The following is a 56,674-nucleotide window of genomic DNA, read 5'->3' on the forward strand; positions in this document are numbered from 1 at the left end:
GGGGCGGGTGGGGGGGGGTTCCTGGGCTGGGGGGTCGCGCCCGGCCCCGGGGGGGCGGGGCCCCACCCCCTCCCGGGGGGGGCCGGGCCGGGGGTGGGGGGCGGCCCCCGCCGGGTCGCCGTTCCGGGCTCACCGCGAGCCCCCCGCCGCCGCCCCCGCCCCCGCCCCCCCGCCCCAGCACTCGGGCGCGGCCGTCAGCAGTGCGTCAGCGCCTCCTTGATGTACGGCTCGGCGGCGCGGTTCCTGAACTCGGTGGCGGGCACGATCCGCGCCGTGTGCACCGCGTCCGACAGCGCCCGGTACCCGCTGTCGGCCAGGGCGGCGGCAGCGGCCAGCTCCTCGGCCGCGCCGAGCCGGTAGAGCACCGAGTCGGCCGCGTTCAGCCCGGCGGTGTCGGAGGAGTCCGCCGGGTGTTCGGGCAGCGGGGCCCGGAGGCCGCGCAGCAGCGCGCACGCGGTCCGCGCGTCGTCCGAGGCCGCCGACGCCTTCTCCCCCGAACTGCAGGCCGAGCACGCCAGTACCAGCACCAGTGCGACGGCGGCGATGGTGTGTCTCACGGTTCCCCCTCCGAAGCGCGGTCGCGCCCCAGGAACTCTAGGCAGCGCCGACGAGGGCGGACAAGACGCCGATCACCCCTGCGGCGGGCGCTCTTGGCCACCGGTCTCCGCATCCCTACGATGAGCTGACGTGATGACACCTCGGGGGAAGGGCGGAGCCGGCGTGCCGGTGAAACGGTCGGGCAGGGGCCGCCGCCTGGCGCCCGCGTTCGCGGTCCTGGCCGCCGCCGCCCTGGCGGCCTGCACCTCCACCCCGACGCCGCAGCCGACCACGGCCGGCGGCGCCGAGACGGCCTGTTCCGTGCTCGGGCGGATTCCCGACCCGTTCCCCGCCGCGCCGACGGGCCAGGCGACCAGCCCCGCGTACGACATCAACCTCCACCGTCTCGACGCCGCCCGCATGACGGCCCGCGACGGCGCGCGCACCGACCCCGCCGGCGGCCCCCTCGCCGACGCCCTCGAAGCCGCGTACCGGTCCCTGGTGGAGGACGCCGACGTGCCCGAGGGCCAGAAGCACCTGACCGAGGCCCGCCGGTCCTGCTGACCCCGGGCCCGGGGGATTGTCGGTCATCCGCCCCTCTGCTTGCGCAGCAACTGCCCTTCTTCGCAGGTCTGATCGGGATCCTCGACCAGGCACAGGTTCACCCCGTCGCCGTCCTTCCTGAGGCTGCTGAGCCCGTAGCGCCCCCGGCGCCCCCGAGCAACTGCTCGGGGGCGCCGGGGTTTGGGGGAGGGGTCAGACCGTGGTGGTGGGGGCGGTGGTGGTGCCGGCGGGGGTGTTGAGGGTGCGTTCGGCTTTGGTGACGGCGGCGCGGTAGTAAAGGGAGGCGAGTTGGGAGTCGCCGGAGTCGCGTTGGAAGAAGCCGTAGGCCATCGCGGTGGGGCCGAAGCGTTCGACGGCGAGGTAGCCGTTGAGCTGGGTGCCGGCGAGGTCGCCGTCGAGGCGGACGGCGGGGGCGTCGGGGCGGTCGCCGAGGGTGATGGGGGTGACGGTGAAGGTCACGGTGGTGCCGGTGCCGTCGGTGAAGGTGAGGCTGTGGCAGGTGGCGAAGGCGTCGGTGACGGTGGCGAAGTCGGTGGTGAGCTTGGCGGAGTCCTCGGCGGTGAGCGACTCGGTGATCATCGGGTTGCCGCCGGGGCCGTCGAACTCGATCTCCTGGTGGGGCACTTGCGGGCTGGGCTCGGCCCCGCGCCGGTTCACCAGGGCGCGGAGGGCGTCGCAGCCGGCGACCGGGGAGGCGCCGCCGCCCGGGGAGGGGCTCGCGTCCGCCGGGATCTCGGCGAAGTCCGGGCCGAGCTCCTCGGCGGTCAGCAGGGCGGCCTTGAGCTGTTCGGCGGTGGGGAGCTGGTCGGCCGGGGCGCGCTGGACGGTGAGCGTCGGCGGTGGGGCGGAGCCGGTGGCGACGGGGGCCGTACCGAGGGTGACCACGGTGACCACGGCTGCGGCGGTGAGGGCGAGGAGAGGCCGCGAGTGGGACATGCGGGCCCCCGATCAGGAGTCGGGCAGGGACGGACGTCCAGTGTCCCACCGGGGCCCCGCGCCCGCCCGACGGGAGCACGGAACCGCAGGTCAGGACGGGTCGGCGGGGAGGGCGGCCAGGGTCTCGGTGAGCCACTGCACCCAGAAGGCCTCCAACCCGATCCCGGCGCGCAGCACGGCGTGCTGGAGCCGGTTCTCGCCGGCCGCCTTCTCGGGCGGGAAGTCCCGCCGTTCGATCTCCTCGTAGTCGGCCAACTGCGCGCGGTGAAGGGTGAGATGGCGGGTCAGTTCGGCCTCCAGGCCGGCCGTGCCGACCACGGCGGCCGCGCGCAGGCGCAGCAGCAGTGGTTCGCGCACGGCCTTGGGGTCGTCCCCGCCGGCCGTCCACCGTTCGAGTTCGGCGCGGCCGGCGGGCAGGACCTCGTACTCCTTCTTCTGGCCGCGGACCGGGCCGGGCTGCGGGAGCGCCCGGATCAGGCCGGAGGTCTCCAGCCGGCCCAGTTCGCGGTAGATCTGCTGGTGGGTGGCGGACCAGAAGAAGCCGATCGACTTGTCGAACCGCCGGGTCAGCTCCAGCCCCGAGGACGGCTTCTCCAGCAGGGCGGTGAGGATGGCGTGCGGCAGTGACATGGATCGATCCTAGGGTGGAGTGCCCGGGTCAGATCGTCGCGGCCAGTTCGGTGCCCTGCTTGATGGCGCGCTTGGCGTCGAGTTCGGCGGCCACGTCGGCGCCGCCGATCAGGTGCGGGGTGAGGCCGAGCCCACGCAGGGCGGCGTCGAGGTCGCGGCGCGGCTCCTGGCCGGTGCACAGGACGACGGTGTCGACGGGGATGAGCTGCCGTTCGCCGTCGACGGTGATGTGCAGGCCGGCGTCGTCGATCAGGTCGTAGGTGACGCCGGGGAGCATCACCACGCCGCGGTGCTTGAGTTCGGTGCGGTGGATCCAGCCGGTGGTCTTGCCCAGGCCGGCGCCGACCTTGGTGGTCTTGCGCTGCAGCAGGTGGACGCTGCGCGGGGGCTTGGGCGGCTCGGGGCGGGTGAGGCCCCCGCGCTCGCGGTACTCGGGGTCGATGCCCCACTTGCGCTGGAAGACGGGCGGGTTGAGGCTGGCCGCGTCGCCCTGGTCGGTGAGGTACTCGGCGACGTCGAAGCCGATGCCGCCGGCGCCGAGGATGGCGACCCGCTCGCCGACGGAGGCGCCGTCGCGCAGCACGTCCAGGTAGCCGAGCACGCTGGGGTGGTCGACGCCGGGCAGGTCGGCCGGGGTCCGCGGGGTGACGCCGGTGGCGAGGACGATCTCGTCGAAGCCCTCGGCGGCGAGCTGTTCGGCGGCCACGACCGCGCCGAGCCGCAGTTCGACGGCCAGTTCGGCGAGCCGGGTGCGGTAGTAGCGCAGGGTCTCGTCGAACTCCTCCTTGCCGGGGATCCGCCGGGCGACGTTCAGCTGGCCGCCGACGGTGTCGGCGGCGTCGAACAGGGTGACGTTGTGGCCGCGTTCGGCGGCGGAGACGGCGAAGGCGAGGCCGGCCGGTCCGGCGCCGACGACGCCGATCCGCTTGCGCACCTTGGTGGGGGCGAGGACGAGTTCGGTCTCGTGGCAGGCGCGCGGGTTGACCAGGCAGGAGGTGATCTGGAGGCTGAAGGTGTGGTCCAGGCAGGCCTGGTTGCAGCCGATGCAGGTGTTGATGGACGCGGCGCGGCCGTCCTGCGCCTTGACCACGAAGTCGGGGTCGGCGAGCAGCGGGCGGGCCATGGAGACCAGGTCGGCGTAGCCGTCGGCGAGCAGCTGTTCGCCGATCTCGGGGGTGTTGATCCGGTTGGTGGTGACCAGCGGGATGCCGACCGAGCCCATCAGCTTCTTGGTGACCCAGGCGTACGCGCCGCGCGGGACGGAGGTGGCGATGGTGGGGATGCGGGCCTCGTGCCAGCCGATGCCGGTGTTGATGATGGTGGCGCCGGCGGCCTCGACGGCCTGGGCGAGCCGCACGACCTCGGCGAGGGTGGAGCCGCCGGGGACGAGGTCGAGCATGGAGAGGCGGTAGACGAGGATGAAGTCGGGGCCGACCCGCTCGCGGACCCGGCGGACGATCTCGACCGGGAAGCGCATCCGGTTCTCGTACGCGCCGCCCCACTCGTCCTCGCGCTGGTTGGTGGCCGCGGCGATGAACTCGTTGATCAGGTAGCCCTCGGAGCCCATGATCTCGACGCCGTCGTAGCCGGCGCGCCGGGCGAGCTCGGCGCAGCGGGCGAAGTCCTCGATGGTCTGCTCGACCTGCTCGGCGGTGAGCGCGTTCGGCACGAACGGGCTGATCGGCGCCTGGAGGGCGCTGGGCGCGACCAGGGCGGGGTGGTAGGCGTAGCGGCCGAAGTGCAGGATCTGCAGGGCGATCCGGCCGCCGGCAGCGTGGACGGCGTCGGTGACGACGCGGTGCCGGTCGGCCTCCTCCTCGGTGGTGAGCATGGCGCCGCCGTCCCAGGGGCGGCCGGCCTCGTTGGGGGCGATGCCGCCGGTGACGATGAGGCCGACGCCGCCGCGGGCGCGCTCGGCGTAGAAGGCGGCCATCCGGTCGAAGCCGCCGGGGGCCTCTTCCAGGCCGACGTGCATCGAACCCATGATCACGCGGTTGGGGAGGGTGGTGAAGCCCAGGTCGAGCGGGCTCAGCAGGTGGGGGTAGGGCGACTGGGGGGCGGTGCTCATGGGCTGTCTCCTGGGCGGACGGCGGGGCGGCGGCGTTGTTACCACACGGTAGGGGAGGCGGCGGGCGCTATGCAACCAGTTGCATAAGCGCCCCGGGGAGCCGGGGCGCTCAGGGCCGCGGGAGGGTGGCGGTGGTACTGACGGGGTGTCAGGTCAGCGCGTATGGTCATTCCCGGACGGGGCCGGGGTGGCCCCGGGAGGGGACGGCCGTGCGGGGTGGATCGATCGCCGTGGTCGGCGGCAGCATCGCGGGGTGCGCCTTCGCCCGCGCGGCGGCCCGGGGCGGGGCGGAGCGGGTCGTGGTGCTGGAGCGCAGCCCCGGCCGGCTGGAGGACCGGGGCGTGGGGCTCTGCGTGGTCGTGGACCGCTACACCGAGCTGGTCCGGGCCGGCCACCTCGACGACGGCATCCGGCACCACCCGCTCACCGAACGGCACTGGCTGGCCCGCGACACGGGCGGCTCGCGCGGCAGGGGCGGCACGGGCGGCTCACGCGGCACGGGCGGCTCGCGCGGGCGGCCGCTGTGGACCCAGCCGCTGCTGATGCACTCGTTCCACTGGGGCGTGCTCTGGCAGGCGCTGCGCGAGCGCGCGCCGGACGGCGTCGAGTTCCGGACGGGCACCACCGTCACGGCGGTCGGCGGGGACGGTGACGCGGCCTGGCTGGAGACGGCCGGCGGCGGCCGGGAGGCGTACGACCTGGTGGTCGGCGCCGACGGCTACCGGTCGGTGGTCCGCACCGTCGTCTGCCCCGAGGCCCGGCCCGAGTACGCCGGCTACGTCTGCTGGCGCGGCAGCTTCGACGCCGGCCTGCTGGAGGGGCTGCCCGGCGGCGCGGCGCTCTGGCCCGAGCACGAGGTGATCACCGTCTGCTTCCCGGGTGGCCAGGTGGTGCTCTACCGGATCCCCGGCCTGGCCGCCGGCTCCACGCAGGTCAACTGGGTGTTCTACGCGCCCGCGCCCCGCTGGCTCCGGCCCGCCGACGCGGGCGCGGGCCGCTCCACGGCCGGTGCGGGCCCGGACGGCTCCCCGGCCGGTGCGGGCCCGGACGGCCCCAGCGGTGACAGCGGCGACAGCCAGGACAGCCGGCACGGCGCCAACCACGGCGACGGCGGGCACCTCACGTCCGATCCCGGCGGCATCCCGGCGGGCTCGCTCGACCCCGCCCGCTTCGGCGAGCTGGCCGAACTCGCCGAGCGCCACCTGCCCCCGTACTGGGCCGGGGTGGTCAACCTCACCCCGGTCGAGCGGACCTTCCTGCAGCCCATCCACGACCTGGCCACCCCGCGCCGCAGCGCCGGCCGCCTGCTGCTCGCCGGGGACGCGGCCACCCTCGTCCGCCCGCACAACACCAGCGGCGCGGCCAAGGCCCTCCAAGACGCCTGCGCCTTCGAGGAGGCGTGGCACTCCTCGGCCGGCTTCGCCGAGCTGCTGCCCGCGTACGACCGCGAGCGCGGCGAGGCCGGGCGCGCGCTGGTGGACCTGGGCCGCCGGCTCGGGCGGTTCCAGGTCACCGAGGCGCCGGACTGGTCGGCCATGGACGAGTCGGCGATGACCGCCTGGTGGCGGGAACAGCTGGCCGGAACCGGCGGGTTCGGCGGCCTCGCCCTCGGGCGGCCGCCGACCCCCCGTCAGAACCCTTGAGCCGTCGGCGCATCGAGACGACGGGCCACCTGACCCGGAGGCCGGGTCAGACGTTCACACCGTAGTCGGTGGCGATGCCGCGCAGGCCGGAGGCGTACCCCTGGCCGATGGCGCGGAACTTCCACTCGGCGCCGTTGCGGTAGAGCTCGCCGAAGACCATCGCGGTCTCGGTCGAGGCGTCCTCGGTCAGGTCGTACCGGGCGATCTCCTGGCCGTTGGCCTGGTTGACGACCCGGATGAACGCGTTGCGGACCTGGCCGAAGCTCTGCAGGCGGGCGTCGGCGTCGTAGATCGACACCGGGAACACCACCTTCGCCACGTCGGCCGGCACGGCGGACAGGTCGACCTTGATCTGCTCGTCGTCGCCGTCGCCGCCGCCGGTGAGGTTGTCGCCGCTGTGCTCGACCGAGCCCTCGGGGCTGCGCAGGTTGTTGAAGAACACGAAATGCTGGTCCGAGACGACCTTGCCGAGCGCGTCGCAGAGCAGCGCGCTGGCGTCCAGGTCGTAGTCGGCCCCGGTGGTGGTGCGCACGTCCCAGCCGAGCCCCACGATGACGGCGGTCAGCCCCGGCGCCTCCTTGGTCAGCGAGACGTTGCCACCCTTGGCCAGCGAAACACCCACGATGCCCCTCCTCGGTCGCTCTCCCTGCCGGAGAATCTACAACACTGTAGAGATCACGCGAATCCACCCGGATTGGTTCCCGGCCCCCGCCACCGCAACCCCGCGCGGCCGCCGCCGCGTCACTATCGCGCCATCGCGCCCTGACGGCGCCACATCATCCCGGCATCACGGCACCAAGGCATCACGGCATCACGGCATCACGGCACCACCGCCCGCGGCGACACCGTCGGCGCCGCCGGCGGCGGCTCCGCGCAGCAGCGCGGTGACGTGCGGCGGGAGCAGGCAGGCCTGCCGGGCCAGCAGGTCGACGAAGGCCGCGGTGAGCGGGTCCGGCCTGGTCCGGGTGTACGCGACCAGCGGGCGCCGGACCGGCGGTTCGGGCCGGCGGACGAGCCCGTCGAAGCCCGGCGGGACGAGGTTGGCCGGCACCAGGGCGGGCCCCAGTCCGGCGGCGGCGAGCAGCGGCGCGGCCGCCGTCTGCTCGGTCCGCACGGCGGCGCGCGGCCGGAAGCCGGCCTCCGCGCAGGCCCGGTCGAGCAGGTCGGCGAGGCCGTTGCCGGGCGCGTAGTGCACCCAGTCGCGCCCGGACAGGTCGGCCAGCGGCACGGACTGACGATCCATCACACTCGGGTCGGCGGACAGGTCGGCGGGCAGTGCGAGGAGGAACTCCTCGACGCCCAGCTCCCGGATCGGCCCCTCCCAGTCGGCCGGCGGCGTGCCGACCGCGACGTCCGCCTGGCCGGCCGCCATCGCGGCGCGCAGCTCGTCGTTGTGCGCGTACTCGCGCAGCCGGATCCGCACCTGCGGGTGGAGCCGGCGCCAGGCGCGCAGCACGGGCGGCAGGATCCCCAGGCTGATCGAGTAGACGGTGGCCAGCTCCAGCTCGCCGCCGTCCAGCCCGGCGGCCAGGCGCGCCGCGGTGCGCAGGCGCTCGGCGTCGGCGAGCGCCGCGCGGGCGTGCGGGAGGACGGCCCGCCCCATCGGCGTCAGCCGGACGGCGCGCGGCAGCCGCTCCAGCAGGGTGCCGCCGACGGCCTTCTCCAGCGCCCGCACCTGGTGCGAGAGAGCGGGCTGGGTGACGTGCAGGAGCTCGGCGGCGCGGGTGAAGGAGCCGGTGTCGACGACGGTCACCAGGTACTCGAGCTGTCGGAGCGTGGTCATGAAGGGAGTTTATGGGATAGCGAGAAAACAAGCCTTGGACTCATCACCGCTGGTCGGCGGAGGGTGGGTTCCGATGACATCCCCTCCCGTTCCGGAGCCCTCCATGACCACCACCTCCCCCTCCGCCTCCCCCGTCGTCCCCTCCGCCGCCACCGAGCTGGCCGGCCGCCGCGTCGTCGTGGTCGGCGCCGGTTCGCACACCGGCCGCGCGCTCGCCCAGGCCGCCTCCGCCGCGGGCGCCGAGCTGGTCCTGGCCGGGCCCGACCCGCGCAAGCTGGAGTGGACGGCCGGTGAGCTGGCCGGCCCGGCCGAGGTCGTCCCGGTGGACCTCGCCGACGAGGCGTCGATCGCCGCCCTGGCCGCCGCCACCGGCCGCTTCGACCACCTCGTGTCGACCGCCGCGATGCCCGCCAACGGCCCGCTCGCCGAGCTCGAACTCGCCGACGTCCAGCGGGCGTTCGCCGCCAAGGTGTACGGTCCGCTGCTGCTCGCCAAGCACCTGGCCGGCCAGGCCGCCACCGACGGGCCGCACGGCGCCTCGTTCACCTTCTTCTCCGGCGTCGCCGCCTGGCGCCCGGCCCCCGCCCGCACGGTGATGGCCACCACCAACGGCGCGCTCGCCTTCCTGGTGCAGGCGCTCGCGGTGGAGATCGCGCCGGTCCGGGTGAACGCCGTCTCGCCGGGCATCGTGGACAGCGGCTCCTGGGACCGCATGGGCACCGACAAGGAGCCGTTCCTGCGGGCGGTCGCCGAGAAGAACCCGGCCCGCCGGGTGGGGACGACGGACGACCTGGTCCGGGCCGTCCTGTTCGCGATGGGCAGCCCGTTCGTCACGGGCACCGTCCTGCACGTGGACGGCGGCGGCCGGCTGGCCTGAGCCGCATGGCGCGAACCTGCTGGCGTGAGCCGCATCGCGTAAGCGGGATCGCGCACGCCGGTGTTCGGTCGGGGGCGCGACGGCCGGGCGGCCCCGACCGGCCCCGTCAGAAGGCGTTCTCCCAGAAGGCGAAGACCGCGACCAACGCCTTCTTCGCCACGCACCCGGCCGTGTGCCCGAGGGCCGCGAAGACCGCGGCACAGACCGCCAGCAGGCCCGCCGAGCCGCCGGCCAGCCACCCGACGGGCTCCGGGCCGGCCAGGACGAAGAAGACCCCGGTCAGCCCCGCCATGACCGCCGCACCGAGGCCCGCGGCCTTCAGCGTCTCCCACCAGCCCACCGGGTTCGGGCCGCCGCCCTCCGGCTCGGACCGGACGACCACATGCCGGGTGGTCCCGCAGAGCTCCCTGTCGACCCGCATGGCAATCCCCCTGTGCTCCGCGACCGGCCGGTGCGCGGACTCACGCTACCGGGGCCGGCAGCGGCCTGACCAGCGGCGGAGTGAGCCCGGTCGTAGACTGGCCGTGGTTCCGCGGGGGTCTCCGGGAGGTCCCATGCGCCGTCGGTACAGCTTCCGCCTCGACCAGGACGGCCACTCCGTCGCCGTGAACGTCCGCTCGGGCTGGATCACCGAGACCGAGCTGCTGGTGGACGGCAGGGAGTGCGCGTTCCACCGCGTCCACGGCCACGGCGAGTACCCGCTCACCCTGGCCGGGCAGCTCGCCGAGGAACCGCCGCTGCCGCTCTCGGTCCGCCTGGAACGCACGGGCGCGCCGGGACACCCGCTCGCCTGCGTGCTGGAGTTGGCCGGTGCCGTCCGCCCGATGCCGGAGCACGTCGACCGCTGAGCACGTCGACCGCTGAGCACGTCGACCGCCGAGCACGTCGACCGCCGAGCACGGCCGCCCCGCCCGCGGCGCTCAGGGCCGCCGATCACCCGCCAGCGCCTCCGCGACGATCTCCTCGACCGCCGCCCGGGCCCGTTCGGCGTCCCCCGCCACCAGACCGATCCTGGTGCGGCGGTGGAGGACGTCCTCGGCGTCCAGGGCGCCCTCGTGCGTGACGGCGTAGGCGATCTCGGCCCGGGTGACGTCGATCCCGTCCGCCACCGGACCGGCCGGATCGGCCAGACCGGTCGGGCCGGTCGGGCCGGTCGGGCCCTCCGGCACGGCCGCCAGCACCTCGCGGGCCGCGCCGCCGTGCCGGGCGAGCAGGGAGGCGGGCACCGCGCCGTCGGGCGCCGGCCTGCTGTCGCGGTGGGCGGGGGCGCCGACCAGCGGCAGGCGGGCCGTCCAGCAGGCGCGGGCGGGCAGGCCGCGCAGCCGGACGGCGGTGTCCACCGCGTCCTCGGCCATCCGCCGGTAGGTGGTGAGCTTGCCGCCGACCACCGTGATCACGCCGGACGGGGACTCCAGTACCGCGTGCTGCCGGGAGAGGTCGGCGGTGGCGCCGTCGCCGGTGTCGATCAGCGGCCGCAGCCCGGCGTACGCACCGCGCACGTCGGCCCTGGTCAGCGCGGTCTGCAGGGCGGCGTTGACGGTGTCGAGGAGGAACGTCAGCTCCCCCTCGGTGGGCTGCGGCTCGTCCGGGACCGGGCCGGGCGCGTCCTCGTCGGTCAGACCGATCGCGACCCGGCCGAGCTGCTGCGGCAGCGCGAAGACGAAGCGGCTGGTGGAGCCGGGCACGGGCACGGTGAGCGCGGCGGTCGGCCGGCCGAGCGCGGCCGCGTCCACCACCAGGTGGGTGCCGCGGCTGGGCCGCAGCCGGATCGACGGGTCCACCTCGCCCGCCCAGACGCCGGTGGCGTTGACCACCGCGCGGGCGGTGAGGGTGAGGGACTCGCCGGTGCGGTCGTCGGTCAGCCGCGCCGAGGTGCCGGTGACCCGCTCCGCCCGGACCCTGGTCAGCACGGTCGCGCCGTACTGCGCCGCCGTCCGGGCGAGTGCGACCACCAGCCGCGCGTCGTCGACGAGTTGGCCGTCGTGCGCGACCAGCGCGCCGGCCAGGCCGGCCGTCCGGACGCCGGGCACCAGCGCCCTGGTCCGCTCGGCGTCCACCCGGCGGACCCGGGGCAGCAGCGTGCCCGGGGTGCCCGCGCTCAGCCGCAGCGCGTCGCCCGCGACGAAGCCGGCGCGCACCAGGGAGGCTTGCCCGCGGCGCAGCAACCCCGGGAGCAGCGGGACGAGTTGGGGCAGCGGGCGGACCAGGTGCGGGGCGGTGCGGGTCATCAGCACGCCGCGTTCGAGCGCGCTCTCCCGGGCCACGCCGATCCGCCCGGAGGCGAGGTAGCGCAAGCCGCCGTGGACCAGCTTGGAGCTCCAGCGGCTGGTGCCGAAGGCGAGGTCGCGGGCCTCCACCAGGACGGTGGAGAGTCCGCGCGCGGCCGCGTCCAGGGCGACGCCGGCGCCGGTCACCCCGCCGCCGATCACCAGTAGGTCGACGGCCGGGCCGGACGCCAGCAGGTCGAGCCCCAACTCCCGGCGCCGGGCGGTGAGTCGGGTGGTTCCGGCGAAGGGCCCGGGCTTGCTGGTCATCTGCTGCCTCCGTTGCTGTTGCCGCCGTCTGCCACGCCGGGGAGACCCGCTGCCGCCGCGCCCCCGGTCTCGTCCCCGTCCCCACCCCGGCTCACGGTCTCGCCCCCGGCCCGGGTCACGGTCTCGCGCCCGCCCCCGCCCCCGGCCCCGGCCCGGCGCACGGCCCCGCCCCCGGCCCGGCTCACGGCGCGAGGTATCCGTCCAGCGCCCGGGCGAGTTCGCGCCGCCAGGCCGCCTCCGGCAGCAGCGCGGCGACCATCCGGTGCGACTGGACCGTGGACTGGGCGATCAGGAGCACCATCGCCGCCAGCTCGACCGGCTCGCCGGCCCGGATCGAGCCGTGCGCCTGCCCCTGCTCGATGCCGGCGCGCAGCGCCTCCAGCAGGCCGCGCTGGCTGGTGCCGAGCCGCTCCACCACGTACTCGAAGAGCGTGTCGGAGTCGGCCGAGCGCAGCAGCGCGCCGAGCACCGGGTGGTCGCGCAGCCGGACGGCGACCTCGACGACCCCGTCCACGAAGGCCGCCCGGTCCTCGCCGGTGAGGGTGACCGTCTCCTGGGTCGCGCGGATCTCGCGGGTGAGCAGCGCCCCGATCACCGCCCGCACGTCCGGCCAGCGCCGGTAGACGGTCGGGCGGCTGACCCCGGCGCGGCGGGCGATCTCGGCCAGCTGGGTCCGGCGCACGCCGAGGTGGACGATCAGCTCGGCGGCGGCGTCGAGGATCGCGTCGTCGGTGCTGCGGGGCTCCGGGGCGCCCCCGGGGCCGTCTGGGCTCGCGTTACTACTTGACATGATGTGTGAAACTGTAACGCATGGCACCTGAGACGCAAGCGGGACCGGCCGGAGCCGCGTTGCCGCTCCCCCCGATGAAGTGGGACGCCTGGGGCGACCCGGCCCTCGCCAAGGAGCTGTCCGCCGAGATCAAGGGGCTGCTGGCCGCCGCCCTCGGCGTCACCGGCGACGCGGCCCCCGGCCCCTCCGCCGACGAGGTCGTCCTGCGGCCCTCGGCCCTCACCGAGGCGGACCTCAAGGCCCTCGCCGCCGTCGTCGGCCACGCCCACGTGAGCGCCGCCGACGCGGACCGCCTCCCCCGGGCCGGCGGCAAGTCCACCCCCGACCTGCTGCGCCGCCGCAGCCGCGAGCCGCAGGACGCGCCGGACGCCGTCGTGCTGCCCGGCACCGAGGACGAGATCGCCGCCCTGCTCGCGCTCTGCGCCGAACGCCGGATCGCCGTCGTCCCGTTCGGCGGCGGCACCAGCGTCGTCGGCGGCCTGGACCCGGAGCGCGGCACCTTCGCCGCCGTGATCTCGCTCGACCTGCGCCGCTTCGACCAGCTGCTCGGCCTGGACGAGACCTCCGGCGAGGCCGTCCTCGGCGCCGGCCTGACCGGGCCCGCGGCCGAGTCCCTGCTCGCCGGGCACGGCTTCGAACTCGGCCACTACCCGCAGAGCTTCCGCTTCGCCACCATCGGCGGCTTCGCGGCCACCCGCTCCTCCGGTCAGGACTCGGCCGGCCACGGGCGCTTCGACGAGATGGTGCGCGGCCTGCGCGTCGTCACCCCCGCGGGCGTGCTCGACCTCGGCCGCGCCCCCGCCTCCGCCGCCGGCCCCGACCTGCGCGAGCTGTTCCTCGGCTCGGAGGGCACACTCGGCGTGATCACCGCCGTCCGGGTGCGCGTGCACCCGGTGCCGGCCGTCAAGGCCTACGAGGCGTGGTCGTTCCCGGACTTCGGCACCGGCGCGGCCGCCCTGCGCGCGGTCGAGCAGCAGGGCACCGGACCGACCGTCATCCGGCTCTCCGACGAGGCCGAGACGATGGTCAACCTGGCGATGACGGAGAAGATCGGCGGCGAGCCGGCCGTCACCGGCTGCCTGGCGGTCACCGTCTTCGAGGGCGGCGCCGAACAGGTCGCCGCCCGGCACCAGTCGACCCGCGCCGCCCTGCTGGCGGCCGGCGGCACCTCGCTCGGCGAGGCTCCCGCCCGGGCCTGGGAGCACGGCCGGTTCAGCGCCCCCTACCTGCGGGACTCGCTGCTCGCCGCCGGCGCGCTCTGCGAAACCCTCGAAACCGCCACCGACTGGCGCCGGCTCGCCGACCTGCGCTTCGCCGTCACCACCGCGCTGACCGAGGCGCTGCCCGGCGCGCTCGTGCTCTGCCACGTCTCGCACGTCTACCCGACCGGCGCCTCGCTCTACTTCACCGTGGTCGCCGCCCTCGGCGAGGACCCGCTCACCCGGTGGGCCGCCGCCAAGCGCGCCGCCGGGGACGCCATCCTCGCCAACGGCGGCACGATCACCCACCACCACGCCGTCGGGGCCGACCACCGGCCGTGGATGACCGACGAGATCGGCGAGTTGGGCGTGCGCATCCTGCGCGCGGTCAAGGCCGAACTCGACCCGGCGGGCATCCTCAACCCCGGCAAGCTGATCCCATGACCGGCGCGAGACGCGGCGTGCGCCGGGTCGTCCTGCTCACCAACCCGGCCGCGGCCGCCGGCCACGCCGCACCGGCGGCCCGCCGCGCAGCCGCGCGGCTGCGCGCGCTGGGCGTCGAGGTCGACGAGCAGCAGGGCGCCTCGCCGGAGGAGTCCCACCTCCTCGCCCGCGCCGCCGTGGCCTCCGGTTCGGTTGACGCCCTGGTGGTGGTCGGCGGGGACGGCATGATCAACCTCGGCCTCCAGGCGACCGCCGGCACCGACGTGCCGCTCGGCGTCGTCCCCGCCGGCACCGGCAACGACCACGCCCGCGCGTACGGCCTGCCGCGCGACACCCCCGAGGCCGCGGCCGAGGTGATCGCCGCCGGGCACACCCGCGCCGTGGACCTCGGGCGGGTGACGGCCGCCGACGGAACGTCCCGCTGGTTCGGCTCGGTCCTCGCCAGCGGCTTCGACTCCCTGGTCAGCGACCGCACCAACCGGCTCCGCTGGCCGCGCGGCCGGATGCGCTACAACCTCGCCATCCTAGTCGAGTTCGCCAACCTCCGCCCGCTGCCGTTCCGGATCACCCTCGCCGACGGGACGGTGATCGAACGCGACCTCACGCTCGCCGCCGTCGGCAACACCGGCAGCTACGGCGGCGGCATGCTCATCTGCCCCACCGCCGATCCCGCCGACGGCCTGCTCGACCTCACCCTGGTCGACGCCATGCCCCGGCTGCGGATCGCCCGCTTCTTCCCCACCCTGTTCAAGGGGACGCATGTGCGACGACCGGAGGTCACGACCCACCGCACCACCTCGCTGCGGATCGAGTCGGCGGGCATCACGGCCTACGCGGACGGCGAGTTCATGTCCGCCCTGCCGGTCGAGGTGTCGGTCGTGCCCCGGTCGCTCCGGCTGCTGGTCCCCCCGGGCTGAGCCGTCACCACCGGGGTGGGCCGGCCCACCCCGGTGGTGGCACAACGGATGCGCCCTCCTTCCGTGTCGTGGCACCCGAACCGTCCCGGTGTCAGTAGACTCCGGCCTCGACTTCGTTCATCTGCAGGCCAATTGGGGGGCGCTGTGGACGTGCACATCGCGGTGACCGGCGAACGGACCGCGGCCGAGGCCGAGTCGCTCGCCGACTGGCTCCGGGGGGAACCGGGCCTCGCCGGCGTCACCCTGACCGGCGCCAAGCCCGCTCCGGGCGAACTCGGCTCGGTGGCCGACCTGGTGACGGTGGCCGCCGGGGCCGGCGGCGCCCTCACGGTGCTGGCCGCCTCGCTGCGCACCTGGTTCGCCCAGCCCCGGCGCAGCGACGTCCGGTTGAAGATCCGCCGACCCGGCGGGGAGACGGTGGAGCTCGACGCCAAACGGGTGCGCGGCGAGGACGTGGCGGCCATCCTGCGCCACGTCCTGGACGGCAGCGCGTCCGAGCAGGAGTGACGTGCGCCTTCCGGATCCCCGGCGGTCCCGGATCGTCCTGATCGGCGCCGGCACGTACAGCGATCCCCGATTGCCCGACCTCGATGCGGTCCGGCGGACGATCACCGACCTCGCGGGCGTGTTCACCGACCCGTCGCACGGACTCGTTCCCGGCGAACACTGCACGGTGGTGCTGGACGACGGTGACCTCCGGACCGTCGGCCAGCGGGTTCGCGCGGCCGCCAAGGAGGCCGAGGACCTGCTGCTCGTCTACTACGCCGGGCACGGGCTGGTCGCCGGCCGCCGCCACGACCTCTACCTGGCCCTGCCGGACAGCGAGTTCGAGGCGCCGGAGTTCAGCTCCCTGGAGTACGACAAGTTGCGCAGCGCCGTGCTCGACAGCCGCGCCGCCGCCAAGCTCATCGTCCTGGACTGCTGCTTCTCCGGCCGGGTCGTCACCGACGCGATGGCCGGCGGCGAGGGTGAGCGGCTCAACCAGCTGGCGGTGGAGGGGACGTACGTCCTCACCTCGGCCCAGCGCGACCAGGTCGCGCTGTCGCTCCCCGGCGAGGACCACACCGCCTTCTCCGGACGGCTGATCCGGCTGCTGCGGGAGGGCGTGGCCGGCGGGCCCGAACTCCTCACCGTGGACGACCTGTACCAACAGCTCGCCGCCACGATGACCGCCGAAGGCCTACCGCTGCCGCTTAACCGCGCCACCCGAACAGCCAGTCGGATCGCCCTCGGCGTCAACCGGGCCTATGCCGCGGTGGCCGGGCCGGAGCTGCTGAGGCGACTCGCCGCGGCCGTCGCCCAGGGCAAGTCCGGCGACTGGAAGGGCGCTTCGGAGGATCTGCGGAGCGTCGTGGAGGAGCAGACCCGGATCCTCGGCGCCGAACACGAGGACACCCTGCGCGGCCGGCAGTCCCACGCGCACAGCCTCGGCGGCGCCGGCGACCCGGCCGAGGCGGCGCGCCTGCTGTGGCACGTCCTCGCAGACCACCTACGCCTACTCGGCCCCGACCACGAGGACACCCTGCGCAGCCGGCAGTTCCTCGCCGTCAACCTCGGCGAAGCCGGCCACCGGGAGGAGGCGGTCAGCATGCTGCGCGTCCTGCTCGCCGACCGCAGCCGTGTCCTGGGCGCCGAGCATCCGCACACCCTGCGCACCCGGCACCTCCTCGCCCGCAACCTGGCCCTCACCGGAGAGGCGGAGGAAACGGCGGCGCTGCTACGGCAGTTGGTGGCGGAGCGGGAGCGCGTGCTGAGCGCGGATCACGAGCACACCCAACGGGCCCGCGCAGACCTGGCGAAGTTGGAGGGCGGACACGGTGTTTGAGAGGTTCACCGACCATGCACGGCAGATCATCGTCCTGGCCCAGGAGGAAGCCCGGATGCGCTGCCACCAGGCCATCGACACGGAACACCTTCTTCTGGGACTGACCCACCAGCAGGGCAGCTCGGGCGTGAGGACCTTGGAGGCCCTGGGCATCTCGCTGGAAGCCGTGCGCCGTCAGGTCGCGGAGCACAACCCGCAAGGCCGCGAGCCGTCTCCGACGGAGCACATTCCCTTCACGACCCCCGCGAAGAAGGTCCTGGAGATGGCGCTCCGCGAGGCGCTGCTCCTCAACCACAACTACATCGGCACGGAGCACTTGCTGCTGGGCCTGATCCGTGAGCACTACGGCCTGGCTGCCCGGATCCTCATCCAGGCCGGCGCCGACCTCGACCGGACACGAGAGAGGGTGACGGCCGTCCTGACCGGTCCGCCGCCGATCATCTCCCCGCCCAGCCTCACACCGCTGCTGGACGGGTGCACCCGCGACCTCGGCCGGGAGGCGGGTGCCCATGAACTCGCCCCGGTGATCGGCCGGACGGACGAGATCGAGCGGATAGCCCGGGTCCTCTCCCGTCATCGGCGGAACGTCCCGCTGCTGGTCGGCGATCCCGGGGTGGGGAAGGCCAGCGTGGTCTCCGCCCTGGCACACGCCATCGCCGCCGGCAACGCACCGGCGACGCTCGCCGGCCGAAGCATCCGCTCGCTCGACGCCGGCATCCTGTTCACCGATCCCCAACACCAAGGACGCTTCGCCGCGTTGATGTCCGGCCTGCTCCGCGAGGTTCAACGCGGTGAAGGCGTCATCCTCTTCCTCAACCATGCGTTCACCGTCCTGCACGCGGCCAATGGCCGGGCCGCGGCGCTGGCGTTCTTCCGGCCCCTCCTCGGCACCCCCGGGGTCGCCGTCATCGCGGCCTGCACCACGGCGGAGTACCGCCGCCGGGACCCCGACCCGGGCCTCGACCTGCTGCTCCAGCGGCTCGAGATCGCCGAACTCCCGGACGGCGAACTGCAGGAGGTCCTCGTGCAGGCCCGTCCCCGGCTGGAGCGGCACCACGGCGTGGTGATCGCGGACGAGGCGCTCCGGGCCTCGGTCGAGCTCGCGCGGGAACGCCTGCCCGGCCAGGCCCTGCCGGGCTCGGCGATCGACCTGCTCGACCAGGCGAGCGCGGTGGCGGGGGCGCGCCGGGCCGACGCGCAGGTCGACCCGGTGGCGGAGGAGTACGAAGAGCGGATCGCCCAGAGCCGGCGTCATGCGGACTCCGCCCGGGCGTCACAGGACGGCCAACTGGAAAGCCACTACGAAGAGCGGATCGAGCACTGGTCCGCCGCCCTCGCCCTGCACCGTCGGACCACCGCCGAGCAGGTGCCGGCCCGGCGCGTCACCGCCGCCGAGGTGACCGAGGCGCTCGCCCTCCTCGCCGGTCTCCCGCAGGCGCCCGTGGCCGAGCCCGTGCCGCACGACCCCTACGTCTGGACGATGAGCTGACGCCCCCGCACGAAAAGTCGGACCGGTCGACTTCCGGTGCGGATACCGTCCCCCGATGGACAGCCCCCCGATGGACACTCCCCCGCGCCCCTGCCGCGCCCACGGACCCGGTCTCGACCCGGCCGCCCTGGTCGGCCGGCGGCTGACGGGCGTGGTCGCGGCCTGGCACGTGTACGAGGGGCGGCGCGACCCGGTACCGGTCGACGTGTGGCTCGTCGACGACTCCGGCGGCTCCACCCGCGTGTCGAGCGGCACGGACTGGTGCCTCGTCGTAGAGGCGTCCGCGCCGTACGAGGGGTACGACATGGACGAGTGGGGCCTCATCGAGGTCGAGCCGGGCGACCACCTGGCGCCGTTCGCCCGCCACCTCGGCGAGCCGGTCCGCGGTGCGCGCGAGGAGTTCGAACCGATGACCGGCCGGATCGCGATCGAACTGGACTTCCCCTCGGGCGGCCTCCGCTGCGAGAGCCGGGACGGTGACGTCCTGCTCCGCGCTCTCGGCCGTCCGGAGCCGCCTGGCGCGGCGCGGGGCGGGGTCCCGGGGGCCGGATCCTAGGGCAGGGCCGGTCCGGCGGGGCCGGCTGTCACAGGGCCGGCGTCCGGCCGCGGGCGTGGCCCAAGGCGGGCTGCCCGGCGGCGTCCCAGGACCCGGCGGCAGCCGGATGACGGCGGGGCCGGGCCGAGCCCGCGTCCCCGGCCGAGGGGTTCCGCTCCCGTGCACCGGGTTCCCGCCCCCCAGCACCGCCGGCCTGCCGTACGGCGTGGCCGCCGGTGCGGACCGCGGGATCTGGTGCACCGAGCACCTCGGCAGCGCGATCGGCCGGCTCGACCCCGATGGCGGACCTCGTGACCCGTCCCGTCGTACCCGGCACCGCCCACGTCGCCTCGTGGCCGCCGGACCCGCACGCCGGTGGCGACACCGCCCGCCGTCTGCGCCCACGTCACGGCCCGCCCGATGTCACAACCGGGCGGGCTGCGTCGTCTCGGGTGTCGGAGGAGGTCACGGACCTCCGGCTGGGGAAGGTGATGATCATGCGGGTGTTCGTGGCGGGCGGCTCCGGGGTGCCGGGGCGGCGGCTGGTGCCGCAGGTCGTGGCGCGGGATCACCGGGTGACGGCGACGACGCCGAGCGCGGCCGGGCTGGGCCCGCCGCGGGGCCTCGGCGCCGACGGGGTCGTGAGGAGGGGGCCGGACGCGGAGTCGGCCGGCGGGGCGGTGGCCGGGGCCCGGCCGGACGTGCTCGTGCACCGGACGAGCGCGATCCCCGCGTGCGCGGGGGCGAGGCCGCCGCTGCGGATCCCCGTCCGGCCGGCCCGGCTGCCGGCCGGCGACCAGGCGGTGGTGAGGATGACCGAGGGGCGCGGCTCCTCCGACGCCAGGGCCGAGCGGGAGCTCGGCCGGCGGCTGCGCCACCCGTCGTGGCGGCAGGGCTTCCGGGAGGGGCTGGCGTGACCGTGACCGAGACGGAGGAGTTCGAGGAGCTGCGGCCGCTGCTGTTCTCGATCGCGTACCGGATCCTCGGCAGCGTGGGCGAGGCCGAGGACGCCGTCCAGGAGACCTGGCTGCGCTACGAGCTGTCCGGGACGGCGCCCGCCTCGCCGAAGGCGTTCCTGTCGGCCGTGGTCACCCGGATCTCGATCGACGTGCTGCGGTCGGCCCGCGTCCGGCGGGAGGAGTACGTCGGGCCGTGGTTCCCCGAGCCGCTGCTGGCCGACCCGTACGAGGACCCGGAGCGCTCGGCGGAGCTGGCCGACTCGCTGTCGATGGCGGCGTTGCTGCTGTTGGAGCGGCTGTCCCCGCTGGAGCGGGCGGTGTTCGTGCTGCGGGAGGTGTTCGGGTTCGGGTTCCCGGAGGTCGCCTCGGCGGTGGGGCGTTCGGAGGCGGCGTGCCGTCAGCTCGCCGTGCGGGCGCGCCGGCACATGGACGACGGCCGGCCGCGGTTCGAGGCCGATCGGAGGGAGCGGGAGGAGCTCGCCGAGCGGTTCTTCGCGGCGTTCCGGGAGGGGGACGTCCACGGGCTGCGGGAGCTGCTCGCCGCCGACGTCCAGCTGGTCGGCGACGGCGGGGGCAAGGCCCCGCAGTGGGGCAAGGGCGTCAGCGGCGCCGACAACGTGGCCCGGCTGCTCGGCGTGCTCGGCGCGCCGTTCGCCCGGATCGGCGGCTTCGTGGAGCCGCACGAGGTGAACGGCCAGCCGGGCGCGATCTTCCGCGACCGGGACGGCAAGGTGATCAACACCTGGGCGTTCGACATCCTCGACGGCCGGATCCGGACGATCCGCACGGTGCTCAACCCCGACAAGCTCGGGCACGTCGGCCCGGTGGCGGACGCCTGGGCGGTCGTCCGCGAGACCCAGCGGGCCCGCCGCTCGGAGGACTGACCGGCGCGGAACGCGCCCTGCCCCGGTGCGAGGACCGGGGCAGGGCGTACGTCGGAGCGCCTCGGCTCCCGCGGTCAGCTCTTCGGGCTCGCCGAGGGGAGCGCGCCGGACAGCAGCGGCCACTCGCGGTGGAACGCCGGCAGCGGCAGCTTGCCCTCGATGATCGGGGTGCCGAAGACCTTCAGGTGCGCGGTGAGCGCGCCGTTCAGGTCGACGCCGCCCAGCAGCGCCCAACTGCCCTGCAGCTGCGGCGAACCGCCCGGGACGTCGACCGCCAGCGAGCCGTCCGCCTGGGCCTTCAGGTAGGGGGCGACGGTGGCCTCGACGCCGACCGTGTCGTAGAGGCCGACGCTGACCTCGGCGGCGAGGGCCGCGCGGGCGGCCGCCTTGCCGGAGAGGCGCACGTGCACCGGGGAGACCTTGGTGTCGGCCGCGTCGGTGGACGAGGTCCAGCCGCGGCCGCCGGTGTAGTCGGCGTGGACGGCCCAGGTGCCGGTGACCTCCTGCTCGGCCTCGACGTGGATCTTGCCGTCGGCGCCGATCTCCAGGTAGCAGGTCAGGCCGAGGTTCACCACGATCGGCAGGCCGGCGACGGTGATGACCGGGCTGGCCTGCAGCTTGGCGAAGGGCAGCCGGATCGGCGCGGAGCCGGTGCTGCGCGCGAGGTCCCCGCTGACCTTCCACTGGGCGTGCGCGCCCAGGTCGAAGCCGATCGACGCGGTGCGCGGGCTGCCGACGCCGGCGCCGTGGTAGGCGAAGTGCAGGGCGGGGTGCAGCTGGAGCGCGGCGGAGGCGTCGGCGCTCAGGCCCTCGGGGAGCGGGATCGGCGCCTTGACGTCGACCTCCAGGGTGCCGGAGGCGTCGGCCTTCGTGGTGCCGTTCTCCCGGGAGACGGTCGCCTTGAGGTCCTTGACCAGCGGCGTCACCTTGATCCCCTGCGGGTCCACGGGGACCTCGCCGTCCGCCTCGCTGTTGCCGAGCAGCTCGGAGAGGGTCGCCGGGCGGGTCGCCACGGTGACGGCGCCGCCGCCCGCCGACTTGACGCCCGTCACCGCGACCAGCGCGCCCTGCGGCGCGGCCGCGGTCGGCGGGCTGGCGAGGAGCTGGCCGGGCTTGACGGCGTCGGCCGGGGTGGCCGCTGCGCCGGGGGTCGCCGCGGCGGTGGCCGACGGCGTGGCGGCGGGCGTCGTGGCGGCGGGCGCGGACGGCGCCGTGGGCGCGGACGGCGCCGTGGGCGCGGACGGCGCGGCGGCCGACAGGACGGCCGTACCGGCGGCCGGGTCGTACGCGGTCAGCTGGAGGTTCTTCGCCTCCGGGGCGACGGCCGCGCCGTCCTTGCCCGGCGTGCCGATGGCGGCCTGCTGCGCGCCCGGCTGGGCGGGCGCGACCGGCAGGGTGCCGGCCACCGGACGCCCGGCGGCGCCGGGGGACGGCGAGGCGGCCGCGGCGGTCGTGCTCGGCGCGGGGGCGTGCGGCGCACCGGAGGGCCGCGCCTTGGCCGGGCCCGCCGCGGCGGTGGCGGAGGCCGTGGCGGCCGCGCCGTCCGTCGCGCCGGCCACGGTGATCGGGGAGGCCTGCTGCGCGCCGGACGTCGGGCCGCACGCAGCGACGCCGAGCAGCAACAGCGATACGAGGGCAGGGCGGACCGCCGTGCCGAGGGGACTCTTCAACAGGACTCTTTCGAACCGGCGGCGGCCGCGCACGCGACCGCCCGGGACCAGTGGGTTCGGCAGCGGCTCGAACGGCCGCGCCCACCGTCATGTTACTGACGAGGAATAAGCTTGTCGAAGACATGCAAACGGTGAAGACCGCACCAAGTGAGCGTCAACTCGCCTGACTCCAAAGGTCATTGACGGTTCGCCGGTCGACGGACCCGGACCTTCGGCGGGTGTCCGCCCGGCAGCGTTCCGCCGGTCGGCGGGCCGCCACCCCCGCCGGTCGACCGGGTCATTCCCCGCCGGGAATTGTCGCCCTCACCCCGCCCCCGCAGGATGGCTCCCGTCCGGACACACCGCCGACACAACGCGAGGAGCGCACCATGACCGCCGTCACCGCCCAGGAGATCGCCGACCGCTACATCGCCCTCTGGACCGAGCCCGACCCGGCGCTGCGCCGCAAGGCCATCGAGCTGGTCTGGGCGGAGGGCGGCGTCCACCTGCTCCAGCCTCCGGTGGAGATCCGCGACCGGGCCGCCGAACTCGGCTTCGCGGACACCGTCCTGGAGGCGTCGGGGCACGACGCCATCGAGGCCCGGGTCGCCCGCAGCTACCATGAGTTCGTCGCGCCCGGGGAGTTCACCTTCCGCGCCCGGGACACCGCGGTCCGGCTCCGCGACTGCGTCCGGTTCACCTGGGAGATGGTCCCCGTCGGCGGTGGCGAGGCCGTGGGCGGCGGGACGGAGGTCCTGCTGCTGGACGACGAGGACCGGGTCACCACCGACTACATGTTCCCCGGGGCCTGAGGGGGCGCGCCGGCCGGCAGCGGGCGGCCGGGCGGCCGCGCGCTACGACCTGGCGTCACCCGCCGCCCGCAGTGCGGCGGCGGTCGCCTCGTCCGCGGGCAGGAAGGCCTCCAGCTTCAGCTCCGCGAGCGTGATGTCGACCGCGGTGGCGAAGGTGGTGACGGTGGTCATCAGGTGGAGGTCGCCGCGCGAGCTGCGCAGGTGCAGCGGCACGGCGAAGCCGAGGTGATCGGCACCGGGCTCCCCCAGGTCCGGTACGTACGAGGCGAGTTCCCGGTGCAGCTCGCCCAGGTGGGCGGTCCGCTCGACGATGTGACGGGCCCAGGCCGCGAAGTTGAGGATGCGCGGGGCCATGCCGTCGGGGTGGAGGGCGAGGCGGTAGGCGTTGGTGCCGGGGCCGACCAGCCCGGGGGCGGCGCCCTCGGTGATCAGGTCGAGGCCGGCATTGGCGGCGACCACGTCGCCCCGGCGGTCCACCACCACGGCGGGGTAGGGCAGATGGCCGGCCAGGATGTCGTCGATGGCCGACCGGACCGGGGCGAGGTCGGGCCCGTCCAGCGGGCTCTCGGGATAGGCGGGGGCGTAACCGGCCGACAGCAGGAGCTCGTTGCGCTCGCGCAGCGGAAGGTCCAGCGACTCGGCGAGCCGGACCACCATGCCCCGCCCCGGCACCGAGCGGCCGGACTCGATGAAGCTGAGATGGCGCTGGGTGGTCCCGGCCCGGGTGGCGAGGTCGAGTTGGCTGATCCGGCTGCGGGTGCGGCGCTCGCGGAGCGTCTGGGGAAAGTCCACCTGCCAGTTCTAACCGCTGCGGCCGCGGGACGGCCACACCCTTTTCCCGGGGTCGTCGCGGCACCGGCCCCGGCCGGGATCGCCGCCAGGGCGTGGCCGCCGGGATCGCCGGCAGGACGGGGGCCGCCGGGATCGCCCGCGTCCTGGTCGCGGGCGGGCCGGGCGGCCGCCGGCACCGCCTGAGCGGATGTCGCGTCAGACGCCCTTCTTCGCGGCCACCGTGCCGTCGGCGATGGCGGCCACCAGGGCCGCGTGGTCGGTCACCGTCTGGTCGGCGTAGCGGACGGCGAAGTCGGCGATCGCCTCGGCGAAGGTGTCGGCGGTGCCGAGGTAGCCGGTGATGGCGAGGCGGTCGCCGGAGCGGGCGTGGGCGCGGGCCAGCGCGCGGCCGCAGAGGTCGGCGTAGCCGCGCAGGACGGCCGGGGTCATGCCGGCGACGTCCGCCGAGCCCTTCATGTCGCGCAGTTGGCGGCCGTAGAAGTGGCGGCCGGCCGTGCCGGTGGTCCAGCCGAGGAAGATGTCGCTGGCGGCCTGCATCAGGTGCTGGCCGGTGACCACGCGGCGGCCGCCGTGCGCGACGGGCACCTCGGCCTGCGGTCGGGCGGGCAGGTGGTCCTCCAGCACCGAGCGGCCGGCCTCCTTGATCTGGAGGAAGAGCGGGTCGTTGTCGTCGCGGCCCTCCAGCAGGACGATGAAGCACCGGGTGCCGACACTGCCGACGCCGACCACCTTGCGGGCCGCGTCCACGAACCGGAACCGGTCGAGCAGGACGCGGCGGTCCTCGGCCAGGGTGGCCCGGTAGTCGCTGAAGACCTTGCCGACCTGCCGGAGTTCGTTCCTCGGCAGCGGCTCGATCAGCGGCGGGTCGCTGATGATCCGGCGCCGGCCGTTCTCGGCGGTCTCGGTGAGCTTGCCGAACGCCTGCATGCTGGTGCGGCGGCGGGCGCGTTCGAGATTGGCCTCGGCCTTCGCGCGCTGACCGCGCTTGCGGATCAGCGGGAGCACGTCCTCGGTGTCGATCCGGGCGTACCAGACGTCGAGCTCGCCCATCCCGGCCAGCCGGCGGATCGCGGTGGCGTAGCCCTGGACGGCGCTGAACGCGGCCCGGCGGACGCGCGCCTCGTCGTGCCCGTTGTCGCGGGCGGCGACGGCCACGCTGGCGGCGAGCCGTTTGACGTCCCACTCGAACGGGCCGGGGTAGGTCTCGTCGAAGTCGTTGAGGTCGAAGAGCAGTGCGCGCTCCGGCGAGGCGTACACGCCGAAGTTCAACAGGTGGGCGTCGCCGCAGAGTTGGACGGTGATACCGGTGTCCGGGCCGGCCGCGAGGTCGGCGGCCATGACGGCTGCGGCGCCGCGCAGGAAGGTGAACGGGGTGTCGGCCATCCGCCCGTACCGGATCGGCAGCAGCTCGGCGACCCGGTCGGCGCCCTGCTGTTCCAGGACGCGGACCGGGTCGGGGCGGTCCGCGGCGGGGATCCAGCGGCCGTGGGCGGAGCGGGAGACCCGGTCGCGGGCGGCCCGGCCGCGCCGGCGGCGTTCGGCGGGACTGGTCATGCGCGGCTCCTCGGTCTCGGACGCGGTTCCCCGGTCGTCGGAGCGCCCTCGGTCGCGACGCTAGGCGACCCTCGGCCCCGCGGCACGTCGGGGCGCGGACCGACGACCCCGGGGGCCGTGCGGGGGCCCGCCCCCTTCGGCCGAACGGGTGAGGGGCCGTCGCGCGCGCGGCCCGCCGCCTACTCCACGACGAAGTCCGCCATCATCGCCATGTCCTCGTGCTCCAGGTTGTGGCAGTGCAGCATGTACGCCCCCGGGTAGTCCGTGAAGCGGACCAGCACCTCCACCGCCTCGGCCGGCCGCAGGTCGACGGTGTCCTTCCACCCGGCGTCGTACGGGCCCGGCTCGGCGCGGTTGCGGGAGAGCACCTGGAAGTGGTCCAGGTGGAGGTGGACGGGGTGGTGGACGTCGGTGAAGAACCGCCAGACCTCGGTGGTGCCGAGGGCGGGCCGGGCGAGCACCCGGCCCGGTTGGTAGGGCTGTTGGTTGATCGTCCAGCCGCCGCTGTTGCGACTGCGGCGGAACCCGAAGGTGCGGGTGGCGACGGCGGCGGACCGGTCGAGCCGTTCGAACGCGGAGAGCCGCTCGGGCACCGTCGAGTCGTCGGTGACGGTGCGGGAGGACACGTCGAAGAGCATCACCTCGGTGGTCCGCCCGCTGCCGAACCGGTTCATCAGGCGGACGGAGGAGCCGGGCTCGAAGCGGGAGAAGTCGACCACGACGTCGAAGCGCTCGGCCGGGGCGATCTCGACGGCGTCGTGCGCGACCGGTGCCTCCAGCAGGCCGCCGTCGCCGCCGATCTGGACCAGCGCGTCGCCGCCGGAGGGCTGCGGGTCCAGCTCCAGGCGGTAGAGGCGGGCGTTGGAGGCGTTCAGCAGGCGCAGCCGGTACCGCGCGCGGTCCACCGCCAGCCGCGGCCAGGGGGCGCCGTTGACCAGGATGACGTCGCCGAGCACGCCGTTCACGTAGTCGCCGGTGACGCCGGGGACGCCGAGGTCGGGGTCGACGGCGGGGTAGCGGAAGGAGCCGTCCTCCTCGAAGGCGCGGTCGCTGAGCATCAGCGGGAGGTCGCGGTCGCCGCGCGGCAGCGGCAGGGCGTCCTCCTCCTCGTCGTGGACCAGGTGGAAGCCGGACAGGCCGCGCCAGATGCCGGGGCCGGTGAAGCCCATCCGGTGGTCGTGGTACCAGAGCGTGGCCGCGCGCTGCCGGCCCGGGTAGGTGTAGGTGCGGTCGCCGTCGGTGGTCCGGCCGAGCGGGAGGTCCGCGGCGTCGTCCATGCCGGGCATGCCGGCCATCCCCCGCATCCACTCCGTTCCCGTCGGCGCCCGGTCGGCGCCCGCACCGCCGGACCGGACGGGCAGGATCAGGTCGGTCGGGTAGCCGTCGCTCTCCGCGGGGGTGTGGCCGCCGTGCAGGTGGACCACCGAGGGCACCGGCAGCTCGTTGCGGTGGCGCACCACGGTCGGCCGGCCGGACCGGACGGCCAGGGTCGGACCGGGCCAGCTGCCGCCGTACGTCCAGGCCTCGGTCTTCACGCCGGGCAGGATCTCCAGCCGGGCGACCCGCTGGACGATCTCGTAGTGGTCCGTGCCGGCGTCGCTGCGCAGCGGACGGAGGACGGGCGGCACCGGCAGCGGCACCTGGAACGCCTCCGGTGGCTGCAGCCCGCTGGTCAGCAGCAGGCCCGGGCGGCCCTCGCCGAGCAGCCGGGCGGCGGCGGGGAGGGCGAAGGCCCCCAGCGCGCCCGCGCCGACCGCCGCCGCGCCGATCCCCAGGAACCGGCGACGGTTCACGGCGCCACCTCCACGGGCCCGCCCGGACGGGGCAGCAGCCCCGCGCCGTCCGGACCGTCGGGGCCGTCCGGACCGTCGAGGCCGTCGGGCCCGTCCGGCGCCTCCGGCACGGGGCTGCGGGCGGGCAGCGGCAGCCGCCAGGCGCCGGCCGCGGCGGACAGGGTCCCGCTGAGCAGCAGCGCGCCGAGCACCACGTGCAGGCCCAGGGCGCGGTCGTAGCCGAAGCCGATCTGGAGGATCACCCCGGACGTGAGCAGCGCCGCGGTCACCAGCGGGCGGCGCGGGCCCCGGCCGGACCGGCCCACCAGCGCCGCCACCACCAGGTGGACGAGCACGGCGGCGGCCAGCGCCATCGCGCCGGCCTCGTGCGGCGCGAGCGACTCGTAGTGCCCGTTGAGGAAGCTGCCCGCCAGCACGGTCTGCCCGAGGGCCAGCGCGGCCGTGGCGGTGGCGGTCGCCCGCAGCAGGATCAGCGGCCGGCGGGGCGCGGGGGCCACGGGAGGACTGCTCATGGAGTGGGCTTCTCTCTGCTCGGCCGGGTGGCGGGGGCGGGGAACGGCAAACGCCCCCGAGGCGGGCTCTGCCCCGGGCGGCGCGGCGGCGAGCGTAGCTGATCGGACATCACGATCAGCTCCCGTAGGCGGTGTTGGCGCCGGAGGCCACTCCATTGCGCCTGCCCGGAGCCCGCTTCTCACTCGTTCGGGTGAGCCGGTGCGCCGGCGCCCCCGGCCGTCCCTCCGCCGGCGCCCCCGGCCGTCCCTCCGCCGTCTCTCCGCCGGCGCCCCCGGCCGTCTCTCCGCCGTTCCCGGTCGCCCCGGAACGCGGACGGCCGTGGGCCCGGCGACACCCCCGTCGCCCCCGGGCCCACGACCGCTCCCGCCGCCGGACCGCCGTCCGCTACTGTTTGCCGCCGCCCGCCGCCACCGGGTGGGAGCGGAGCAGCGCGCGGGCCGGCAGCCCGGTCGCGCCGAGGCAGAGCAGGACGGCTCCGGCGGCCAGCGGCAGGGCGGTGCCGGCCGGAACGTGCGGGGCGGCGCCGGCGATGCCCCGGGTGATCGGCACCAGCGTGATCCAGGCGATCACCCCGCCGACCGCCAGGCCGGCCGCGGCGACCAGCAGCGCCTCCCAGCGCATCATGCCGCGCACCTGCCGCCGGGTCGTCCCGGCCAGCCGCAGCAGCGCGACCTCGCGACGCCGGTCCAGCACCGTCATGACCAGGGTGTTGGCGGCGGTGACCGCCGCGAAGCCGCCCAGCACGCCGGCCATCACCGTGTTCGCCCAGCGGCCGATCTCCTGGTCCCGGTCGACCTGGGCCGCGTAGCCGGCGCGGTCGGTGACGGTGACGCCCCCGGTGCCGGTGAGCCCGGCCAGCCCGGCGGCGACGGCGGCCCGGTCGGCACCCGGCGCGTCCGCGACCAGCACCTGGCTGTCGTAGCCGGCGGTGACGTGCTCCGCGACCGCCGCCCGGGGCAGCAGCACCTGGCCGAAGCCGAGACCGCGCTCGTAGGTGGCGACCACCGTCGGCCGCACCTGGGTGCCGTCGCCGAGCCAGAGCGGGGCCCGGTCGCCGACCTTGACGCCGAGGCCGTCGGCGAGCGCCGCGTCCAGGGCGACGGTGTCGGCCGAGCGGCCGAGGTCCGCCAGCGAGCCGCTCTTCACCCCGAGGTCGAGCACCCGGGACAGCCCGGCCGGGTCGCCGTTGACGCCGAGGGCGGTCGCGCCGACCAGCTGGTCGCCGTCCCGGTAGACGGCGCCGGTGCGCAGCACGCCGACGGCGGCCGCCACGCCCGGCACCCGGGCCGCCTGCCCGGCGGTGCCGGCGGGCAGGCCGGGGCCGGCCGACCCGACCACGTGGTCGGCGGTGGTGCCGCTGCGCACCTGCTCGCCGGTGACGTGGCTGAGGGTGCTCTGGAGGAAGAGCAGGGTGCCGCAGAAGGCGGTGACCATCACGATCGGGGTGATCGCCGAGGCCAGCCGGCGGGCGTTGGCCCGGGCGTTGTCGGCGGCCAGCGAGCCGGACGCGCCGGCCGCGGCCCGCAGCGGGGTGCCGAGCACCCCGGCGGCGGCCCGGGCCACCCAGGGGCCGAGCAGGGCGACGGCCACCAGGAAGCACATCACCACGCCGAGCGCGGTGTTGGCGGCGGCGGTCCCGTCCAGGCCGGCCGCGACGGCGGACAGCGCCACGCCTGCGGCGGTGAACAGCAGCCCGGCGACGGTCCGCGCCTTGCCCGGCCGGCCCGGCTCGACGGCGGCCGCACCGAGCGCCTGGCCCGGCCGGAGCCCGGCCGGGCCGCGGGCGGCGAGGAAGCCGGCGGTCAGCGCGGCGAGCGTGCAGGTCAGGACGGCGGCGACGACCGGCAGCGGACCGACGTCCAGCATGACCGTCCCGGGCACGGCGCCCCGGGACGCCAGCTCGTCGAACCACCAGCGGGCCAGGGCCAGTCCGGGCAGGACGCCGAGCACGGCGGCGACGGGGGCGACCAGGACGGCCTCGGTGGCGATGGTGCGGCGGATCTGCCGCGGGGTGGCGCCGATCGCGCGCAGCAGGGCGAACTCGCGGGCGCGCTGGCCGGTGGCGAGCGCGACGGTGCTCATCACGACGAACACGGCGGTCATGGTGGCGATGCCGCCGAAGGAGCCGCCGAGGCCGGTCAGCATCGCCCGGCTCGCGGTGAGCGCGGGCTGTTCGACGGTGCCGCGGCCGTCGCCGGTGAGCACCTCGGCCTCGCCGCCGACGGCCAGGCGGACCTGCGCGGCGAGCGCCGTCCCGGTCACGCCCTCGCGGGGCTGGACGGCGATCGCGTCCACCCGGCCGGGGTGGCCGGAGAGGCGGTCGGCGACGGGGTCGGCGAACCAGGCCTGCGGTCCGCCGCTCCCCGGGGACGCGGCGAGGCCGACGACGCGGTAGCCGCCGCTGCCGCCGGGCGCGGTGAGGACGACGGTGGCGCCGGGGGCCAGGTGGGCGGCGCGCGCGGTGTCCGCGTCGACAACGACCTCGCCGGCGCCGGGGGCGCGCCCCTCGACCAGCTGCTCGCCCGGCCCGGCGATGCCGAGCGCGGCGAAGCCGCGGCCGGTCAGCCCGGGGAGGGCGGGGGCGCCCTGGCCGCCGCTGCTCGCCGGGACCGGGAACGCGGTGTCCGGGCGGGCCGCCGCGACACCCGGCTGGGCGGCGATCCGCCCGGCCAGCGCCGCGTCCACCCGGGCCCGCTCGGGGAGGGCCTGCCGCTCGGTCTCGGTGTCGCCGGCCTCGCCGGTGACCTTCCAGGTGATCGAGACGGTCGGGTCGGCCGCGACCACGACCGGCGTCCGCGCGTACCGCACCGGCGGCACGCTCGCGGTGAGGCCGGTCTGCAGCAGGGTGCCGCAGGCCATGATCACGGCCGCGCCGAACAGCAGGGCGATGAAGGTGCCGGCGAAGGACGCCGGCCGGAACCGCACCGAGGCGCGGGCCAGTCCGTTGCTCATGCGGCCGCCCCCACCGGGCGGGCGGTCAGCCGGACCATCCGGTCCGCGACGGCCTGCGGGTCCGGGTGGTGCAGCTCGCCGGCGAACGCGCCGTCGGCCAGGAAGAGCGCGCGGTCGGTGAAGGAGGCGGCCACCGGATCGTGGGTCACCATGACGACGGTCGCGCCCATGGTGTCCACCGCGTGCCGGAGCAGCCCGAGCACCTCGTGCGCCGTCCGGGTGTCCAGCGCGCCGGTCGGCTCGTCGGCGAAGACCACGTCCGGGCGGGTGATCAGCGCGCGGGCGATCGCGACGCGCTGCTGCTGGCCGCCGGAGAGCTGGCCGGGCCGCCGTCCGGCGTGCTCGCCGAGGCCGACCTGGGCCAGCAACTCCCGCGCCCGGGCCCGGTCCTGGCGCTCGCCGGCCAGCCGCTGCGGCAGCAGCACGTTCTGCAGCACCGTCAGCGAGGGCAGCAGGTTGAAGGACTGGAAGACGAACCCGATCCGGCTGCGGCGCAGCTTGGTGAGCCGGTTCTCGCTGAGCCGGGTGATCTCCTCGCCGCCCAGGTACACCTCACCGCCGTCCGGCCGGTCCAGGCCCGCCGCACACTGCAGGAAGGTGCTCTTGCCGGAGCCGGAGGGCCCCATCACGGCGGTGAAGGTGCCGCGGTCGAGCGCCAGGTCGATGCCGCGCAGCGCGTGCACCGCCTCGGCGCCGCGCCCGTAGCTGCGCCGGACCGCCCGCAGCTCGATCGCGGCGTGCGCGGTGCGGCCGAACTGCTCGGCGGTCTCGGTCTGTTGGCGGTCGCGGCGGGGTGCCATGGTGGTGCCTTCCTGGAGGAGCGTCGTCGCTGGTCGTCGACGTGTTCCAGGCTAGGAACGGCGGGGCGGCCGAACCATGCGGCCCACCGGCGGACGGGGGGTGGGGAAATCCCCACCCCGCCCCTCCGGCTCACACGAGGTCGCCCTCGATCCGCTCGTACGCGGCGCGCAGGGCGGCGAGCGCGGGGTGGTCCGGCTCGAAGGCGGTGCCGTCGATCGCGACGACCGGGCGGACGCCGACGCCCGCGTTGAGCGCGAACGCCGCCACGAAGCGGTCCAGTCCGCCGTCGGCACGGACGGGTTCGCGCCGCTGCGGGCCGGGGTGGGCGGCGGCGAGCAGCGCGGCGGTGACCCCGGGCAGGGCCTCGCCGTCCGGCCAGACCAGCTCGCGGCCGTCGTGGAAGCCGATGTTCCAGGTGGCGCCCTCGGCGATCCGGCCGTCCGCACCGGTCAGCAACGCGTCGTCGTAGCCGTCGAGTTGGGCCAGCCGGCGCTGCCGGATCAGCCCGAACAGCCCGACGTGCTTCACCTCCGGCAGCTCGCGGCGGTACGCGGCGGTGCGCACCCGCAGCGGGCCGGGGGGTGCGGCCGGCGCCGGGCGGGTGGTGACCAGCAGCCGCGGCACGGCGGGGGCGGCGGGGCGCTCCAGGCCGAGCGCCGGGTCGAACACCGTCACCCGGACGATCACCGGCGTGCCGTCGGCGGGCAGGGCGGCGCGGATCCGCTGCCGCACCACCTCGCGGTCCAGCTCGGCGGCGAACACCGTCCGGCAGTCCCGCACCAGCCGGTCCAGGTGCAGGGTCAGCCCGCGCACCCGGCCGGCCTCGGCGCGCAGGGTGGTGAAGTGCCCGTAGTTCAGCAGCCCCAGCGCGGCCAGCCGGGCCGGGTCGGCCGGGGCGCCGTCGATCTCGATCTCAGCCATGGCCCGAGTCTCCCAGCCGGCGGCCGGGGTACGCGTCGGGCCCGGGTGCGCGTCCGCCCTGGTCCGCGTCCGCCCGGGTCCGCGTCGGGCCCGGGCCCGGATTCCGGCTCAGGCTCGCGTCCGGCCCGGATGCGCGGGTACGGCGTGTCCGGGCCGGGGCCGTGCGGCGGGTCAGTCCAGGGCGAGCGGGCCCGGCGGGGGGCCGGGGAGGCGGGCGGGGGTGCCGTCCGGCCGGCGGGGGCCGGTGACGGGCCGGCCAGCGGCGCGGGCGGACCGTTCGAACTGCTCGATCCGGTACGCCAGCCCCTCCGGCTCGCCGATGTCCGCCCAGCGCCACGCCTCGGCCCACCACTGCGGACCGCGGACCAGCGGCCGGCCGGCGAGCGCGAGGTGCAGGGCCAGCGTCGAGCGGGCGAAGTCGTGCACCCAGCCCTCGCTCCGCCGGTACGCGGCCGTCTCGTCCAGCCGCAGCCAGCGGCCGTCGGGGCCGTCGTGCCCGGCCGAGAGCAGCGGCACCCAGCCGTGCGGCCCGTCGGCGAGCAGCAGGACCAGCCGGCCGGCCTCCTCCGTCACCCGGTAGGGCGGGAGCTGGGGCATCCGGGCCAGCCCGAGCGCGTGCTTCCAGGAGACCACCCACAGGCCGCGCCGCAGGTAGTAGCGGACGGCGTGCCGCCAGGTCCAGTGCGCCTCCAGCCGGTAGCCGGGCAGTCCCTCGGCGGTGGCCGCCCGGTACACCGCGTCGAGCGCGGCGCCGGCCAGCCCGCGGCCGCGCGCCGCGGGGCGCAGGTAGACCGAGGAGACGGCCAACTGCCCCGGCCCCTTGGTCCAGTTGTCGACCGCGATGGTGCCGACCGGCGCGCCCCGCTCCCCCAGCACCCAGTACCGGCGCCGGTACAGCTCGCCGTCCGGCCACTCCCGGCCGCTCTCGCCGAGCCGCCGGCGCAGCGCCCGCTCCGACTCCGCGTCCAGCGCCTCCGGGTCGACGCGTTCGGCCAGTTCGCCCTCCGCCCGGGACGCCAAGTCCCAGAGCGCGAACCGCCGCCCGTCCCCCGCCTCCACCGCCCGCAGTCCGGCCGTCGCCCCCAGCCGTTCCTGCGCCCGCTCCACCGCCGCATCCCAGGACCTCACCACGGGTTCCAGGATAGCCGCCGGCCGACACCGAACGTGACGCATCCGGTACCGAACGCAAGCGCGAAGGGTGAGGGTGGGGGAAACCCGACCACGGGTCTCGACCTGGCCGTCATGACCGCGGCGGGCGGCCCGCATGGAATGGACGGGTGCTGATTCACCGCGGTCGCGACGGCCGCTCCCGCGCTCGACCCGGGCCTCCCGGCCGCCGGTCCGGCCACCCCGCCCGGTGGTGCGCCGGCTCGCCGGCGGCCGCCGGCCGGGCCGCGGCCTTCCCGCTCCTCCCCGGGCTCGCGCCGCACCACGGTTGGGGCCTAGGGCCTGGTCACGGCAACCGGCCTCCTGGCGACGGCCGTTGCCGCCGCCCTGGTCCGGCCGCGGCGGCGGGCCCGCGCGGTCTCGCCGGCGGTGGCGACGGCCGGGGCCGCGGTCGTCCCGCTGCTCTGGCTGGTGCTCACCGGGGAGGGGCAGAGCGAGGTGGCCGCGATCGAACGCTCGGGCTCGCTGCCGCTGGAGCACGGCTCGCCCTACCTGGCCGAGCCGCACACGGTGGCCGAGTACATCCCCTACCTGCCCGGCATGGCGCTGCTCGGGCCGCCCCGCGCCCTGCTCGGGTCCGACGGCTGGGCGGCCCGGCCGAGCCCGCTGTGTGGTCGAGGACGGCTGGCCGCTGCGGCGGGCCGCCGAACGCTTCCAGGTCTCACCCACTACGGCCAAGCGCTGGGCCGACCGCTACCGCGCGCTCGGCGAGGCCGGCATGAGTGACCGCTCCAGCCCGCCCCACCGCAGCCCGCGACGCCCGCACTCGCGGACCGAGCGGCGGATCATCAAGGTCCGCGTCCTGCGCCGCTGGGGGCCGGCCCGCATCGCCTACCTGCTGCGGCTCAACCCGGCCACCGTGCACCGGGCCCTGGTCCACTACCGCCTCGCCCGCCCGGCCCCTCTGGACCGCGTCACCGGCCGCCCGGTGCGGCGCTACGAACGCGCCGCACCGGGCGAGTTGGTCCACGTCGACCTCAAGAAGCTCGGCAACATCCCCGACGGCGGCGGCCACCCCACGCACTGGGCCGCCAGGCCGGCCGCAGGAACCGCTCCGGCGCCGGCCACAGCTATCTCCACAACGCCGTGGACCACCACTCCCGCCTGGCCTCCAGCGAGATCCTGCCCGACGAACGCAACGAGACCGCCGCCGGATACTGGGCCCGGGCGAACGCGTACGTCGCCCGGGCCGGCATCACCGTCCAACGCGTGCTGACCGACACGGCTCCCGCTACCGCTCCCGGACCTGGCGTGATGCCCTCGCCGCCGAGGGCATCACGCACAAACGCACCCGGCCCTACCGGCCACAGACCAACGGCAAGGTCGAACGTTCAACCGCACCCTGCTCGACGAATGGGCCCACGCCAGGCCCTACCGCACCGAACTGGAACGACGCGACGCCTGGCTCCACACCACCTACAACCACCACCGCGGACACACCGCACTCGCAGGCAAGCCACCCGCCAGCCGCGTTCCCAACCTCACGGGGCAGAACACCTAGCCGACCGGCTGACGGACCCTCCGACGTGCCGCCCGGGCGGCCGGGGCCCGGGTCAGGGCCACCGCGGCGATGACCGCGAGGCCGCCGAGCAGGGCGTTCCAGCCGACGGGCTCGGCGAGCAGGACGGCACCGAGGGCCGTCGACCAGAGCGGCGTCACGTAGGTGACGGCGGCGGCGACGGTGGCGCCCGCGCCGCGGACCAGGTTCAGGTTGAGGATGTAGGCGACGCCCGTGCCGAGCGCGCCCAGGACCAGCAGGGCGGCGGCCGGACCGGCCCCCGGCCAGTGCGGGGCACCCGCGGCGAACGGGGCGATCAGCGCCAACTCGGCTGCGCCGCAGGTGATCTGGACGGCGGACAGCGCGGTCGCGGAGTGCGGGCGGGCGGAGAGGTGGCGGCGCAGGTAGGCGAAGCCGGCGCCGTAGCAGCAGGTGGCGGCCAGACAGGCGAGGCCGCCCGTCGTCCCCCCGGAGCCGAGGCCGCGCCACACGCCGAGGACGGTCAGCACCCCGGCGAAGCCGAGCGCGAGCCCGGCGAGGCGGCGCGGGCCCGGGTGCCGTTCCTCGGGCACGGTGGCGACCGCGAAGACCAGCGTGAACAGCGGGGTGGTCGCGTTCATCACCCCGGCCAGCACCGAGCTGACCCGGGTCTCGCCGTAGCAGAAGAGCACGAACGGCACGGCGTTGAGCAGCACCGCGGCCACCGCCGAGTGGCCCCAGGTGGCGAGGTCGCGCGGGGCGGACTCGCGGCGCAGCCCGAGGATCGTCCAGAGCGCCGCAGCCCCGAGGACGCAGCGCCAGCACGCCACCCAGAGCGGCGGCACCCCCGCGTCGACCGCCACCTTGATCAGCGCGAAGCTCGCGCCCCAGATCGCCGACAGCACCACGAACCCCGGCCACCAGCGCCGCACCCCGACCACCCGTCCTCTCCGTCGTCCGCAGAACCGTTCACCCTGGCCGTTCACCCCGGCTGTTCGCCGGGTCGACCATCCGGCGTCACCCGGCCGCTCGCCCGGGCCGATCGCCGGTCTCGCGTGACAGAGCGTGGCGCGCGGGCGGAGCATGAGTCCAACAAGTGACGTCGCCGTACGGATGAGGAAGTCTCATGGCCTCGGAGGTCACCCTCGCCCAGCTCCGGGCGCTGATCGCGGTCGCCGACGCGGGCGGGTTCGGCGCGGCCGCAGCCGAGTTGGGGATCAGTCAGTCCGCCGTCTCGCACGCGGTCGCCGCGCTGGAGCGCACCCTCGGCGCGCCCGTCCTGCACCGCGGCACGCCGGCGCGGCCGACGCCGCTGGGCGAGCAGATCCTGCCGCACGCCCGGACGGCGGTGGCCGCCGCGGCGGCCGTCCGCAGCATCGCCACCCGGCACTCGGGCGGCCTCACCGGGACCGTCCGGCTGGCCGCGCCGACCACCGTCTGCCAGGGGCTGCTGCCCGCGCTGCTACGGGACTGGCGGGCCGCCCACCCCCGGCTCACCGTCCGGGTCTTCGAGGGCGAGGACGACGAGCTCCCCGTCTGGCTGGAGGCGGGCACGGTGGACGCCGCCGTCCTGGTGGACGCCGACCCGGTGCCGCCCGGGGCGGTGCCGCTCGGGGCGGACTCGATGCACGCGCTGCTGCGCCGGGACCACCCGCTGGCCGGCGAGCCGGCCGTCGACGTGGCCGACCTGGAGGACGACGACTTCCTGCTCTCCGAGGGCGGCTGCGAGCGCCACATCCGCGACGCCTACCGGCGGGCCGGCGTTCGGTTCGCGCCCCGGCACCGGATCCGCGATCTGAACACCCTGATCGGCATGGTGCACGCGGGCGTCGGGGTCTCGGTGATGCCCGCGCTGGCGCAGCCGATGCTGCCCGCCGACTGCGTCCTCGTCCCGATCCGCCCGGCCGCGCACCGCGCGCTCACCCTCACCGGACCGGCCGGGCGACCGTGGTCCCCGGCGGTCGGCGGGCTGCTGGCGGCCGTCCGCACGGCGGGTGTCGCGGTCTGACGAACCGTCGTGCGGGGTCTCCGGGACAGGGTTCGGGCGGCGGGCAGCGGACTGGTCAAGTCGGTTCGCCCCTTTCGGGTTGACGCACACGCGGCAGAGGTCTATACCATTGAAGACCTTCGGCGACTCGGCGTCGCCGGTGGTTTCCCCGGGGCCCGGCGCGCCTCCCCCACAGTGGGCGCGGGCGGGCCTCCTCCTGCCGTTTCCGCGAGAGGTTTCCGATGGAACGTGCTCTTCCCCCACACGAGCCGGGGCAACGGATCAGACAGCAGCACCGGAGGAACGGACGGCGCCGGACCGCGGTCGCGGTCGCCGGCGTCCTCGGCCTGGTGGCCGGCGGGCTCGCGGCGGTCGCCGCGGCCGGGACCGGAGCCGCCGCGACCACGACCACGACGACCGCCACGACCGGGCTGGGCAGCAACTGGTACGCCTCAGCCCCGTACCTGATGCCCGAGGACAACAGCCCGCCGGACGCCGCGGCGGTGATGGACGCGACCGGGCAGAAGGCCTTCCAGCTGGCGTTCATCCTGGACAAGGGCGGGTGTTCGCCCGCCTGGGGCGGCACCTCCTCGATCGACACCGACACCACCATGCCGGCGGTGATCCAGGCGATCCGGGCCAAGGGCGGCGACGTGTCGGTCTCGGTCGGCGGCTACGGCGGCACCAAACTGGGCCAGACCTGCGGGACGCCGGAGGCGACGGCGGCCGGGTACCAGAAGGTGGTCACCAAGTACGGGCTCAAGGCGATCGACTTCGACCTGGAGGAGCCCGAGTACGAGAACGCGGCCGCGATCCACAACGAGATCGGCGCCGCCCGGATCCTGCAGCGGAACAACCCGGGGCTGTACATCTCGATCACCACGGCCGGCACCGGGGCGGGCACCGGCTGGTTCGGGCAGCAGATGCTCAACGAGGCCAAGTCGCAGGGCTTCACGCCCGACAACTACTCGATCATGCCGTTCGACGGCGGGTTCAACGGCGCCGCCGCGCAGACCGACGCGCTCGTGAAGTTCAACGGGATCCTGCGGACGACGTTCGGCTGGACCGAGGCCGACGCCTACGCGCACGAGGGCGTTTCGCTGATGAACGGACGCACCGACGCCGCCGAGTACTTCCGGCAGGCGGACTTCCAGACCGTGCTGGACTTCGCGCTCGCGCACAAGCTGGCCCGGTACACGTACTGGTCGGTCAACCGCGACCGGCAGTGCCCGGGGACGGTCGACCCGGGCCTGTCCGGCTCGTGCTCCAGCGTGGTGCAGAACGACTGGGACTTCACCAAGTTCACCGTCCGCTTCGCCGGCGCCACCCCGCCCACCACGCCGCCGACCACCCCGCCGCCGACCAGTTCCTCCCCCGGCGTCTGCACCGACCCGCCGTGGAGCGCCACCACCACCTACACCGGCGGCAACAAGGTGTCGTACAACGGCCACAAGTACCACGCCAAGTGGTGGACGCTGAACGAGAACCCGTCCGCGAGCGGCCAGTGGGGCGTCTGGGCCGACGACGGCCCCTGCTGAGCGAGGGGTGCGGGCCGGCCCGGCCGATCGGGTCGGCCCGCGCCGAGTGGGGCCGGGCCGTCCCCGTAGCGGGGCGGTCCGGCTCAGCGCGGGGCGGTCCGGCTCAGCGCCGGGCGGCCGCCTCAGCGCGGGGCGGTCTCGCCGAGCCAGCCGAGGGCGGAGACCTGGATGCCCGCCTGGAAGCGGCTGCGGGCGTCCATCCGCACCATCAGGTCGGCCATCATCCGGCGGACGGTGCGCAGCGAGACGCCGAGCCGCTGCCCGGCCCGCTCGTCGGTGAGGCCCTCGGCGAGCAGGCGGAGCAGTTCGCGCTCCTGGCCGGTGAGACCGTGCGGGTCGCGGCGACCGGCCTCGCCGAGCGGGTTGGCCTGCTCCCAGGTCTGTTCGAAGAGGGCGCGCAGGGCGGCGATCACCCCGGGGCTGTGCAGCAGGACGGCGCCCTTGCGCGGGTCGTCCGGGTCGATCGGGACGATCGCGGTGGCGTTGTCGACCAGGATCATCCGCAGCGGCAGCGTGGGCACGGTGCGGACGGCGCCGCCGAGGCCGTGCAGCCAGCGCGCGTACTGCACGGTGGCGGGGTCGTTGCGGACACTCTCCTGGTAGACGGTGCGCATCCGGACGCCGCGTTCCAGGGTCTCCTGGTCGAGCGCGCGGCTGGCCTCCATCACCTGCGGCGGCTGCGGGCCGCCGGGCGCGAAGGCGAGCACCTCGACGGCGGCGTCGGAGGCGAGCTGGACGAGCCGGTCGCGAACGTCCTCCAGGCTGGAGATCAGCTCGATGCCCGGCTGGTTGGCGGGCGCGTGCACGCTCGCGTACTCGGCGATCAGACCGGCCATCGCGGCGCGGCTGCGTTCCATCTCCTGCTGGCGCCGGGCGGCCTCGGCCTCCTGGCGGGCGAGTAACGCCGCCAGCCCGAGCTCGGGGTTGACGGCCCGCCAGCGATCCTCCGAGCCGGTCGGCCGGGTGAGCGCGAGATCCGCCAACTGGTCCAGCGCCACCCGGACTTCGGCCTCGGGCGCCTCCAGGCGCCGGGCGATCCCCTGGGTGTCCAGCTCGGGATGGAGCAGCATCGCGCGGTAGACCGCTTCGCCGAACGGGTCGAGGCCGATCGGCTGCACGCCGCTCAACAGCCCACCACCAGAGACGCCGTACCCATCACACCCTCCGTCGCCCGACTCGGAACCGGTGGACCCGTCAAGGCGGTCAGCGTAGCGCCACGCGACCGAACATAGAACGCTCTTGCGGACACCTATGGCGATGCGGTGCGTGAACCGTAAGGGATTTCCGTCCGGACGGGCGTCGGACCAGCGCAACCGCGCGCACCCCACCGGAGTCGGCCCCACCAGCGGTGACAGGTTGTTGCCAGGCCGATGTGTGCCACACGTGCCACGCCCCGACACAACCGGCGATCGGTCAGTCTGAACGGTGTGTACGTGATTCGCGTCCGGCTGGAGACGCGGGGCGGTCGGCCGCCCGGCGGGCCGGTGGTGGCGCCCGCGGTCCGGGACGGGCTGGAGCGCGCGCTCCGCGGGCCCGCCACCGGGCTCAGCCATGCCCGGATCCGGGTGGCGGCGGGAGTGCTGGACGCGGTGCTGTTCGTGACGGCCGCCGGGCTGCTGGCGGCGGAGGCCGGCGTGCGCGCCGCCTGCGCGGAACTGACCGGCGCCGAGGGCCTCCTGGCGGGTTGGCGGGTACGGCACTGCGAGGCGGACAGCTGGCTGGTGCTGGGCCTGCACGAGCTGCCGACGCACCGCTGACGGGAGTCCGGACGGTCGGGAGGCTCGGGCGGTCGGACGGCACGGGCGGGTGGACGGCTCGGGTAGTCGAGCGGCTCGGGCAGGAGCCCGGCCGGTCCGGGCGGGAGGCGTCGGCACTTTGGTGCCAGGACCGGCCTAGCTGGCCTCACGGTGTCACGGCACTGTGGTGCCAGCTCCGACTGCTGACACGGACCCCGGTCGGCCGCCACTCTCATGGTGTCGGCGCGAACGACGGACCGGAACACCGGGACAGCAGCCCCCGACGGGGCCCGGAACGGACCGCGCGGCCGCCGCAGCAGACCAGCGCGCCCCGGTAGCAGCCCGGGGCTCAGCCGAAGCGAGAGGATCGGGCATCGCCATGACGAAGAAGGTCCGTTTCATCACGATTGTCGCCCTCGGTATCAGCACCCTGACCGGCACCGCCGCCACCGCGGTCCTGGCCACCAACGCCCCGGCGGCCGTCGTCTCCTCGGCGGACGGTGCCCCCGCCGGCGAGCCCGCCGCCCAGCCGGCCAGCACCGCCACGCCCGTCCCCGTTCCCTCGCCGACCGACCCGCAGAAGACCTGGGGCTGGGGCTGAGCCCGCCGGCCGCACCGCTCCTGCCCGACCGCCCGTGCGCCGACCGCCCTTGTCCCGACCACCCCTTCTGCCGACCACCCGCCCGCGCACCCGACACGTCGACGCCACCGAGGTAGCCGGATGACCACCGTTCTGGAACCGCCCGCCATCGCACCCGTCACCGCCGAACGCGCAACCGCCCGGACCGCCCGGACCACGGCCGTCCGCGTCCTGCTCGCCGACGGGCACCACCTGTTCCGCTCCGGGCTCGGCGCCCTGCTCGACCGGGAGGACGACCTCGCCGTCGTCGCCGAGTCGCCCACCGCCGAGGAGGCCGCCGCCGAGGCCGCCCGCACCCGGCCGGCGGTCGCCGTCCTCGACCCCGACCTGCCCGGACCGGGCGGCCCCGCCACCGCCGCGCTGATCCGCGACCGGGCACCGGGCACCGCCGTCCTGCTGCTCACCGCCCAGCCCCGCCCCGCCGACCTGCAGCGCGCCGTGGCGGACGGGATCGCCGGGGTGCTGCTCAAGGACGTGCCGCCGGCCGCACTGATCTCGGCGGTGCGCGAACTCGCCCGTGGCGGACGGGTCTACGACCCGCGCCTGGTGGTGGACGTGGTCCGGTCCGGCACCGGGGCACCGCTGACCCCGCGCGAGCTCACCGTGCTCGGCCACGTGGCCGACGGGGCCACCATCAACGAGGTCGCGGCGACGCTCTCGCTCTCGCCCGGGACGGTCCGCAACTACGTCTCCGCGGCCATCGCCAAGACCCGCGGGCGCAACCGCTGCGACGCGATCCGGATCGCCCGCGAGCGCGGCTGGCTCTGAGCCCCACCCGCGGGCGACCGTGACGAACCGCGCCCCCGGGCCGTGGGACACGGCTCGCCCCGGCCTCCGAACGCGGCCGGGCCTCCGACGCCGCCCGGGCTGCCGGCCCGCCCGGTTCCTCGGCACGCCCTACGTCGACACGCCCGGTGTCTGGCAACGCGACCGTCCGGTGCCCCGCCCACCACGGCGGGGCACCGGCGCGTCCGCGTCCGCCCGCCGTCGCTTCGTCGCCTTGTCGCCTTGTCGGGTCGTCGCCTTGTCGCGTCGTCGCGTCGTCGCCTTGTCGCGTCATCGCGTCATCGCGTCATCGCGCCGTCGCGCCGTCGCGGCGCGGTTTTCAACCCTCCGCGCGCGACTCCCCCACGATGTCGGCGAACCCGTGCGCGGTGCGCGGCACCCCCGCCGGGCGGCTGCCGATCAGGAACTCGCCGACCGAGGACTCCGCCGTCCAGTCCAGGCCGAGCGCGCGCGCCGCCGCGTCGGTGTCCCCCGAGCCCAGGCCACAAGGCGCCAGCCCCATCGCGGTCGCCACCAGGTAGAGCGTCTGGTAGACGACGCCGACGTGCTTGAGCGTCAGCGCGTACGCGATCTGGCTGTACTTCCAGGACAGCCGCCCGAACCGCGAGGTGACGGTGAGCAGCACCTGCGGGTCGACCGTGCAGCCGGTGGCCCGCCAGGCCGCCGTCATCAGCTCGCGGAACGCCGCCTCGTCGCCCGGCCCGGCGAACGGGCGCGGCCGCAGCCGGTGGGCGGCCGCGTCATAGCGGTAGACGCCGGGGACCAGGCCGTCGCAGCGGACCACCGAGAGGTAGACCTCCAGTTCGCCGGTGGCCCCGCCGGCCGGGTAGGGGCGGTCCACCACGTCGTAGCCGTGCGGGTCGGCCGGGTCGCCCGGCACCACCCGGCGGATCCGGGCCACCCGGTAGAGCAGTTCGGCGAGTTGGTCGAGGGTGACCGGGGTGTCGGCGTAGGCGCGGACCGACCGCCGGCCCTCCAGCACCTCGCTGAGCGCGGGGTCGCGGGCCAGCACCTCGTCCCAGTCGGGGACGGGCAGGTCGATCCCGGTGCCGTCCTCGCGGGCGCCCGCGCCGGGGATCGCGGGCAGCTGGGCGACCTCCGGGTGGGCGAACAGGCCGCCGCTGGGGTAGTCGTGGCGGCCGGGGCGGCTGCGGGCGTGGAACAGCAGGTCGTGGAAGTCCCAGAGCGGCGGCTCGCCCTGGGCGCCGTCGTCCAGGAACCCGGCCCCGGCCAGCAGTCCGGCCAGTGCCTGCCCGGCCGCCGGGGTGAGCCCGGCCAGCAGCGCCGCCTCCGCCACCGGGCGGGCGGCGGTCACCGCGGCGACGAAGGCACCGGCCGCGGGCCGGTGCAGGGTCAGCCGGAACGGCGCCATCGGGGACTCCAGCACGCAGGCTCCGGCGTGCTCCTCCGGCAGCCGGCGCAGGTACGCGAAGCGGGAGAGCACCACGGCCTCGGGCGGCCGGACCGGGGCGGGCAGGCCGGCCGAGCGGGCGATCGGGACGGCGGTGGCCAGCGGCTCTCCGTGCGGGTCGGTGAGGCCGGTGGTGACCAGGTAGGGGAAGCGCCGCAGCAGGTGGAACAGCCGTCCGCCGTCGCCGAGCCGGTCGAGCTCGGCGAGGTCGACGGCGTCCTCGGTGAGCGCGGCGAGCCGGCGGACGGTCGCCGCTCCGAGCGCGTGCACCCGTTGACGGCCCCAGGGGTGGCTGAGTTCCAGGTCGTCGCCCTGGGCGGTGACGACGACCTCCGGACGCAGCCGCAGCAGGGTGCGCGGCTCCCCGCCGGCCCGGCCGGCCGCGGGGGCGAGGCCGGTGGGCAGCTGTTCGGTCACGGTCATGGGGTACCTCTTTCCGGTTGCCGGGAGGGCGCGGGCCGCCGCCGTCCGCCCGGTGGGCGGAGGCGGACGGCGGCCCGGCGTCCGCTCGTCGTCAGATGAAGATCGGGACGGGGTTGAGCTCCTCCTCCGGGGTGGGCTCGTTCAGCCAGCCGAGGGCGAGCGGCACGTCGTAGAGCCGGCCGGGGGCGAAGCGGGCCCAGAAGTGACGCATCCCGGGGACGATCACCTTGGCCACCGGCAGGCCGACGTCGGGCCGGGTCTGGTCGAGCACCAGGAACTCCATCCCCCGTTCCTCGACCAGGCGTTGGGCCAGTGCGAGGTCCTCGGCGAGGTCGTCGCCGGCGAGCTCCGCCCAGCGGTCGGGGCCGGCGGCCGGGGCGGCGGGGTCCGGCAGCAGGTAGGGCTGGTTGGCGACGGTCGCGCTGGTCCACCACGCCTTCTGCTCGGGGTCGGCGCCCGCGTAGTCGACCTTGCCCTGGGCGTTGCCGCCGACCGGGCCGAGGAACTGGTTCATCTCGGTGAGCGCCCGGGTGAGCGCGATGTGCGGGTCGAGGTGGGCGCCGAAGGCGATCAGCACGTCCTCGGTGGGCTGGTCGGTGCGCCGGGAGAAGGCGCCGGCCACCGGGATGCCGAAGTCCGAGGTGAGGTCGAGCGCCCAGATCTCCCGGTTCAACCCGCGGTAGATCTCACGGAGTCGGCCGATGTACGGGTCGCCGAAGGCGTCCAGGTCGATGGCCGGGCGGTTGACCCGGTTGTACCACCAGAGGGCGACCGCGTCCCGCTCGACCAGCTCCAGGAAGCCCTGGAGCGCGGCGTCCTCGAAGGACGTCCCGGCTGCGCAGCCGTTGGAGTCGCCGGCGGCGAAGAAGCCGTGGCGGTGCCGGTAGCCGTAGTAGAGGGACATGGTGGGCAACCAACGGGTGCGCTGCTCGGTGAGCGACCAGGCGGGCGACCACTCGATCCGGTCGCCCTCGCGGAACCGCTCGGGCACGGTGTTGAACATGGACCGCTTGCCGTTCCAGCGGTCGCGTTCGGCGTACTGGCGGTCGCTGAACAGCAGGGTGCGGGACGGGTGGATCGCCGCGTCGCCGAGTTCGGTGAAGCTGGCGAGCCGGCGGGCCTCGTCGCCCTGGAAGACGCCGGAGTGCCGTTCCATCGCCTCGCCGAGCGCGCTCGCCCGGGCCTGGACGTCGGTGCGGCCCTTGCCGCAGCTCAGCGAGCGCAGGCCGGTGCGCAGCTGGCGCAGGTCGCCGCTCTGCCGGGAGAGGTTCTGCCCCGAGACGTACACGCGCAGGCCCGCGGGAGTGCGGCCGGAGGGCACCATCGAGGTCACCACGCCGGTGACCGGGGAGAGTTGGGTGCTGTAGCGCTCCAGCATGTCCTCCGGGGAGGCGGAGCGGTGGCCGCCGTCGGCGGTGAACGCCTTGGGGCGGCTCTCGAACCGGACGGGCGTCAACTGACGCTCCGTCATCAGACCGGCGTCGCCGCAGGCGTGGCACTGCGGGCGGCGGACGAGGCGGTGGCGCTCGGTCTCCAGGCGGACGGTGTCCAGGGTGAGCACCACGGGCTCGGCGGGGCGAACGCCCGCCAGCCACTTGGCGGCCTCCAGGGCGGCGAGTTGGGCGCCGGTCTGCAGGGTGGGCGCGAGGTGGGCGCCGGCGGTGGAGATCGGGCCGTCCTGGCCGAGCCGGTGGCGCAGGTAGCTGAGCGACTGCCGGTTGGCGGAGAGCCGGTGGGCCAGGCACTCCCAGCAGCCGGTGGTGCCCTCGGCCTCGGCGGGGCCGGGGACGAACACCGGGCCGATCCAGAGGATCGAGCCGACCGGGCGGGCGAGCAGCCAGGGGCGGCCGCTCTCCCGGGCGGCGCGGTCGCGCTCGGCCAGGCCGGGGTGCAGGTAGTCGTCGGCGAGCGCGACGGTGAACTCGGCGTCCTCGTCGACGGTGACGCCGGCGGCGGCCAGGGCGGCCAGGAAGGGCTGCGGGTCCAGGTCGCCGTGGACCTCGACCCGGGCGCGGGCGGTGCGCAGCGCCTCGGTGGCGGCGGCGCCGTCCAGGCCGGCCATCTCGAAGTACGCGGCGGCGGCCGGGTCCTCGACCCGGCCGGCGTCCGCCAGGTAGCCGCGGTCGCGCAGCCGCTCCACGGCGCCGCGGACCCGGTCGGCGGGGACGGTGCCGCGCAGCGCCTCGCCGATCTGCTCGGCGGTGCGGGTGCCGTCCAGCAGCGGGGCGAGGGTCTGCGCGAGCCGGCCGTCGACCACGGAGACGCCGCGTTCGGAGACCAGGTAGACGGCCTCGCCGTCGACGACGTAGGGGGTGTAGTGGCGTTTGAAGCCGATCGTGGGCGTGTCGGACATGGCGGGTCCCTCGACGAGTGTGGGCGGGGTGGCGACGAACGACTGACAGTTGACAGTTGATGAAATCTGTTATCTGTCGGCTGTTATCTGTTCGCTGAAAGTTGTTCGCTGACATCTGTTCGCCGGGCGCTGTCCGCCCGACGTCGTTCGCCGGACGGTGTTCGCCGGCAGCGGCCGGACGCCGTCAGCGCAGCGTGGCGAGCGGTGCCGCTGCCGGGTCGAGCAGGCGCAGCAGCAGGAGGCCGACGGCGGCGGTGCCGTCGAGGGCGCCGAGGTTGATCCGGTCGTCGGCGGCCCGGTCGGGGTGCCAGCCGCCGGTGGCGCGCTGGCGGGCGATCAGCTCCCCGGCCAGCAGGGCCGCGGCCTCCCGGCCGTCGTAGAACGGGCCGGGCAGCAGCGAGTCGGCGGCCTCGGGCAGGGTGTGCAGCAGACCCGCCTCGGCGGCGGTGAGCGCCTCGCCGGCGGTGGCGACCAGGTCGCGGGTGGAGCGGGTGGCGATCTGCCGGCGGCCCACCGGCGGGGTGAGCGCCTCCAGTTCGGCCGGGTCGACCACGCCCGAGCCGAGCGCGACCGCGGTCTCCAGGCAGGCGAGCCGCCCGGAGCGGGTGGCGGTGGCGAAGCGGTGGCCGCGCAGCCGTTCGCGGACGGCGTCCGGGGCGGCGAGCAGCGCGGGCGCCTCGGCGACGGTGCGGGCGAGCGCGAGCGCGACGGAGTCGGCGCCGGCCGGGGCGAGGCCGAGGAAGCCCGGTCCGGCCGCCGGGGCGCCGTCCGCCGACTGCCCGGGTACCGCCGCCTCGGCGTCCGCCGCGTCGGCCGCAGCCAGGTGGTCGAGCGCGGCCGCGGCCAGCGTGCGGATGCCGTCCTCGGTGGCCGCGTGGCCGGGCCCGGTGGCGCGGCGCAGCCGGAGCAGGTTGAGCAGCAGGCCGGCGCTGCCGAGCGGCACGTCCGGGTGCGGGGCCCGCGCGGGGCGTCCCGGGCGGCCGGCGGCCGGTCCGGCGACGGCGACCGACCCGGGGACGAGGGCTTGGGCGGCGGTGAGGAACTCCGGTTCGCCGAGCAGGGCGCCGCCCCGGGCCAGGGCGTGGATCAGCGAGCCCGGTCCGGCGAGCCCGCCGGGGACGGGCGCGCCGCCGGCGAGTCGGCTGTCGGCGGCGAAGACGAAGGCCCGCGGCGAGGCCGGGTCGATCAGCCGGGCCGCCTGGGCGAGCGCGCGGTGGGCGGCGCGGTGGAAGCGCGGTTCGCCGGTGGCGGCCCAGAGTTCGGCGAACAGGACGGCGAGCCCGGGGGTTCCGGTGACCAGGTCCAGGCCGAGCACCTCGACCTGGCGCAGCCCGGTGCCGGGGTACCAGCTCTGTCCGAGCCAGCCGTCGCCGCGCCGGTCGGCGAGGATGCGGTCGCCGATCCGGACGGCGTGGTCGAGCAGTTCGCCGCTGTCGGGGACGGTCGTCCGCGTCGCGCCCGGCCCGGCCGGTGCCGGGTCGCCGCGGTCCGCGGCAGGTGCCGGGTCGCCGCGGTCCCCGGCTGGTGCCGGGTCGCCGCGGTCCCCGGCTGGTGCCGTGCGGTCCCCGGTCTGCTCCGTTCCGCCCCGGGCGGCGTCGATGCAGCCGCTGAGCACGGCGGTCTGCGCGTCCAGGTCGAAGCCGTCGAGTTCGGCGACCCGCTGCTGGAGCCGCCGCCACCCGGTGCCGCGGAAGTGGCCGGGGATCTCCCGTCCGTCGACGGTGAACACCGACGAGGAGGTGGTCAGCGAGCGGAAGAACGGGATGTCCAGCTGCCGGAAGGCGTCGATCTCGGCGAGGACCACCTCCAGCAGGTCGGTGCGGTGCGGGGAGTCGGCCAGGACGGGCGTGGTGCCGTGCAGCGCACCGGCGATCACGGTCTCCCGGGTGGCGCCGCCGTCGAGGGCGAGCGGGCTGGTGGAGGCTCGGATGATCTTGTAGCCGTCCCAGGTGTGCCGCCAGATGTAGCGCACCCAGATCCCCCGGAACGGAGCCAACGGGCCGTCCGGCGAGGCGAGTTCGCCCCGCACCCGGTACAGCGCGCGGTGCATCTCGCGGTACCCCTCGGTCACCTCCGCGGTGTACTCCCAGGGGTCGGCGGTCTCCTCGCCCCCGGCGCCGTCCGGAGCGACCGGCCGGTACGGCGGGAGCGGCAGCGCGGGCACGCCCGGGGCGACCTCCAGGCCGCCGATCCGCGAGAGGCAGCCGATGTCGAGGGCGCCGCCCTCCCGGGCCGGGGTCCAGGACTGGAACGCCATGGCGGTGCGCACCACGGTCGCCTCCAGCTCGTCCAGCAGCCCGTGCTGGTCCGGGCTGATGGCCGGCGGCGGCTGCACGCGCGGGTAGAGCAGGCACTCCAGGTCGATCAGCGCCGGGTGCTCGCCGTCGGCGAGCAGGTTGTCGGCCCACAGGTCGCGGCCCTCCAGCAGCTGGACCAGCCGGATCGTCATGCCGAGCCGCCGGTAGAACCGGGCGAAGCCGCCGCGGTCGGCGCACGGCCGGTGCGGGACCAGCTCCTCCCAGCCGTAGTCGCTCTCGCACGCGGCGGCCAGCGAGGCGGCGTGGCCGTCGTCGCCCCGGTCGCTGCGGACCAGCACGGTGCGCAGCGGGAGGTCCAGCGAGAGCTCCCGGTTGAGGCGTTCGACCAGGCCGAGGAAGGCGGTGGCGTGCCGCATGTCCTTGGGCTTGTAGACCACCGAGCGGCCGCCGGCGAAGTGCAGCAGCGCGACCGAGCGGCCGCCGGCGTGCCGGTCGCCGGCCTCGCCGCGCACCGAGTCGAGCGGGCCCGGCTCCTCGCCGTCCCACATTCGTTCGACCAGCAGGGCGCGGTCGGCGGCGAGGCGGGCGAACAGTTCGGTCTGGGTGTGCTGGTACTGCCGGCAGACCGTGCCGACCAGGTGGGCCAGCGCGGGCAGTCGCTCCAGCCGGGCCAGCCAGCCCTCGGCGGAGGTGTCCAGGCCGCCGGCGGCGTCCCAGTCGGTGGCGCGCGGGCGGCCGGTGACGGCCTGGAGTTCGTGGCAGAGCGACAGGTTGCAGGCCTCGGTGAGCCGGGCGGCGAGGATGCCGGCCAGGTCGGCGCGGGCCCGGTCGGTGACCGGGACGCCGAGGATGCCGCCCGGCCCGTACGGCAGCAGCTGGTCGGCGGCGGCGGCGAAGGCGGCGGCGATCGCGCCGGGGGCGGAGGTGTCGGGGCCGGGTGCGGCCGGCAGGGCGCGCAGGAAGGCGGCGAGCGCCAGGCCCCAGTCCGGCAGCCGGGCCGGGTCGGTGAGGACGACGGCCCGCAGGCCGTCGCCGAGCGGTCGGCCGGTTTCGGCGAGGTGCGCCAACAGGGCGGTGCCGCCTCCGCGTTCGCCGCCGGCCCGGCGCAGCCAGCCGTCGACGGCGGCGCGCCGGGCGCGGCGGTCCTCCTCGGGGTCGGGGGCGAACAGCGCGGTGCCGTCGGGGCGGGCGGCGGCGCGGTCGCCGAACGGGGCGGCGGCGGCGATCAGGGCGCGCAGCCGTTCGTCGCCGCGGGCGGGACCGGGCAGCAGCGCGGGCGGGACCGGGCCGCCGGGGTCGGGGTGGCCGTCGGCCGGGGTGGAGGCGCCGTCGACGGGGCGGAGCCAGGCCTGCAGGTCGAGCGACATCTCACATCTCCTGGAGTCGGGCGAGTCGGGTGAACAGCGGGTCGTGGCCGAGCAGTTCGTCGTAGCTGCCGGAGGCGGTGACGCGGCCGCCGGAGAGCACGTGGATCCGGTCGGCGGTGCGGATGGTGCTGAGCCGGTGGGCGATCACGATCCGGGTGGTGTCGAGGCCGGCGACGGCCTCGGCGACCTTCCGCTGGGTCGCGTTGTCCAGGGCCGAGGTGGCCTCGTCCAGCAGCAGGACGGCCGGTTCGCGGACCAGGGCGCGGGCCAGCAGCAGCCGTTGCACCTGCCCGCCGGAGAAGCCCTGGGCGTCCTCGCCGACCCGGGTGCCGAGGCCGAGCGGCAGGCGTCGCAACTCGGAGGCGATTCCGGCGAGTTCGGCGGCCTGCCAGATCCGTTCCTCGGTGACGTCGGGGTCGGCGCCGGAGAGGTTCTCCAGCAGGGAGCCGCGCAGCATGCGGCCGTGCTGGAGGACGGCGCCGAGCCGCCGGCGGACCAACCGGGCGTCCAGCGTGGCGAGATCGCGCCCGTCGTAGCGGACGGCGCCGGACTCCGGCTGCTCGAAGCCGAGCAGCAGCCGGACCAGCGTGGACTTCCCGGCCCCGGACGGGCCCACCACCGCGACCAGTTGTCCGGGCGCGGCGTGCAGCGACACCCCGTCCAGGGCGGGCGCGGCGGTGCCGGGGTAGCGGAAGGTCACCCCGTCCAGGGCCACCTCGCCGCCCAACTCGCCGGGGTCGACGAGTGGTTGTGCGCCGTCGCCGGCCGCCGGGGAGTCGGCCGGCCGGGTCTCGGCCAGGATCGGCCGGATCCGGTCGAGCACGGGCGCGATCCCGTACGCGCTGGCCGCGGCGTGGGTGACCTGGCCGAGCGCCATCGCGACCTGCCCGGCCGCCACCCCGGCGGCCACCAGGTGACCGGACGGGGTCGCGCCGTCCGCCGTCGCCGCCGCCAACAGGACCGCCAGCAGCAGCGGTTGGAGGGAGGCGGTGAGGGCGGCGGCGGCTCCGTCGGCCCGCTGGGCGGCGGCGTCGGCCCGCTTCTGGGCGGCGAACGGCACCGCCCAGCGGGCGAAGGCCTGGACCTCCCGGCCGGCCGTCTGGATCTTGTCGATGCCGAGCAGCAGCCCGTACAGCAGGCCGTTCAGCCGCCCGTGCAGTTCGAACACCTCGGTCTCGTGGCGCTGGCGGCGGCGGCCGAGCAGGAGCAGCAGCCCGGTCACCACCAGCACGGTGAGCAGCAGCAGCCCACCGAGCCGGGCGTCCACCAGCAGCAGGACGGTCAGGCCGGAGGTGGCGAACACCGCCCCGAGGACGGCGCTGACCAGCACCTCGGAGAGCGCCTGCCGGGCCTGGGCGACGGCGTTGGCGCGGTGCACCAGGTCACCGGTGGAGTAGTCGCGGAAGAAGCGGGCGTCGTGACCGAGCAGACGGTCCCAGACGGCCGGTTCCAGCGCGCCCTGCACCCGGCCGGTGAGCCGGACGGCGGCGGTGTTGCGGACGATCACCAGCAGCCAGGAGGCGAGCACCGCCGACCCCAGTAGCAGGGTCAGCCAGCGCAGCGGGTGCCGGTCGGCGGCCAGCAGGTTCGGCAGCAGCACGCCGGTGCTGAGCGGCACCAGCAGGCCGAGCAGGGCCGCGGCCAGGCCGGCCGCGGTGAGCCGGCCAAGGTCGCGCCGGGCGCCGGGGACCCGGAGCACGAAGCGGGCCAGATCGGCTGGACCCAACTCCCCCTCGGGCAGGGGGAGGTAGAGCAGCAGGGCCCGGGTCTCCAGCGGGGTGTCCCGGCGGCCGCCGGACGGTTGCGCCGGGTCGTGGCGGCGGTGGCCGCCGGCCGGGCGCGGCACCAGGGCGACCGGGCGGCCGTCGTCCACCGCGAAGCCGACCATCGGTCCGGCCGTGCCGCGGGGGTCGCCGTGCCCGTCCGGACCGGTGGGCAGCGTGACCGTCCGGTGCCGCACCCCGGCGCACCGCAGCAGCGCGGTCAGCGGGTCACGGGCGTTCCGGACGGCGGGCGGGAGCGGGCCCGGTCCGCGGTCCACCACCCCGAGCGCCGCGAGCACGGCGTGCGCCCGCTCGGCCGGGTGCGGCGCCGCCGCCGGCCGGGCCACAGGCCGCCCGGGGTGCAGCGCGCCGAGGGCGGCGGCGAGGGCGGAACGGTTGGCCTCGGCGGTGTCCGCGAGCGCCGCCCGGCCGGCGGCCGCCCGGGGCCCGGTCGCCGCGGTGGTCATGAGCTCTCCTCCTTCACGGTCGGTGCGGCCTTCCCCGCTGGTGCGGGGCCCGCCGCCGGTACGGCGTTCACGGTCGGCGCCACGCTCGCGGACGGTGCCGCGCTCGCAGCCGACGCCGGGTCCACGCTCGGCGACCGGTCCGCGCCCGGCGCCGGGTCCACACCAGACGCCGGATCCGCGCCCGGCGCCGTGCCCCGGTCCGCCAGCAGCGTGCGGTACGGGCCGGGTACGGCGGCCAGGTCCGCCGGGGTGCCCTGCTGGACGATCCGGCCGCCCTCCAGCACCACCACCCGGTCGGCGGCCTGGATGGTGCTCAGCCGGTGGGCCAGCACCAGGCAGGCCGCACCGCGCCGGCGGAGGTGCTCGTTGACGGCCGCCTCGGTGTGCGCGTCCAGCGCCGCGGTGGCCTCGTCCAGCACCAGCAGGACCGGGTCGAGCGCCAGCGCCCGGGCCAGTTCCAGCCGTTGGCGCTCGCCGCCGGAGAGGTTGCGGGCGTCCTCCTCGATCCGGCCCGCGTCCGGGCCGCCGCGCCGGGCGACCAGGTCGGCGGCCTCGGCGTCGGCGAGCGCGCGCCGCAGCCCGTCCTCGTCCGCCGCCGGGTTCCAGAGCGTGAGGTTCTCCCGGAAGGTGCCCTCGAAGAGCCGCAACTGCTGTTCCACGTAGGCCACCTGGCCGGTCACCACGGCCCGGTGCCAGTCCTCGCGCGGCCGGCCGTCCAGCAGCACCTCGCCCGTCCAGGGGCGCAGCACGCCGGCCGCGAGCCTGGCCACGGTGGACTTGCCGCTGCCGCTGCCGCCCACCACGGCGACCCACTCGCCGGGTCGCACCCGCAGCGAGATCCCCTCGATGGTGGCCGGGCGGTTCGGGTCGTAGCCGAACGCGACGTCGCGCAGCTCCAGTTCGCCCCGCAGCCGGTCGTCGGCGCCCGGAGCGGGAGCGTCCAGGACCGGGGTCAGGTACGGGTCGGGCTCGGCCGTCTCGACATCCTCCAGCAGCGCGTTCTGCGCCCGGGCGGTGGTGAACTCCGATCCGGCGGCGACCAGTTGTCCGACCGGCTGGAGAAAGCCGTTCATCAGCAGCAGGAAGGCGAGCAGCGTGCCGGTCGTGATCGAGCCGCCGATCAGCAGCGCGGTCCCGGCCACCACGACGGCCGCGCCGGCCGCCGAGTTGAGCGCGCCGGGCAGCGAGAGCGGCACGATGACGGCCTCGGTCACCCGCTGGCCGGTCTCCATCGCCCGGGCCTGCCAGCCCGCCCAGGAGCGGAAGAAGGAGTCCTCGGCGCCCTCGGCCTTCAGCGTCTCGATCGCCGACACCCCGGCGAAGGCGACGCCGTCCCGCTTGTACTGCTCGGCGTGCAGCCGGTGCACCAACCCGCCGCGCCGCCGGTCGGCGACCCGCAGCGCCAGCACGTCCAGCAGGGCGACCGCCACCGGGATCGCGGCCAGCCGGGGTTCGAGCCGGCACAGGGCCGCCAGGTGCACGGCTGCCCCGGCGGCCGCGGCGGCGGCGCCGGCCGTGCGGTGCGAGAGCAGCATGGCCAGGCCGTCGTTCATCTGCACCCGGGTGACCAGCCCGCCGAGCTGCCGCCGGTGGAAGAAGGCACCGGGCAGCCGCAGCAGCCGCCAGAGGAAGCCGGCCGAGGCGCGGGCCGCCATGGCCTCCAGCACCCGGTTGACCAGGTTCTGCTGGAGCCAGGTGCCGAGCAGGACGGTGGCGGCGACCCCGGCGGCGGTGAGCGTCAGCGGCACCGCCCAGTCGGTCGTCCCGGACAGCACCACCGAACCGAGGTAGGCGCGCAGCAGGAACGCGGCGGCCACCCCGGGGACGGCGAGCAGCACCGCGAGCAGGACGGCGAGCAGCAGCGGTCCGGCGAACGGCCGCATCCGCCCGGCCAGCGCGCGCAGCAGCGGGAGTCGCCGGCCGCCGGCGACGAAGTCCGGCCCGGGCTCGAAGCCGACCGCGATCCCGGCGAAGGAGTCCCAGAACTCCGCCGGGGTCGCCGAATAGCCGCCCAGCGAGGGGTCGTTGATCCGGACCCGGCCGCGCCGGACGCCCTCGAAGACCGCGAAGTGCGGCCCGGTGACCAGCACCATCGACGGCACCTGCAACCGGTCGAGGCCGAGCAGTCGGCCCTCGCCGCGGACCACCCGCCGCCCGCGCGCCACCAGCCCGTACCGGCCGGCGGCCCGCGCGACGGTGGCCGCGCTCACGCCGTCCCGGCTGACCCCGCAGGCGCGCGAGGCCTCGTGCAGCGTCACCCGCCGCCCGAAGGCGCCCAGCACCACGGCGAGGCAGGCCGCCCCGCAGTCCTGTTCCTCCATCTGCGGCACGACGGGCGTGCGGAGGTAGCGGCGCCGCCGCTTCACCGGGGGCGGCAACTCGCGGGCGCGGGAGTCCCCCCGGGCCCGGTCGGGCGTCGTCGGCGACGCGGAAGCGGTCTCCCGGACGTCGAGGCTCATCGCCTGCCCCCCGTCCCGAACACGGCCTGGTACGGGTGCCGGGCCCCCAGGTCGACGGCGGCCGGGACCGGCACCGGGCCGGTCAACTCCCCCGCCGGGGAGGGCAGGTCGGCGTACGCCGTCCAGACCGGGGCGGCGCCGGCCGGCAGCCCCGGCAGCGGGACGGGGAAGGTCCCGTCGAGCGAGTCGGCCCGAACGGGCAGCGGCTCCACCGCGGTGATCACGGCGCGCACCGTGCCCACGCCGGGCACCGGCACCAGGACGGCCCGCCCGGGTACCAGCTGCCCGGCGTCCTTCAGCGTGGTGGCGAACAGCCGCACGGTGGCGGGCTGCCGGCTCGCGTCCAGCGCCGCGAGCCCGGCGCCGGGGGCCAGCTCTGCGCCCGGCGTGGCCAACAGCGCGCTCACCGTGCCGTCGGCCGGGGCAGGGACGGTGACCTCGGCGCCGTCCGGCGTGCGCAGCAGCGCCACCGGCTGGCCCTCGGCCACCGGCTGGCCGGCCGCGACCCGGTAGCCGAGCAGCGCGCCCGCGCGGTCGGCGCGGACCGTCTCGGGGGCGCTGCCGTGCGCCAGGACCGCCGGCAGGGTGAGGGTGGACGGCAGCGTGCCGAACACCACCCAGCCGGTCCCGGCGCCGACCGCGAGGGCCAGCGCGCTGGCGGCGGCCCAGAGCCGGGCGCCGACCAGCCGCACCGGGCGGTCCAGCCCCGGTTCCAGCACGGCGGCGGCCCGGGCGGCGGCCACCGCGGTGGCCCCGGCGGCAGCCCCGGCGGCGGTCGGCCCGGCGGCGCTCGCCCCGGCGGCGGGGCTCGGCGGGGCGGGCGTGGGTGCGGCAGGCGGTCCGGCGGGGGCCGCCGGCGCGACGACGGCTGCCGACGCCTCCGGCACCACGGCCACCGACCCGCCCCCGCCGCCCGCGCCGCCGCCACCGGCCGTCCGCCGGCGGTCGCGCCGCTTCCTCGTCGTCGTCCCGCTCATGACCGCCCCACCCCCGCCAGCTCCTCCGTCCGCAGCGGGCACCGCACCGGCAGCTCCCGCATCCCGCCGAACACGAACTGGGTGCTCCACGGCACCGTCGCCTCCGTCAGCGGAGTGCTCAGCTCCCGGTGCTCCCCCGCCGCCGCCAGCCCGCGCAGCACCGCCGCGCCGGCCGTCATCGAGAGCGGGGCGCCCAGGCAGTGGTGCGGACCGTGGCCGAACGCGAGGTGGCGCAGCTCGGCCCGGTCCGGGTCGAAGCGGTCCGGGTCGGCGAAGCGCCGCGGGTCACGGTTGGCGGCCGCGTAGAGCAGCAACACGACCCGCCCGGCCGGGATGACGGTGCCCCCCACCGCGACGTCGCGGGTGAGGGCGCGGGCGCTGGCCCGGACCGGGCTGCCGAGCCGCTGCGCCTCGTCGAACACCGCCTCGGCGCAACCGGGTTCGGCCCGGAGCCGTTCGGCGAGGCCCGGTGTGCGGAGCAACTGCCAGACGGCGACGGCCAGTCCGGAGGTGAGCGTCTCCAGCCCGTTGGCCAGCAGCATCACCACGAAGGCGAGCAGGTCCTCGTCGTCCAGGCGCCCCTCGGCGCGGGCGACGGTGAGCCGGCTGATCAGGTCGTCGCCGGGGTCGGCGGCGCGTGCCGCGCACAGCTCCTCGACGTAGTCGCGGAACTGCTCGAACCCTGCATCGAGTTCGGCGATCCGCGGGTCGTCGACCCGGTCACCGAAGTCGTCCAGCAGGGCCCGGCCCACCAGGCCGGCCCAGCCGGTGACGCGCTCCTGCTCGGAGTCGGGGATGTCGAGCACGGCGCACGAGACGGCGACCGGCAGCGGTACGGCCAGGTCGGCCACCACATCGAACGAGCCCGCGGCGAGCAGGGGTTGGAGTAGCCGGTCGGCGGTGGCCCCGATCCGCCCGCGCATCTGCTCCAGCCGCCGGGCGCTGAACGCCGTGGTGGCGAGCCGCTTGAGCCGGGTGTGGTCGGCGCCGTCCCGCATCGGCAGCATCCGGCCGACGGTCCGGGCGAGCGCGGTGGATCCGCCCCGGGGCAGGCCGACGGAGCTCGCGTCGACGCTGGTGCCGGGGTGGGTGAGGACGGTGATGATCTCGGTGAAGCCGGAGACCACGTGGACCCGGCCGAGGTCCAGGACGGGCGCCTCGGCCAGCAGCCGGCGGTAGAGCGCGGGTGGGTCCGAAAACGCGGCGGGCTGCTGGATGAACCGCGTCAGCTCGTGCCGGAGGCTCTCCATGGCCCGGCTCTCCTTCTGCTGCTCGGAACTCCCCGGCCGGGGCCGGGAACTGTCGGTGGTGCGGCGAGGTCAGGGGGGGCGGCGAGGTTCGGGGCGGGGCCGCCGAACAGGGTGCGGCCGCCGAACGCGGGTGCCGAACGCGGGTGCCGCGGTGACCCCGCCCGTCGAGGCGGACCCACCGCGGCACAGGCCCGTTACTCCGCCGCGGTCTCGG

The 56,674-nt window shown here is 76.2% G+C and carries 47 protein-coding genes and 1 pseudogene (1 of these 48 running past the window's edge); 20 read left to right on the top strand and 28 right to left on the bottom strand.

All coding sequences use genetic code 11. From position 1 onward, the window contains the following. Positions 1-194 precede the first annotated feature (194 nt). Positions 195-557: a hypothetical protein gene (locus tag ACFVHB_RS10830; protein ID WP_380318427.1), complete on the bottom strand. Its 363-nt coding sequence runs from the start codon at positions 555-557 to the stop codon at positions 195-197. Positions 558-720: 163 nt separating this feature from the next. Between ACFVHB_RS10830 and ACFVHB_RS10835 the strand changes: the two genes are divergently transcribed. Next, positions 721-1,101 (top strand): hypothetical protein, encoded by a 381-nt coding sequence (locus ACFVHB_RS10835; RefSeq protein ID WP_380318430.1) that lies wholly within the window; start codon positions 721-723, stop codon positions 1,099-1,101. Between the two features lie 192 nt (positions 1,102-1,293). Here the strand turns inward: ACFVHB_RS10835 and ACFVHB_RS10840 are convergent, their stop codons facing one another. The 3 genes from ACFVHB_RS10840 to ACFVHB_RS10850 all read right to left on the bottom strand — a co-directional run bounded on the left by ACFVHB_RS10840 (position 1,294) and on the right by ACFVHB_RS10850 (position 4,735). Beyond that, on the bottom strand, positions 1,294-2,037 hold the full coding sequence (locus ACFVHB_RS10840; protein ID WP_380318433.1) for a hypothetical protein: 744 nt from the start codon (positions 2,035-2,037) through the stop codon (positions 1,294-1,296). A 90-nt stretch (positions 2,038-2,127) separates the two neighbouring features. Then, positions 2,128-2,667 (bottom strand): PadR family transcriptional regulator, encoded by a 540-nt coding sequence (locus ACFVHB_RS10845; protein ID WP_380318436.1) that lies wholly within the window; start codon positions 2,665-2,667, stop codon positions 2,128-2,130. A 28-nt stretch (positions 2,668-2,695) separates the two neighbouring features. Continuing rightward, positions 2,696-4,735, bottom strand: a complete 2,040-nt coding sequence (locus ACFVHB_RS10850; protein ID WP_380318439.1) for an FAD-dependent oxidoreductase — start codon at positions 4,733-4,735, stop codon at positions 2,696-2,698. Positions 4,736-4,944: 209 nt separating this feature from the next. On the opposite strand from ACFVHB_RS10850, the gene ACFVHB_RS10855 reads away from it, so the two are divergent. Beyond that, complete coding sequence (locus ACFVHB_RS10855) at positions 4,945-6,378, top strand: FAD-dependent monooxygenase (protein WP_380318442.1); 1,434 nt, start codon at positions 4,945-4,947, stop codon at positions 6,376-6,378. A 46-nt stretch (positions 6,379-6,424) separates the two neighbouring features. On the opposite strand, the gene ACFVHB_RS10860 is transcribed toward ACFVHB_RS10855, so the two are convergent. Continuing rightward, positions 6,425-7,000: a TerD family protein gene (locus ACFVHB_RS10860; protein ID WP_380318445.1), complete on the bottom strand. Its 576-nt coding sequence runs from the start codon at positions 6,998-7,000 to the stop codon at positions 6,425-6,427. Between the two features lie 189 nt (positions 7,001-7,189). Next, complete coding sequence (locus ACFVHB_RS10865; RefSeq protein ID WP_380318448.1) at positions 7,190-8,161, bottom strand: LysR substrate-binding domain-containing protein; 972 nt, start codon at positions 8,159-8,161, stop codon at positions 7,190-7,192. A 103-nt stretch (positions 8,162-8,264) separates the two neighbouring features. On the opposite strand from ACFVHB_RS10865, the gene ACFVHB_RS10870 reads away from it, so the two are divergent. After that, entirely contained in the window at positions 8,265-9,038 is a 774-nt protein-coding gene (locus ACFVHB_RS10870; protein WP_380318451.1) for an SDR family oxidoreductase, read from the top strand. Positions 9,039-9,144: 106 nt separating this feature from the next. On the opposite strand, the gene ACFVHB_RS10875 is transcribed toward ACFVHB_RS10870, so the two are convergent. After that, positions 9,145-9,459, bottom strand: coding sequence for a hypothetical protein (locus ACFVHB_RS10875; RefSeq protein ID WP_380318454.1), 315 nt, complete (start codon positions 9,457-9,459; stop codon positions 9,145-9,147). A gap of 133 nt (positions 9,460-9,592) precedes the next feature. On the opposite strand from ACFVHB_RS10875, the gene ACFVHB_RS10880 reads away from it, so the two are divergent. Then, positions 9,593-9,886, top strand: coding sequence for a hypothetical protein (locus ACFVHB_RS10880; protein WP_380318458.1), 294 nt, complete (start codon positions 9,593-9,595; stop codon positions 9,884-9,886). 72 nt (positions 9,887-9,958) lie between these two features. On the opposite strand, the gene ACFVHB_RS10885 is transcribed toward ACFVHB_RS10880, so the two are convergent. Further along, positions 9,959-11,572, bottom strand: coding sequence for a glycerol-3-phosphate dehydrogenase/oxidase (locus ACFVHB_RS10885; RefSeq protein ID WP_380318460.1), 1,614 nt, complete (start codon positions 11,570-11,572; stop codon positions 9,959-9,961). Between the two features lie 181 nt (positions 11,573-11,753). Further along, a complete protein-coding gene (locus tag ACFVHB_RS10890) occupies positions 11,754-12,362 on the bottom strand; it encodes a TetR/AcrR family transcriptional regulator (protein ID WP_380318462.1) in 609 nt (202 codons plus the stop codon). A 20-nt stretch (positions 12,363-12,382) separates the two neighbouring features. On the opposite strand from ACFVHB_RS10890, the gene ACFVHB_RS10895 reads away from it, so the two are divergent. From ACFVHB_RS10895 to ACFVHB_RS10930, 8 genes are all read left to right on the top strand, one after another. Beyond that, positions 12,383-14,005 (top strand): FAD-binding oxidoreductase, encoded by a 1,623-nt coding sequence (locus ACFVHB_RS10895; RefSeq protein WP_380318465.1) that lies wholly within the window; start codon positions 12,383-12,385, stop codon positions 14,003-14,005. Then, positions 14,002-14,922: a diacylglycerol kinase gene (locus tag ACFVHB_RS10900; RefSeq protein ID WP_380318468.1), complete on the top strand. Its 921-nt coding sequence runs from the start codon at positions 14,002-14,004 to the stop codon at positions 14,920-14,922. The genes ACFVHB_RS10895 and ACFVHB_RS10900 overlap by 4 nt, the downstream gene beginning before the upstream one ends. A gap of 144 nt (positions 14,923-15,066) precedes the next feature. Then, positions 15,067-15,429, top strand: a complete 363-nt coding sequence (locus tag ACFVHB_RS10905) for a hypothetical protein (protein ID WP_380318471.1) — start codon at positions 15,067-15,069, stop codon at positions 15,427-15,429. A gap of 1 nt (position 15,430) precedes the next feature. Next, positions 15,431-16,747: a tetratricopeptide repeat protein gene (locus tag ACFVHB_RS10910; RefSeq protein WP_380318474.1), complete on the top strand. Its 1,317-nt coding sequence runs from the start codon at positions 15,431-15,433 to the stop codon at positions 16,745-16,747. Then, positions 16,740-18,236, top strand: a complete 1,497-nt coding sequence (locus ACFVHB_RS10915) for a Clp protease N-terminal domain-containing protein (RefSeq protein WP_380318476.1) — start codon at positions 16,740-16,742, stop codon at positions 18,234-18,236. The genes ACFVHB_RS10910 and ACFVHB_RS10915 overlap by 8 nt, the downstream gene beginning before the upstream one ends. 55 nt (positions 18,237-18,291) lie before the next feature. Next, complete coding sequence (locus tag ACFVHB_RS10920) at positions 18,292-18,792, top strand: hypothetical protein (RefSeq protein WP_380318479.1); 501 nt, start codon at positions 18,292-18,294, stop codon at positions 18,790-18,792. Positions 18,793-19,268: 476 nt separating this feature from the next. Further along, positions 19,269-19,688, top strand: coding sequence for a hypothetical protein (locus tag ACFVHB_RS10925; RefSeq protein ID WP_380318482.1), 420 nt, complete (start codon positions 19,269-19,271; stop codon positions 19,686-19,688). Positions 19,689-19,690: 2 nt separating this feature from the next. Beyond that, entirely contained in the window at positions 19,691-20,614 is a 924-nt protein-coding gene (locus ACFVHB_RS10930; RefSeq protein WP_380318622.1) for an RNA polymerase sigma-70 factor, read from the top strand. Positions 20,615-20,688: 74 nt separating this feature from the next. On the opposite strand, the gene ACFVHB_RS10935 is transcribed toward ACFVHB_RS10930, so the two are convergent. Continuing rightward, positions 20,689-22,284, bottom strand: coding sequence for a hypothetical protein (locus tag ACFVHB_RS10935; protein WP_380318485.1), 1,596 nt, complete (start codon positions 22,282-22,284; stop codon positions 20,689-20,691). Positions 22,285-22,652: 368 nt separating this feature from the next. Here ACFVHB_RS10935 and ACFVHB_RS10940 point away from each other — a divergent pair, with 368 nt between their 5' ends. Further along, on the top strand, positions 22,653-23,075 hold the full coding sequence (locus ACFVHB_RS10940) for a hypothetical protein (RefSeq protein WP_380318488.1): 423 nt from the start codon (positions 22,653-22,655) through the stop codon (positions 23,073-23,075). Between the two features lie 42 nt (positions 23,076-23,117). Here ACFVHB_RS10940 and ACFVHB_RS10945 read toward each other — a convergent pair whose 3' ends face one another. The 8 genes from ACFVHB_RS10945 to ACFVHB_RS10980 form a co-directional block, all read right to left on the bottom strand. Continuing rightward, positions 23,118-23,867, bottom strand: a complete 750-nt coding sequence (locus ACFVHB_RS10945; protein WP_380318491.1) for a helix-turn-helix domain-containing protein — start codon at positions 23,865-23,867, stop codon at positions 23,118-23,120. Positions 23,868-24,062: 195 nt separating this feature from the next. Continuing rightward, a complete protein-coding gene (locus ACFVHB_RS10950) occupies positions 24,063-25,421 on the bottom strand; it encodes a DUF2252 domain-containing protein (protein WP_380318494.1) in 1,359 nt (452 codons plus the stop codon). Between the two features lie 179 nt (positions 25,422-25,600). Beyond that, positions 25,601-27,214 (bottom strand): multicopper oxidase family protein, encoded by a 1,614-nt coding sequence (locus ACFVHB_RS10955; RefSeq protein ID WP_380318497.1) that lies wholly within the window; start codon positions 27,212-27,214, stop codon positions 25,601-25,603. Further along, complete coding sequence (locus ACFVHB_RS10960; RefSeq protein WP_380318499.1) at positions 27,211-27,726, bottom strand: hypothetical protein; 516 nt, start codon at positions 27,724-27,726, stop codon at positions 27,211-27,213. The genes ACFVHB_RS10955 and ACFVHB_RS10960 overlap by 4 nt, the downstream gene beginning before the upstream one ends. Before the next feature lie 385 nt (positions 27,727-28,111). After that, the gene (locus ACFVHB_RS10965) at positions 28,112-30,679 is read right to left on the bottom strand and encodes an ABC transporter permease (protein ID WP_380318502.1); all 2,568 of its coding nucleotides are present in this window, start codon (positions 30,677-30,679) and stop codon (positions 28,112-28,114) included. Then, complete coding sequence (locus tag ACFVHB_RS10970) at positions 30,676-31,479, bottom strand: ABC transporter ATP-binding protein (RefSeq protein ID WP_380318505.1); 804 nt, start codon at positions 31,477-31,479, stop codon at positions 30,676-30,678. The genes ACFVHB_RS10965 and ACFVHB_RS10970 overlap by 4 nt, the downstream gene beginning before the upstream one ends. A gap of 130 nt (positions 31,480-31,609) precedes the next feature. Further along, a complete protein-coding gene (locus ACFVHB_RS10975) occupies positions 31,610-32,401 on the bottom strand; it encodes an aminotransferase class IV (RefSeq protein WP_380318508.1) in 792 nt (263 codons plus the stop codon). Positions 32,402-32,572: 171 nt separating this feature from the next. Continuing rightward, entirely contained in the window at positions 32,573-33,532 is a 960-nt protein-coding gene (locus tag ACFVHB_RS10980) for a GNAT family N-acetyltransferase (protein ID WP_380318511.1), read from the bottom strand. A 405-nt stretch (positions 33,533-33,937) separates the two neighbouring features. On the opposite strand from ACFVHB_RS10980, the gene ACFVHB_RS10985 reads away from it, so the two are divergent. Next, on the top strand, positions 33,938-34,294 hold the full coding sequence (locus ACFVHB_RS10985; protein ID WP_380318514.1) for a hypothetical protein: 357 nt from the start codon (positions 33,938-33,940) through the stop codon (positions 34,292-34,294). Further along, positions 34,179-35,069: pseudogene (locus ACFVHB_RS10990) on the top strand (IS481 family transposase). The gene ACFVHB_RS10985 and the pseudogene ACFVHB_RS10990 overlap by 116 nt, the downstream one beginning before the upstream one ends. On the opposite strand, the gene ACFVHB_RS10995 reads toward ACFVHB_RS10990, so the two are convergent. Beyond that, entirely contained in the window at positions 35,066-35,986 is a 921-nt protein-coding gene (locus tag ACFVHB_RS10995; protein WP_380318517.1) for a DMT family transporter, read from the bottom strand. The pseudogene ACFVHB_RS10990 and the gene ACFVHB_RS10995 sit on opposite strands and share 4 nt — an antisense overlap. Before the next feature lie 185 nt (positions 35,987-36,171). Here ACFVHB_RS10995 and ACFVHB_RS11000 point away from each other — a divergent pair, with 185 nt between their 5' ends. Then, positions 36,172-37,053, top strand: coding sequence for a LysR substrate-binding domain-containing protein (locus ACFVHB_RS11000; RefSeq protein ID WP_380318520.1), 882 nt, complete (start codon positions 36,172-36,174; stop codon positions 37,051-37,053). A gap of 221 nt (positions 37,054-37,274) precedes the next feature. Then, complete coding sequence (locus ACFVHB_RS11005; RefSeq protein WP_380318523.1) at positions 37,275-38,570, top strand: chitinase; 1,296 nt, start codon at positions 37,275-37,277, stop codon at positions 38,568-38,570. Between the two features lie 122 nt (positions 38,571-38,692). Here the strand turns inward: ACFVHB_RS11005 and ACFVHB_RS11010 are convergent, their stop codons facing one another. Then, a complete protein-coding gene (locus ACFVHB_RS11010) occupies positions 38,693-39,688 on the bottom strand; it encodes a LuxR C-terminal-related transcriptional regulator (RefSeq protein WP_380318625.1) in 996 nt (331 codons plus the stop codon). 309 nt (positions 39,689-39,997) lie between these two features. Here ACFVHB_RS11010 and ACFVHB_RS11015 point away from each other — a divergent pair, with 309 nt between their 5' ends. The 3 genes from ACFVHB_RS11015 (at position 39,998) to ACFVHB_RS11025 (ending at position 41,714) form a co-directional block, all read left to right on the top strand. After that, on the top strand, positions 39,998-40,327 hold the full coding sequence (locus ACFVHB_RS11015; protein WP_380318526.1) for a hypothetical protein: 330 nt from the start codon (positions 39,998-40,000) through the stop codon (positions 40,325-40,327). A 358-nt stretch (positions 40,328-40,685) separates the two neighbouring features. Next, on the top strand, positions 40,686-40,907 hold the full coding sequence (locus ACFVHB_RS11020) for a hypothetical protein (RefSeq protein ID WP_380318529.1): 222 nt from the start codon (positions 40,686-40,688) through the stop codon (positions 40,905-40,907). A 120-nt stretch (positions 40,908-41,027) separates the two neighbouring features. After that, entirely contained in the window at positions 41,028-41,714 is a 687-nt protein-coding gene (locus ACFVHB_RS11025; protein WP_380318532.1) for a response regulator, read from the top strand. A 337-nt stretch (positions 41,715-42,051) separates the two neighbouring features. Here the strand turns inward: ACFVHB_RS11025 and ACFVHB_RS11030 are convergent, their stop codons facing one another. The 8 genes from ACFVHB_RS11030 to ACFVHB_RS11065 all read right to left on the bottom strand — a co-directional run. Continuing rightward, the gene (locus tag ACFVHB_RS11030; protein ID WP_380318535.1) at positions 42,052-43,566 is read right to left on the bottom strand and encodes a SagB family peptide dehydrogenase; all 1,515 of its coding nucleotides are present in this window, start codon (positions 43,564-43,566) and stop codon (positions 42,052-42,054) included. Between the two features lie 91 nt (positions 43,567-43,657). Further along, complete coding sequence (locus ACFVHB_RS11035) at positions 43,658-45,919, bottom strand: TOMM precursor leader peptide-binding protein (RefSeq protein ID WP_380318539.1); 2,262 nt, start codon at positions 45,917-45,919, stop codon at positions 43,658-43,660. Positions 45,920-46,103: 184 nt separating this feature from the next. Continuing rightward, on the bottom strand, positions 46,104-49,544 hold the full coding sequence (locus ACFVHB_RS11040) for a DUF4135 domain-containing protein (protein WP_380318542.1): 3,441 nt from the start codon (positions 49,542-49,544) through the stop codon (positions 46,104-46,106). Position 49,545: 1 nt separating this feature from the next. Then, positions 49,546-51,774, bottom strand: a complete 2,229-nt coding sequence (locus tag ACFVHB_RS11045; protein ID WP_380318545.1) for an ATP-binding cassette domain-containing protein — start codon at positions 51,772-51,774, stop codon at positions 49,546-49,548. Beyond that, entirely contained in the window at positions 51,771-54,233 is a 2,463-nt protein-coding gene (locus ACFVHB_RS11050; protein ID WP_380318548.1) for an ATP-binding cassette domain-containing protein, read from the bottom strand. The genes ACFVHB_RS11045 and ACFVHB_RS11050 overlap by 4 nt, the downstream gene beginning before the upstream one ends. Next, entirely contained in the window at positions 54,230-55,210 is a 981-nt protein-coding gene (locus ACFVHB_RS11055; protein WP_380318551.1) for a biotin/lipoyl-containing protein, read from the bottom strand. The genes ACFVHB_RS11050 and ACFVHB_RS11055 overlap by 4 nt, the downstream gene beginning before the upstream one ends. Then, on the bottom strand, positions 55,207-56,460 hold the full coding sequence (locus ACFVHB_RS11060) for a cytochrome P450 (protein WP_380318554.1): 1,254 nt from the start codon (positions 56,458-56,460) through the stop codon (positions 55,207-55,209). The genes ACFVHB_RS11055 and ACFVHB_RS11060 overlap by 4 nt, the downstream gene beginning before the upstream one ends. Positions 56,461-56,654: 194 nt before the next feature. After that, a protein-coding gene (locus ACFVHB_RS11065) for a thiocillin family RiPP (protein WP_380318557.1) crosses the window boundary here: on the bottom strand, positions 56,655-56,674 show its 3' portion. The gene runs 148 nt beyond the window's last position; only the last 20 of its 168 coding nucleotides appear in the window; its start codon lies off the right edge, out of view; it ends in the stop codon at positions 56,655-56,657.

Origin of the sequence: Kitasatospora sp. NPDC127111 (assembly GCF_042677465.1) — a bacterium.
GTDB lineage: Bacteria > Actinomycetota > Actinomycetes > Streptomycetales > Streptomycetaceae > Kitasatospora.

Excerpts from the sequence above, each read along its gene's own strand:
- ACFVHB_RS10940 (WP_380318488.1), top strand. The coding sequence starts at position 22,653 with ATGACCGCCGTCACCGCCCAGGAGATCGCCGACCGCTACATCGCCCTC.
- ACFVHB_RS11030 (WP_380318535.1), bottom strand. The coding sequence starts at position 43,566 with ATGACCGTGACCGAACAGCTGCCCACCGGCCTCGCCCCCGCGGCCGGC.
- ACFVHB_RS10895 (WP_380318465.1), top strand. The coding sequence starts at position 12,383 with ATGGCACCTGAGACGCAAGCGGGACCGGCCGGAGCCGCGTTGCCGCTC.
- ACFVHB_RS10845 (WP_380318436.1), bottom strand. The coding sequence starts at position 2,667 with ATGTCACTGCCGCACGCCATCCTCACCGCCCTGCTGGAGAAGCCGTCC.
- ACFVHB_RS11000 (WP_380318520.1), top strand. The coding sequence starts at position 36,172 with ATGGCCTCGGAGGTCACCCTCGCCCAGCTCCGGGCGCTGATCGCGGTC.
- ACFVHB_RS10975 (WP_380318508.1), bottom strand. The coding sequence starts at position 32,401 with ATGGCTGAGATCGAGATCGACGGCGCCCCGGCCGACCCGGCCCGGCTG.
- ACFVHB_RS10900 (WP_380318468.1), top strand. The coding sequence starts at position 14,002 with ATGACCGGCGCGAGACGCGGCGTGCGCCGGGTCGTCCTGCTCACCAAC.
- ACFVHB_RS10920 (WP_380318479.1), top strand. The coding sequence starts at position 18,292 with ATGGACAGCCCCCCGATGGACACTCCCCCGCGCCCCTGCCGCGCCCAC.
- ACFVHB_RS11055 (WP_380318551.1), bottom strand. The coding sequence starts at position 55,210 with ATGAGCGGGACGACGACGAGGAAGCGGCGCGACCGCCGGCGGACGGCC.
- ACFVHB_RS11045 (WP_380318545.1), bottom strand. The coding sequence starts at position 51,774 with ATGACCACCGCGGCGACCGGGCCCCGGGCGGCCGCCGGCCGGGCGGCG.
- ACFVHB_RS10850 (WP_380318439.1), bottom strand. The coding sequence starts at position 4,735 with ATGAGCACCGCCCCCCAGTCGCCCTACCCCCACCTGCTGAGCCCGCTC.
- ACFVHB_RS10960 (WP_380318499.1), bottom strand. The coding sequence starts at position 27,726 with ATGAGCAGTCCTCCCGTGGCCCCCGCGCCCCGCCGGCCGCTGATCCTG.
- ACFVHB_RS10880 (WP_380318458.1), top strand. The coding sequence starts at position 9,593 with ATGCGCCGTCGGTACAGCTTCCGCCTCGACCAGGACGGCCACTCCGTC.
- ACFVHB_RS11025 (WP_380318532.1), top strand. The coding sequence starts at position 41,028 with ATGACCACCGTTCTGGAACCGCCCGCCATCGCACCCGTCACCGCCGAA.
- ACFVHB_RS10840 (WP_380318433.1), bottom strand. The coding sequence starts at position 2,037 with ATGTCCCACTCGCGGCCTCTCCTCGCCCTCACCGCCGCAGCCGTGGTC.
- ACFVHB_RS10870 (WP_380318451.1), top strand. The coding sequence starts at position 8,265 with ATGACCACCACCTCCCCCTCCGCCTCCCCCGTCGTCCCCTCCGCCGCC.
- ACFVHB_RS11050 (WP_380318548.1), bottom strand. The coding sequence starts at position 54,233 with ATGAGCCTCGACGTCCGGGAGACCGCTTCCGCGTCGCCGACGACGCCC.
- ACFVHB_RS10865 (WP_380318448.1), bottom strand. The coding sequence starts at position 8,161 with ATGACCACGCTCCGACAGCTCGAGTACCTGGTGACCGTCGTCGACACC.
- ACFVHB_RS11020 (WP_380318529.1), top strand. The coding sequence starts at position 40,686 with ATGACGAAGAAGGTCCGTTTCATCACGATTGTCGCCCTCGGTATCAGC.
- ACFVHB_RS10970 (WP_380318505.1), bottom strand. The coding sequence starts at position 31,479 with ATGGCACCCCGCCGCGACCGCCAACAGACCGAGACCGCCGAGCAGTTC.
- ACFVHB_RS10875 (WP_380318454.1), bottom strand. The coding sequence starts at position 9,459 with ATGCGGGTCGACAGGGAGCTCTGCGGGACCACCCGGCATGTGGTCGTC.
- ACFVHB_RS11060 (WP_380318554.1), bottom strand. The coding sequence starts at position 56,460 with ATGGAGAGCCTCCGGCACGAGCTGACGCGGTTCATCCAGCAGCCCGCC.
- ACFVHB_RS11035 (WP_380318539.1), bottom strand. The coding sequence starts at position 45,919 with ATGTCCGACACGCCCACGATCGGCTTCAAACGCCACTACACCCCCTAC.
- ACFVHB_RS10950 (WP_380318494.1), bottom strand. The coding sequence starts at position 25,421 with ATGACCAGTCCCGCCGAACGCCGCCGGCGCGGCCGGGCCGCCCGCGAC.
- ACFVHB_RS11005 (WP_380318523.1), top strand. The coding sequence starts at position 37,275 with ATGGAACGTGCTCTTCCCCCACACGAGCCGGGGCAACGGATCAGACAG.
- ACFVHB_RS11040 (WP_380318542.1), bottom strand. The coding sequence starts at position 49,544 with ATGTCGCTCGACCTGCAGGCCTGGCTCCGCCCCGTCGACGGCGCCTCC.
- ACFVHB_RS10890 (WP_380318462.1), bottom strand. The coding sequence starts at position 12,362 with ATGTCAAGTAGTAACGCGAGCCCAGACGGCCCCGGGGGCGCCCCGGAG.
- ACFVHB_RS10885 (WP_380318460.1), bottom strand. The coding sequence starts at position 11,572 with ATGACCAGCAAGCCCGGGCCCTTCGCCGGAACCACCCGACTCACCGCC.
- ACFVHB_RS10925 (WP_380318482.1), top strand. The coding sequence starts at position 19,269 with ATGCGGGTGTTCGTGGCGGGCGGCTCCGGGGTGCCGGGGCGGCGGCTG.
- ACFVHB_RS10965 (WP_380318502.1), bottom strand. The coding sequence starts at position 30,679 with ATGAGCAACGGACTGGCCCGCGCCTCGGTGCGGTTCCGGCCGGCGTCC.